This is a genomic window from Streptococcus mitis SK597 (assembly GCF_000148545.1).
Lineage (GTDB): Bacteria > Bacillota > Bacilli > Lactobacillales > Streptococcaceae > Streptococcus > Streptococcus mitis_C.
In genome coordinates this window covers 1-49,566 of the sequence record NZ_AEDV01000089.1, presented here as the reverse complement: position 1 = coordinate 49,566, position 49,566 = coordinate 1, and the positions used below count along the sequence as shown (strand labels likewise).

Sequence of the window (49,566 nt, the reverse complement as noted above, 5' to 3'; positions counted from 1 at the left end):
ATATATTTTGGAAGGGTAGCGAAGAGGCTAAACGCGGCGGACTGTAAATCCGCTCCTTCGGGTTCGGGGGTTCGAATCCCTCCCCTTCCATTTTACGGGCATAGTTTAAAGGTAGAACTAAGGTCTCCAAAACCTTCAGTGTGGGTTCAATTCCTACTGCCCGTGTTAATAGAATTATGGCGGGTGTGGTGAAGTGGTTAACACACCAGATTGTGGCTCTGGCATGCGTGGGTTCGATCCCCATCACTCGCCTATTTTATATTATTGGGGTATAGCCAAGCGGTAAGGCAAGGGACTTTGACTCCCTCATGCGTTGGTTCGAATCCAGCTACCCCAGTTACTATTTGCCGGCGTGGCGGAATTGGCAGACGCGCTGGACTCAAAATCCAGTGTCCGCAAGGACGTGCCGGTTCGACCCCGGCCGCCGGTATAGTATAGAGTTAAGGAACGTGGTATATCTTCGTTCCTTTTTATATTATTTTTGGTATAATAATAGTTATTCAAATTTTATTTAGATTATGAAAGTGTAGGGAAGTATGTCTCGTTCTATCGATATATTAAAACATCGGTATTTGAAAAATATTAAAGAAAATCCTGAATTGTTTGTCGGGATTGAGTTGGAATATCCTGTTGTAAACTTGGAAGGGGATGCTACAAATGTTGAAGTTATCAAGAACTTATTCAGATATTTAGTTTCCACTTTGGATTTCACTGTAGAAAAGGTAGATGATTTTGGGAATCCTATCCAGTTAGTGGCTCCTATAAGTCAAGATGCTATTTTATTTGAAGTTTCCTATACAACGATTGAGTTTGCATTTGGTAAGGCTGAAACAATTCAAGAGGTCGAAAATCGTTTTAATAATTATATGGATGTAATTCAGAGAAAATTAGGCGAATCCAACCATGCTATTGTTGGCTGCGGTATTCATCCTGACTGGGATAAAAATGAGAATTGTCCAGTGGCTTATCCACGCTATCAGATGTTGATGGATTATTTGAATTTGAGTAGAAATATTACTAAATCAGACTTACATCATTTCCCTGAATATGGTGCTTTTATCTGCGGGAGTCAGGTCCAGCTGGATGTTTCAAAGTCTAACTACCTACGGGTGATTAATGCTTTTACCCAAATTGAAGCAGCTAAGGCTTATTTATTTGCAAACTCTGAGTTTTCGGGTGCTGATTGGGATACGAAAATTGCAAGGGATATTTTCTGGGAAGAATCGATGCATGGCATCTATCCAGAGAATGTCGGTGTCAATGCTAGACTCTTTGATGATGATGAGGATTTTTTTGCCTATCTAAATCATTCTGCGATTTTTACTGCGGAACGTGATGAACAAACCTATTATTTTTATCCGATTCAGGCAAGGGACTATTTGGCTACGCCTGAAATCCAAGCATATGCACTTAATGGGGATGAGGTGCTTATTTATCCTCAAGAGAAGGATTTTGAAACCCATCGTAGTTATCAATACCAGGACTTAACGACTCGCGGAACAGTTGAGTTTCGTAGTGTGTGTACTCAGCCTCTAGATAAAACCTTCGCTTCTGCCGCCTTTCACTTGGGATTATTAGTTAATTTAGATAAGTTAGAAGCTTACTTAGAAACAGCACCTTTCTTTAAAGAATTTGGACGAAATTATAAGTTTTTAAGACGACAATTTTCTAAGAAGAAGCTTACAGATGAGGAAGAAACTGCGATTATTGAAATTTCCAAAGACTTACTTCTGTTAGCTGAGGAAGGTCTGAAGATGAGAAATAAGCAAGAAATGACCTACTTACAGCCTTTGAAAGAAGAATTGAGCCTATAATTTCTCTTATAAGGGGAGAATTTTCTGAAAAATCATGATATAATGGAAAAGACTATAGATAAAGGATAGAGAGTAATGACATTAGTTTATCAATCAACGCGTGATGCGAAAAATACAGTAACTGCTAGCCAAGCTATTTTGCAAGGTTTGGCGACGGACGGTGGTTTATTTACACCGCTTACTTATCCAAAGGTAGATTTGGACTTTGACAAATTGAAAGATGCTTCTTATCAGGAAGTTGCTAAGTTAGTTTTGTCAGCATTTTTAGATGACTTTACAACTGAGGAGTTGGACTACTGTATCAACAATGCCTACGATAGTAAATTTGATACTCCAGCTATCGCACCATTGGTGAAACTGGATGGGCAATACAACTTGGAACTGTTCCATGGTTCAACAATTGCTTTTAAGAATATGGCCTTGTCTATCTTGCCATACTTTATGACAACAGCTGCTAAGAAACATGGCTTGGAGAATAAGATTGTCATCTTGACAGCGACATCTGGTGACACGGGGAAAGCTGCTATGGCAGGATTTGCCGATGTGCCTGGAACTGAGATTATCGTCTTTTATCCAAAGGATGGTGTCAGCAAGGTTCAAGAGTTGCAAATGACCACTCAGACTGGCGACAATACTCATGTTATCGCTATTGATGGTAACTTTGATGATGCCCAAACTAATGTGAAGCATATGTTTAACGATGTGGTTCTTCGTGAGAAGTTGGCAGCCAACAAGTTGCAATTTTCATCGGCTAACTCTATGAATATTGGCCGTTTGGTGCCACAAATTGTCTACTATGTTTATGCCTACGCTCAGCTTGTTAAAACTGGTGAGATTGTAGCTGGTGAAAAGGTTAACTTCACGGTACCGACAGGAAACTTTGGAAATATCTTGGCTGCCTTTTATGCCAAACAAATCGGCTTACCAGTTGGTAAATTGATCTGTGCTTCAAATGACAACAATGTTTTGACAGACTTCTTCAAGACACGTGTTTATGATAAGAAACGTGAGTTTAAGGTAACAACTAGTCCATCTATGGATATTTTGGTATCTTCAAACTTGGAGCGTTTGATTTTCCATCTTTTGGGGAATGATGCGGTTAAGACAGCTGAACTCATGAATGCCTTGAACAAGCAAGGACAATATGAGTTGACAGACTTTGATGCAGAGATTCTTAACCTCTTTGCAGCTGAATATGCGACTGAGGAAGAAACGGCAGCAGAAATCAAGCGTGTTTATGAGTCAGATTATTATATCGAGGACCCACATACGGCAGTTGCTTCAGCAGTTTATAAGAAATACCAAGCGGCTACTGGCGATGTGACTAAGACAGTGATTGCTTCAACAGCGAGTCCATACAAGTTCCCAGTGGTTGCAGTAGAAGCTGTAACTGGAAAATCAGGGCTTGGCGACTTTGAATCCTTGGCTCAATTACATGAAATCTCAGGCGTTGCAGTGCCACCAGCAGTTGATGGGCTTGAAACAGCTCCTGTTCGTCATAAGACAACTGTTGCAGCAACAGACATGCAAGTAGCGGTTGAGGCTTATCTAAGAATGTAGTACATGAAAGAAGCTGTTTTAAGAGAAATTGTATCCTAAAAATATATCTTATTTGATTATTACGGGATGTTTTTATATAATGGTTATGGAGGATGTTTTGGAACTTACAGGTTTTCATGGAACCACACAACAAAATGCAAACCAAATTAGGCGAGCAGGTTTTAAAGTATCTAAAATTGATTGGTCAAAACCTGATTTAAGAAATCCAAATGATTTAGGGGAAGGTGTGTATTTTTTTCAAGATTTTCGTGAAGAAAATGGTTCTGGGCGAAAAATGGCGTTTAGTTATGCTTACCATTATAAAGACAAAGTTGCCCAAAAACAAAAATGTTCTATTGAAGTTCTTGAAGCTAATATTACTGTTTCCTCTGATAATTTTCTGGATATGGATTTATCGGATAATTTGGAATTGTTTTATAGCTTTAAGGATAAGCATGAGCATGAGCGAGAAAAAATAAAACGACGGTTAAAACAGGATGGCTCATTCAAGCGGAAAAATTATGATGGAATAATGATGGAATTATTTATTAGCAAGATTCATGAGCAGTGCGGTTCCCAAACAAGAATTAAGGTTGTTAGCAAAAATACTGTAACTATTTTAAACGGAGAAATTAGTAATTTTCCAAATGGTACAGAGTTGTGTGTTCGTGACACAGGTTGTATAAAGATAAAAGGAGTTAATAATGGCAATACAGGGAATGAATTTAAAAAGTTTCTTTGACTTAGATAAAGTAAATTTCACTGAAGAGGAACTTTCTCTACCTTATGAAAATAATTTACCAGTTATTGAGAATATTTCCGTACAGTATTCCTCTTCTAGTACAGCTTCTGTAGATTATTATTCTTTTAAAAATAATACTTTCTCTACTATTTCTATTAATAAGAGTTTAGGAGAGGTTGCGTGATGGATGATTATAGAGCTAAAATTACTTTTAGTAACTACATGGTTACAGAGTTGCACTATGAGCAAAACTCTAATTATGATTTTGATGCAGAAAAACTGGATGTTGATTTCAATATAAAGTCCAAAGTTCAAATTTCTCAGACAAATGCGGCAGTGAGTTTATCGGTAATTTGTGGGAGAGAAGATAATTCTGAATGTCCCTTTATTATTCGAGTATCTTTGATGGGCATTTTTGAATATGAAGGGAATATAAAGAGTGAGGAAGCAAAATCGTTATTAACGACAAATGCAATTGCTATACTATTTCCTTATTTAAGAAGTTTAGTAAGTGATATTAGTGGAAAAAGCAATATATATCCTCAATATAGGTTGCCATTAATTAATGTTGTTGCTATGTTGAAAGAAAATGATGATATAGAAGTGATTGATATCGATGAGTAAATAATGAGACTATTATAATGATAGTCTTATTTTTAATTCCCATTATGAAAGAAAATAAATATTTAGTATGATATCTTATAAACAAATCTTAAATATTGCCTTGCCAGCTATGGGCGAAAACTTTTTGCAGATGCTCATGGGGATGGTGGACAGTTATTTGGTTGCTCATTTAGGATTGATAGCCATTTCGGGTGTATCAGTAGCTGGCAATATTATTACGATTTATCAGGCGATTTTCATCGCTCTGGGAGCTGCTATTTCCAGTGTTATTTCAAAAAGTTTGGGGCAGAAGGATCAGTCTAAGCTTGCCTATCATGTGACTGAGGCGTTGAAGATTACCTTACTATTAAGTTTCCTTTTAGGATTTTTGTCCATCTTCGCTGGGAAAGAGATAATAGGACTTTTGGGGACGGAGAGAGATGTAGCTGAGAGGGGTGGACTCTATCTATCTTTGGTAGGCGGATCGATTGTTCTCTTAGGTTTAATGACTAGTCTGGGAGCCTTGATTCGTGCAACGCATAATCCACGTCTGCCTCTCTATGTTAGTCTTTTATCCAATGCCTTAAATATTCTTTTTTCAAGTCTAGCTATTTTTGTTCTGGATATGGGGATAGCTGGTGTTGCTTGGGGGACAATTTTGTCTCGTTTGGTAGGTCTTGTGATTTTATGGTCGCAATTAAAGTTGCCTTTTGAGAGACCGACTTTTGGTTTAGATAAGGAGCTATTGACCTTAGCTTTGCCAGCAGCTGGAGAGCGGCTCATGATGCGGGCTGGCGATGTCGTGATCATTGCCTTGGTTGTTTCTTTTGGAACGGAGGCGGTGGCTGGAAATGCAGTCGGAGAAGTCTTGACTCAGTTTAACTATATGCCTGCCTTTGGCGTCGCTACGGCAACGGTCATGCTGGTGGCCCGAGCAGTTGGGGAAGATAATTGGGAAAAAGTAGCTAATTTGAGCAAGCAAATCTTTTGGCTTTCTCTGCTCCTCATGTTACCCTTGACCTTCAGTATCTATGCTTTGGGTATACCACTAACTCATCTCTATACGACTGATTCTCTAGCGGTGGAGGCTAGTGTTCTAGTGACACTTTTTTCACTACTTGGTACTCCTATGACGATAGGAACAGTCATCTATACAGCAGTCTGGCAGGGGTTGGGCAATGCTCGTCTTCCCTTTTATGCGACAAGTATAGGAATGTGGTGTATCCGCATTGGAACAGGATATCTGATGGGGATTGTACTTGGTTGGGGCTTGCCCGGTATTTGGGCCGGAACCCTTTTGGATAATGGTTTTCGTTGGTTATTTCTACGTTACCGTTACCAGCGTTATATGAGCTTGAAAGGATAGGAAATGCAAAAAACAGCTTTTATTTGGGATTTAGACGGGACTTTATTGGACTCTTACGAAGCGATTTTGTCAGGGGTTGAGGAAACTTTTGCTCAGTTTTCTATTCCTTATGATAAGGAGCAGGTGAGAGAGTTTATCCTCAAGTATTCGGTGCAAGATTTGCTTGTGCGGGTGGCAGAAGATAGAAAGCTGGATGTGGAAATGCTAAATCAGGTGCGTGCCCAGAGTCTGGCTGAAAAAAATGCCCAGATAGTTTTGATGCCAGGTGCGCGTGAGGTGTTGAATTGGGCAGACCAAGTAGGAATTCAACAGTTTGTTTATACTCATAAAGGAGATAATGCTTTTACCATTCTCAGAGACTTGGGTTTGGAGTCCTATTTTACGGAGATTTTAACAAGTCAGAGTGACTTTGCGCGGAAGCCTAATCCGGAAGCGGCTACCTATCTGTTAGACAAGTATCAGTTGGATCCTGAGAAAACCTATTATATAGGGGATCGGACTCTGGATGTGGAATTTGCCCAGAATAGTGGGATTCAAAGTCTCAACTTTTTAGAGTCGTCTTATGAAGGCAATCACAGGATTCAAGTGTTAGCAGATATTCCTTATATTTTTGAAGGAAAGTGACGATAAGATTGTGTCAGTTTTGTGACAGAGACCTAACAAACTATTTCAAGTAACCGAGTTTGTTACAAGGAATGGACAGTTTTGTTAAATAGGCCCGAGAGGGCTTTTTTTCTGCATTTTTTGTGTTATGATAGACAGGTACTCATTTGAAAGGAATTTGAAAGAATGAAGAAAAGAATATTATTAGCCTCAACAGTAGCTTTGTCATTTGCCCCAGTATTGGCAACCCAAGCAGAAGAAGTTCTTTGGACTGCACGTAGTGTTGAGCAAATCCAAAACGATTTGACTAAAACAGACAATAAAAGAAGTTACACCATTCAGTATGGTGATACCTTGAGCACAATTGCAGAAGCCTTGGGTGTAGATGTCACAGTTCTTGCGAATTTGAATAAAATCACTAATATGGACCTGATTTTCTCAGAAACTGTTTTGACAACGACTGTCAATGAATCAGAAGAAGTAACAGAAGTTGAAATCCAAACTCCTCAAGCAGACTCTAGTGAAGAGGTGACAACTGCGATAGCAGATTTGACAACCAATCAAGTAACCGTAGATGATCAAACTGTTCAAGTTGCAGATCTTTATCAACCGATTGCAGAAGCTCCAAAAGAAGTAGCATCAAATTCAGAAGTTGCAGAGACAGTGACTGCTGCAGAAGAAGTAGCACCATCTACAGAGACTTTTACCCCAGAGGAGCAAACAACCGAAACAAGTAGTGCAGTTGCAGAAGCAGCTCCTCAGGCAACGACTCCAGCTGAGAAAGAGGAAACACAAGAAAGCCCTCAAACCGAGTCAGCAGAGGAAGCAACTACAACACCAGTAGAAGAAAAAGCAACCGAAACAACTGCAACAAGTTCAGAAGCAAAAGAAGTAGCATCATCAAATGGAACTACACCAACAGTTTCTACTTATCAACCAGAAGAGACGAAAATAATTTCAACAACTTACACAGCTCCAGCTGCGCCCGATTATGCTGGACTTGCAGTAGCGAAATCTGAAAATGCAGGCCTTCAACCACAAACGGCTGCCTTTAAAGAAGAAATTGCCAACTTGTTTGGCATCACATCCTTTAGTGGTTACCGTCCAGGAGACAGTGGAGATCACGGAAAAGGTTTGGCTATTGACTTTATGGTACCAGAAAGCTCAGAACTAGGGGATAAGATTGCGGAATACGCTATTCAAAACATGGCTAGCCGTGGAATTAGTTACATCATTTGGAAACAACGTTTCTATGCCCCATTCGATAGCAAATATGGGCCAGCTAATACTTGGAACCCAATGCCAGACCGTGGTAGCGTGACAGAAAACCACTATGACCACGTTCACGTTTCAATGAATGGATAAACCAGACTTTGTAATATTATTTTGACGAATGAGATCTAGCTTTCGTGATAGGAAGCGAGTCTCGTTCGTTTTTTCTTTGTCAATTTGAATAGAGAATGGATAGTCAGTATTTTGTAATATTTCAAGCATGATTCTTGCAATCTATTTTACTTTGCATTATAATTGATTAGTCAACTATTGATAAATCAACGAAAAGAGAGAGAAAGAAATGATAGAGATTCAAGATTTACTTTATCAACTCCGCTTGTCTGAGCAAGTGAGCACACAATTGTTTGAAAAAAGACTTGGCATTAGTTTGACACGGTATCAGATTTTATTATTTTTGCTGGAGCATTCTCCTTGTAACCAAATGGCGGTTCAGGAGCGTTTAAAGATTGATCAGGCTGCTTTAACACGACATTTCAAGATTTTAGAAAAGGAAGGTTTGGTGGAGCGGCATCGTAATCCTGAAAATCAGCGAGAAGTGTTGGTAGAGGCTACGAAGTATGCCAAGGAGCAGTTAGTGATGAATCCAGCTCTGCAGCATATCAAGGTTAAGGAAGAGATGGAAAGTATCTTAACAGAGTCTGAAAGAACAGAACTCAGCCGTTTATTAAATAATTTGGTTTTGGGTATTGAAAATATAGAAATTTAAGGAGAAATAGATGTCAATTATGACAATCATTTTAGCAACGATTGTTGCTTTGGAGCATTTTTACATTTTTTATTTGGAAAGTATTACAACGCAATCAGATGCGACTAGTCGTGTCTTTAACATGGACAAGGAAGAACTGGCTCGTCCGTCAGTAAGTTCATTGTTTAAAAATCAAGGGATTTATAATGCTCTGCTAGGAGTCTTTCTCTTGTATGGGATTTATTTCTCGCAGAATTTAGAAATTGTGACTATTTTTGTTTTATTTGTGATTGGTGTTGCGGCTTATGGCTCTCTCACAGCAGATAAGAAAATTATTTTGAAGCAAGGTGGACCAGCTATTTTGGCCTTGATGAGTATTTTACTCTTTAAATAAACTCATACTCTTCGAAAATCTCTTCAAACCACGTCATCTTCACCTTGCCGTAGGTATGGTTACTGACTTCGTCAGTCTTATCTACAACCTCAAAGCAGTGCTTTGAGCAACCTGCGGCTAGCTTCCTAGTTTGCTCTTTGATTTTCATTGAGTATCAGAGATCAATCCTAGTCTCGCTAGTCCTTTTCACTCCAGAATAAGGGAAATATGTTATACTTGTCTTTAAGAAAAAAGTCTCATTGAATTTGTTTTGAGGAGTTAGAAATGAAAGTATTAGTGACAGGTTTTGAGCCCTTTGGAGGGGAAAAAGTCAATCCAGCCTTGGAGGCCATTAAAGGTTTACCAGCTGAAATCCATGGTGCTGAGGTCCGTTGGTTAGAAGTGCCAACAGTCTTTCACAAATCGGCTCAAGTATTGGAAGAAGAGATGAACCGCTATCAACCTGACTTTGTCCTTTGTATCGGCCAAGCAGGTGGAAGAACCAGCTTGACACCTGAGCGAGTAGCCATTAATCAAGACGATGCACGCATTCCTGATAACGAAGGTAATCAACCGATTGACCTTCCCATTCGAGCGGATGGTGCTTCGGCCTACTTTAGTAGTTTGCCGATTAAAGCGATGGTTCAAGCTATAAAAAAAGAGGGCTTGCCGGCCTCTGTTTCCAATACTGCAGGGACTTTTGTCTGTAATCATTTGATGTATCAGGTCCTCTATTTGGTAGAAAAGAAATTTCCCCATGTTAGGGCAGGGTTTATGCATATTCCTTATATGATGGAACAGGTGGTGAATCGACCGACTACTCCAGCTATGAGTTTAGTGGATATTAGGCGAGGGATAGAAGCAGCAATCGGGGCTATTATAGAACATGGAGATGAGGACCTCAAGTTGGTAGGTGGAGAAACTCATTGATAGAAAAAAGCTTGAGGGGTTACCTTCAAGCTTTTGGACGTTTTCGAGCCAATACTGCTCGGTAAAAAATCATTTTATTGATTTGAATGTAGGGTAGGAGTGAGAAACTAGCAATTCCAAAGGTAATCCAATTGAGGAAGTACCAAGGAAGGAGTTGTAAGTCTAGGATAAAGCGCTGAAATTTGTAGCCTTTCATCAGGAAACGGCTGGTTTTTAGGATTTGTCCTGGTTTGGCTTGTCCTAAATCTAGAGTATCACAGAGGAGAAATTCTACCTGTGAATAAGCATAGTATTGTGGGATATAGAGACTATTTCCGACAATCATCAAGAGGATACTTGCTAGAAAGTAAAGACCAAAGGTCATGAGGAAACGCTCAGTTTCAATTGACGTGAGATCCAGATTGGGAAACTCGGGGTGAAGGACAACGAATTTCTTTGCTAGAAAACTACTGTAAAAGAGGAAGTAAATCCCGAGTAAACTAGGAATGCTCCATAAAAAGAGATAGAAGCGTTTGAGAAGAAGAGTCAAAAAGGTTTGTGAAAAGTGCTCTTCGTTAAAGAGAGTAAGACTATTTTTGACGGATAGTTCTGTATCAGGATTCTTGATAAGTTTCAGGGTTGTATAAACTGAACTGGTTAGAAGTATTGTTCCGATAAAGGAGACTAATAGAGGAAAAAGGTAGGCTTGGAATACATGGCTAAACACGCTTAAAAAGGGTTGTTCTAAAACACTCTCGTTTATGCGCTCTAAGGGATTGAGGAAGCCAGACAAAATGACCAGCATGCTAGGTAAGAGATAGACGAGAAAGAGGCGGGGATTTTCAGCCTGAAATTGTCTGGCCTGCAGACGAATGGTTTTTAAATCAATTTTTGGGTATTTCATTCTCTCATTATACCATAGTTCGTGACAGTTCCGGCTTTTTTTGATAAAATCATACAGTATGCCCTTGGGCACAAAGTATGAACTGGGACTGTTTTTCCCAGCTTCGGAGGTAAAAAATGTCAGATTCACCAATCAAATATCGTTTGATTAAGAAAGAAAAACACACGGGAGCTCGTCTGGGAGAAATCATCACTCCCCACGGCACCTTCCCAACACCTATGTTTATGCCAGTTGGAACTCAAGCCACTGTCAAAACTCAGTCACCTGAAGAATTGAAGGAGATGGGTTCGGGAATTATCCTATCAAACACCTATCACTTGTGGCTTCGTCCTGGAGATGAACTCATTGCACGCGCTGGTGGTCTCCACAAGTTCATGAATTGGGACCAGCCTATTTTGACAGATAGTGGTGGTTTTCAGGTTTATTCCTTAGCAGATAGACGCAATATCACAGAAGAAGGAGTAACCTTTAAAAACCATCTCAATGGTTCTAAGATGTTCCTATCGCCAGAAAAAGCCATCTCTATTCAGAATAATTTGGGTTCAGACATCATGATGTCCTTTGACGAATGTCCTCAGTTTTATCAACCTTACGACTACGTTAAGAAATCAATCGAGCGTACCAGCCGTTGGGCTGAGCGTGGTTTGAAGGCTCATCGTCGTCCGCATGACCAAGGGTTATTTGGGATTGTGCAGGGGGCAGGATTTGAAGATCTTCGCCGCCAATCGGCTCATGACCTTGTCAGCATGGATTTCCCAGGCTACTCTATTGGTGGTTTGGCAGTGGGAGAAACCCACGAAGAGATGAATGCGATTTTGGACTTTACAACTCAACTGCTGCCTGAAAATAAACCTCGCTATTTGATGGGGGTCGGAGCGCCAGATAGCTTGATTGATGGAGTGATTCGTGGGGTAGATATGTTTGACTGTGTCCTGCCGACTCGTATCGCTCGTAATGGGACTTGTATGACTAGTCAGGGACGTTTGGTTGTCAAAAATGCTCAGTTTGCTGAGGACTTTACTCCACTGGATCCTGAGTGTGATTGCTACACATGTAAGAACTACACACGGGCCTACCTTCGTCACCTGCTCAAGGCTGATGAAACCTTTGGTATTCGCTTGACTAGCTACCACAATCTTTACTTCTTGCTTAACTTGATGAAGCAAGTGCGACAAGCCATCATGGATGACAATCTCTTAGAATTCCGTGAGTATTTTGTTGAAAAATATGGCTATAATAAGTCAGGACGTAATTTCTAAAACGGAATAGATATAAGCTAAAAATCCTAAGTTTTCTCTTAGGATTTTTCTTCTTTTTTTGATAGAATAAAGTGTACAATGAAAGGAAGAATAAACTCGTATGCGCATTAAATGGTTTTCCTTGATTAGGATTACAGGTTTACTTTTTGTACTCTTGTATCACTTCTTTCAGACCATCTTTCCTGGAGGATTTTTCGGGGTAGATGTCTTTTTCACATTTTCAGGCTTTCTGATTACGGCTCTACTCATCGAAGAATTTTCTAAAAATCATGAAATTGACTTGATTGGATTTTTTAGAAGACGCTTTTATCGGATTGTGCCACCTGTGGTTTTGATGGTCTTGGTAACCATGCCCTTTACCTTTCTAGTTCGCCAAGATTATGTGGCTGGAATTGGGGGTCAGATTGCTGGTGTCTTAGGCTTTATGACCAACTTTTATGAACTTCTAACAGGTGGGAGTTATGAATCTCAGTTCATTCCTCATTTGTTTGTTCATAATTGGAGTTTGGCTGTTGAGGTTCACTACTATATCCTCTGGGGCTTGGCAGTTTGGTTCTTATCCAAACAGGCTAAATCAAATGGTCAGTTGAGGGGAATGGTTTTTCTCTTATCTGCTGCTACCTTCTTGATCAGCTTCTTCTCTATGTTTATTGGTAGTTTTCTAGTAACCTCTTATTCCTCTGTTTACTTCTCCAGTTTAACTCATGTCTATCCATTCTTTTTGGGAAGTGTGTTAGCAACTATCGTAGGCGTTCGTCAGACGACTTCCCTAGTTAAGCAATTGGATAAAATCTGGGATTTACGCAAGACCCTTTTAGTTTTTGGAGGAGGTTTTAGCTTCTTACTCATTTTGACCTTCTTTGTCAAATTTACCTATCTCTTTGCCTATCTTATCGGCTTCTTGCTTGCCAGCCTTGCAGCCCTAGCTATGATTCTGGCGGCGCGTGTCTTACATGAAAAGACTCCTAACGTGCAGGAGCCAAAGATTATCAGCTTTTTAGCGGATACTAGCTATGCGGTTTATCTTTTCCATTGGCCTTTCTATATCATTTTTTCACAGTTGACCTCAAATCTTCTTGCTGTATTATTGACTCTGATTTGTTCTTATGGATTTGCCAGTCTTTCATTTTATGTATTGGAGCCGTGGATTGCAGGCAAGAACACACCTGTTTTACAAACTCTTCGTCCCCTGCCTTATATTCACGCAATTCTTGCAACAAGTACAGGAATCTTGACCTTCATTGTCCTCTTAGTGACTTTGTTGGCACCACAAGTGGGAGCTTTTGAGACAGATTTGACTGTCAATGGTTTGAAGCAAGCTGCAACAAATATTAGCCAAACCAAGGTGATGGCAGAACGAGCAGAAGCTGATAGTTTAGGAATTGCTGATGGTACTATGTTAATTGGTGATTCAGTTGCTTTAAGGGCAAATACAGCCCTGCAGACAGCTCTTCCTGGAGCACAAATTAACGCGCAGGTCAGCAGAACAACCAAGACTGCCAATGAAATCATGCTAAACAATAGCCAGAATAAATTTTTACCTAAGATGGTGGTCATTGCGACTGGGGTAAATAATCCTGAAAATTACAAGGAAGATTGGGATAGTATCGTGAAAAATCTTCCTAAGGGCCATCATATGATTTTAGTGACTCCTTATGAGGGGGATAAGACAAAAGAGACCTATGCCATCGTTGAGAAGGCTGCTGCCTATATGAGAGAATTGGCAGAGAAGACACCTTACATCACGATAGCAGATTGGAATCAAGTTGCGAAAGAGCATCCAGAAATTTGGACAGGAACAGACCAAGTCCATTTCGGAAGTGACACTAGCAAAATTGAAGCAGGAGCAAAATTGTATGCAGATACTATTGCTACAGCTTTGCAAACAGCTCAAGACAAGCCAGTCAAATCAAAATAACTTGTATTAAAAAGAGAAGAGTTGGAGAAATCCAGCTCTTTTAAAATATCTCTAGAAAATAGGTCTATACCATTTACAAATGAATCAGAAAAGTTTATAATGTAATTGACATAATAAATATCAAAAGTAATCTTTTAAGGAGGTCATTATTATGCCTAATTACGTTAAAGCGGATCAGTTTTTCTATCCATTTGGCATTCGTCGCGGTGGGTACTTAGAACTTGTTGATGGCAAATTTGGGAAACATGTGGATCAAATTCCTGAAGGAGCAGAGGTTCTTGACTATACTGGTTATAGCATTGCACCAGGTCTTGTGGATACTCATATTCATGGATATGCAGGTGTAGATGTGATGGACAACAACATTGAAGGTACATTGCATACTATGAGTGAAGGACTTCTTAGTACCGGTGTTACCAGTTTCTTGCCCACAACTTTAACAGCCACTTATGAGCAATTGCTTGCAGTCACTGAAAATCTTGGAAACCATTATAAAGAAGCAACAGGTGCTAAGATTCGTGGGATTTATTATGAAGGTCCATATTTCACAGAAACTTTTAAGGGGGCACAAAATCCAACTTATATGAGAGACCCGGGTGTTGAGGAGTTTCATTCTTGGCAGGATGCTGCAAAAGGGATGCTAAATAAAATCGCTATTGCACCAGAACGTGATGGAGTGGAAGATTTTGTACGTACTATTACAGGTGAAGGTGTGACAGTTGCACTTGGACACTCAGATGCGACATTTGAACAAGCTAAGAAGGCAGTTGATGCTGGAGCTAGTGTATGGGTACATGCCTATAATGGGATGCGTGGTTTAACACACCGCGAACTAGGTATGGTAGGAGCTATGTATGAGCTCCCACATACTTACGCAGAATTGATTTGTGATGGTTATCACGTAGATCCAAAAGCTTGTGAGATTTTACTTAAGCAAAAGGGGACAGAAAACATCGCTCTTATTACGGACTGTATGACAGCTGGTGGGCTTGAAGACGGTGACTATATGTTGGGAGAATTCCCTGTTGTAGTAGCAAATGGAACTGCACGTCTCAAATCTACTGGTAATTTGGCAGGTTCTATCCTCAAACTTAAAGATGGTATGAGAAATGTAGTCGAGTGGGGTATTGCAAATCCACACGAAGCGGTCATGATGGCTAGCCTTAACCCAGCAAAATCTGTTAATATTGACGATGTCTGTGGACAAATTCGTGAAGGTTATGATGCAGATTTTATTGTTTTAGATAAAGATTTGGAATTGGTAGCAACCTACCTAGACGGTGTGAAACGTTATCAAGCATAAGAGAAAAAGCAGAAGTTAGAGATTAGCTTCTGCTTTTTTATCTATATTACTTTACCGGTAAATAAAAAAGTTAAAAATATCACAAAAAAGCTTGAACAAGTAAATGAAAAGGTTTACAATTATATTATAAATAGTACAAATAAAAAAAAGGAGGAGTGCTTTATGAAAGCCTATACTTATGTTAAACCAGGACTTGCTTCTTTTGTTGATGTAGACAAACCAGTTATTCGCAAGCCGACAGACGCTATTGTGCGTATCGTAAAAACCACTATTTGTGGAACAGACCTCCATATTATCAAAGGGGATGTTCCCGCTTGCCAAAGTGGTACCATTCTTGGTCATGAAGGGATTGGGATTGTTGAAGAAGTTGGGGAAGGAGTTTCTAACTTCAAAAAAGGCGACAAGGTCTTGATTTCTTGTGTCTGTGCCTGTGGTAAATGCTACTACTGTAAAAAAGGAATTTATGCCCACTGTGAAGACGAAGGGGGCTGGATTTTCGGTCACTTGATTGATGGTATGCAGGCTGAATACCTACGTGTCCCTCATGCAGATAACACTCTTTACCATACTCCAGAAGACTTGTCGGATGAGGCCTTGGTTATGCTATCAGACATTCTGCCTACTGGATATGAAATTGGTGTCTTGAAAGGGAAAGTCGAACCTGGTTGCAGCGTAGCCATTATTGGTTCAGGACCAGTTGGATTGGCTGCTCTTTTGACAGCTCAATTCTATTCACCAGCTAAATTGATTATGGTGGACTTAGACGATAACCGCTTGGAAACTGCCCTATCATTTGGTGCGACTCATAAGGTTAATTCTTCAGACCCTGAAAAAGCCATTAAAGAAATTTATGATTTGACAGATGGTCGTGGTGTAGATGTTGCTATCGAAGCTGTTGGTATTCCTGCAACATTTGATTTCTGTCAAAAGATTATCGGTGTAGACGGAACAGTTGCCAACTGTGGTGTACATGGTAAACCAGTTGAATTCGATTTGGATAAACTTTGGATTCGCAACATCAATGTAACAACTGGTTTGGTATCTACAAATACAACTCCACAATTGTTGAAAGCTCTTGAAAGTCATAAGATTGAACCAGAAAAATTGGTAACTCACTATTTCAAACTAAGTGAAATTGAAAAAGCCTATGAAGTTTTCAGTAAAGCAGCAGACCACCATGCAATCAAAGTCATTATTGAAAACGATATTTCTGAAGCCTAGGTATTAAAAAGATTTTGGAACATAAGCAAATAGAAATTCAGTCATCTATCAGATGGCTGGATTTTTTATCAAAAAATTAAGAAATGAGCATATTTCTTTCCTTGTTTGGCGGAATTGGTTATAATATACGGTACAAAGGAATGAATGAATATGTATCGTGTTATAGAAATGTACGGAGATTTTGAACCTTGGTGGTTCTTAGAAGGTTGGGAAGAAGATATTGTAGCAAGTAGAAAATTTGACCAGTATTATGATGCTCTCAAATACTACAAAACTTGCTGGTTTCGATTGGAGCAAGAATCGCCTCTTTATAAAAGTAGAAGTGATTTGATGACCATTTTTTGGGACCCAGAAGACCAACGCTGGTGTGATGAATGTGATGAGTATTTACAACAATACCATTCTTTGGCTCTTTTGCAGGATGAGCAGGTTATCCCAGATGAAAAACTACGCCCAGGCTATGAAAAACAAACTGGTAAGGAAAGGCACCGTTCTTGCCGTATGAAATTAAAATAGAGAAAAAGTAACTTTTTTGGAGTTGCTTTTTTATTTTTTCCAACTCTTTGCGAATAGTATAGGTGAGGAGGTAAGTATGGTTCAAGAAATTGCACAAGAAATCATTCGTTCAGCTCGGAAAAAAGGAGCGCAAGATATTTATTTTGTTCCTAAGTTAGACGCTTATGAACTTCATATGAGAATAGGAGACGAGCGCTGTAAAATCGGTTGTTATGATTTTGAAAAGTTTGCGGCCGTCATCAGTCACTTTAAGTTTGTAGCTGGTATGAATGTTGGAGAAAAGAGACGTAGTCAGCTTGGTTCCTGCGACTATTCCTATGATCAGAAGATGGCATCCCTACGTTTATCTACTGTAGGCGATTATCGGGGGCATGAGAGTTTAGTTATTCGCTTGTTACATGATGAGGAGCAGGATTTGCATTTTTGGTTTCAGGATATTGAAGAATTAGGCAAGCAGTACAGGCAACGGGGACTCTATCTTTTTGCTGGCCCGGTTGGGAGTGGTAAGACGACCTTGATGCATGAATTGGCCAAGTCACTCTTTAAAGGACAGCAAGTCATGTCCATAGAAGATCCTGTCGAAATCAAGCAGGAGGACATGCTCCAGTTGCAGTTGAATGAGGCGATTGGGCTGACCTATGAAAATCTAATCAAACTTTCCTTGCGTCATCGACCAGATCTCTTGATTATCGGAGAAATTCGTGACAGCGAAACGGCGCGTGCAGTGGTCAGAGCTAGTTTGACAGGGGCGACAGTCTTTTCAACCATTCACGCCAAGAGTATTCGAGGTGTTTATGAGCGCCTGCTGGAGTTGGGTGTGAGTGAGGAGGAATTGGCAGTCGTTCTGCAAGGCGTCTGCTATCAAAGATTAATCGGGGGAGGAGGAATCGTTGACTTTGCAAACAAAGACTATCAAGAACACCAGCCAACTAGCTGGAATGAACAGATTGATCAGCTTCTTAAAGATGGACATATCACAAGCCTTCAAGCTGAAACGGAAAAAATTAGCTACAGCTAAGCAAAAAAATATTATTACCTTGTTTAACAATCTCTTTTCCAGCGGTTTTCATCTGGTGGAGACCATCTCCTTTTTAGATAGGAGTGCTTTGTTGGATAAGCAGTGTGTGACCCAGATGCGTACAGACTTGTCTCAGGGGAAATCATTCTCAGAAATGATGGAAAGTTTGGGATTTTCAAATGCTATTGTCACTCAGTTATCCCTAGCTGAAGTTCATGGAAATCTCCACCTGAGTTTGGGAAAGATAGAAGAGTATCTAGACAATCTTGCCAAAGTCAAGAAAAAATTAATTGAAGTAGCGACCTATCCCTTGATTTTGCTGGGATTTCTTCTCTTAATCATGCTGGGGCTACGGAACTACCTACTACCACAACTGGATAGTAGCAATATTGCCACTCAAATTATCGGCAATCTGCCACAAATCTTTCTAGGAATGGTGGGGTTTGTTTCCATACTTGCCCTTTTAGCACTAACTTTCTATAAAAGAAGTTCTAAGATGCGCGTCTTTTCTATCCTAGCACGCATTCCTTTTCTTGGAATCTTTGTGCAGACCTATTTGACAGCCTATTATGCGCGTGAATGGGGTAATATGGTTTCGCAGGGGATGGAACTGACGCAGATTTTTCAAATCATGCAGGAACAAGGTTCTCAGCTCTTTAAAGAAATCGGTCAAGACCTAGCTCAATCCCTACAAAGTGGCCGCGAATTTTCTCAAACCATAGCAACCTATCCTTTCTTTAAGAAGGAGTTGAGCCTCATTATCGAGTATGGGGAAGTCAAGTCCAAGCTGGGGAGTGAGTTGGAAATCTATGCTGAAAAAACTTGGGAAGCTTTTTTTACCCGAGTCAATCGTACCATGAATCTGGTGCAGCCACTAGTCTTTATCTTTGTGGCACTGATTATCGTTTTACTTTATGCGGCAATGCTTATGCCCATGTATCAAAATATGGAGGTAAATTTTTAACATGAAAAAAATGATGACATTCTTGAAAAAAGCTAAGGTTAAAGCTTTCACGCTTGTGGAAATGTTGGTGGTCTTGCTCATCATCAGCGTGCTTCTCTTGCTCTTTGTACCTAATTTGACCAAGCAAAAAGAGGCGGTCAATGACAAAGGAAAAGCTGCTGTTGTTAAGGTGGTGGAAAGCCAGGCAGAGCTTTATAGCTTAGATAAAAATGAAGATGCTAGTCTAAGCAAGTTACAAGCAGATGGGCGAATCACAGAAGAACAGGCTAAAGCCTATAAAGAATACTATACAAAAAATGGAGGAAAAAATCGTACAGTCAATGATTAAGGCCTTTACCATGCTTGAAAGTCTCTTGGTTTTGGGTATTGTGAGTATCCTTGCCTTGGGCTTGTCTGGTTCTGTTCAGTCCACTTTTGCAGCGGTAGAGGAGCAGATTTTCTTTATGGAATTTGAAGAACTCTATCGGGAAACCCAAAAACGCAGTGTAGCCAGTCAGCAAAAGACTAGTCTAAACTTAGATGGTCAGACGATCAGCAATGGCAGTCAAAAGTTGACAGTTCCTAAAGGAATTCAAGCACCATTGGGACAAAGTATCACATTTGACCGAGCTGGGGGCAATTCGTCCCTGGCTAAGGTTGAATTTCAGACCAGTAAAGGAGCGATTCGCTATCAATTATATCTAGGAAATGGAAAAATTAAACGCATTAAGGAAACAAAAAATTAGGGCAGTAATTTTACTAGAAGCAGTAGTTGCTCTAGCTATCTTTGCCAGTATTGCTACTCTCCTTTTGGGACAAATTCAGAAAAATAGACAAGAAGAAGCAAAAATCTTGCAAAAGGAAGAAGTCTTGAGGGTAGCTAAGATGGCACTGCAGACAGGTCAAAATCAGGTAAACGTAAACGGAGTTGAGATTCAGGTGTTTTCTAGTGAAAAGGGATTGGAGGTTTATCATGGTTCAGAACAGTTGTTGGCTATCAAAGAGCCATAAGGTCAAGGCTTTTACCTTGTTGGAATCCTTGATTGCCCTCATTGTCATCAGTGGAAGCTTACTTCTCTTTCAAGCCATGAGTCAGCTCCTCATTTCAGAAGTTCGCTACCAGCAACAAAGCGAGCAAAAAGAGTGGCTCTTGTTTGTGGATCAGCTGGAGACAGAATTAGACCGTTCACAGTTCGAAAAAGTGGAGGGCAATCGCCTCTATATGAAGCAGGATGGTAAGGACATCGCCATCGGTAAGTCAAAATCAGATGATTTTCGGAAAACAGATGCCAGTGGACGGGGTTATCAGCCGATGGTTTATGGCCTCAAATCCGCTCAGATTATAGAGGACAATCAACTGGTGCGCTTTCATTTCCAGTTTCAAAAAGGCTTAGAAAGGGAGTTCATCTATCGTGTGGAAAAAGAAAAAAGTTAAGGCAGGTGTTCTCCTCTATGCAGTCACCATGGCAGCCATCTTTAGTCTTTTGTTACAATTTTACTTGAACCGACAAGTCGCCCACCATCGAGACTATGCTTTAAATAAAGAAAGGCTGATTGCTTTTGCCATGGCCAAGCGAACCAAAGATAAGGTTGATAAGGAAAGTGGGGAACAGACCTTTAATCTGGGTCAGGTGAGTTATCAAAACAAGAAAACAAGCTTGGTGACAAGGGTTCGTTCGTCTAAGAGTCAATATGAATTCATCTTTCCTTCCGTCAAAATAAAAGAAGAGAAAAGAGATAAAAAGGAAGAGGTAGCGACCGATTCAAGCGAAAAAGTGGAGAAGAAAAAATCAGAAAAGAAAGAGAATTCCTAGCCAATCAAACTACTTTGTGCTAAACTAAAGATATGAAACATGATTTTAACCACAAAGCAGAAACTTTCGATTCCCCTAAAAACATCTTCCTTGCAAACTTGGTTTGTCAAGCAGTCGAGAAACAGATTGATCTTCTATCAGACAAAGAAATTTTGGATTTCGGTGGAGGAACGGGTCTGTTAACCTTGCCTCTGGCAAAACAAGCCAAGTTCGTCACTCTTGTAGATATTTCGGAGAAAATGCTGGAGCAAGCTCGTTTGAAAGCGGAGCAGCAAGACATCAAGAATATCCAGTTTTTGGAGCGAGATTTACTGGAAAAACCCTTGGAGAAAGAGTTTGATCTCATTGTTGTTTGTCGGGTTCTTCATCATATGCCTGATTTGGATGCGGCTCTCTCACTGTTTCATCAACATCTGAGAGAAAATGGACAACTTTTACTTGCTGATTTTACCAAGACAGAAGCTAGCCATCATGGATTTGAATTGGTTGAACTGGAAAACAAGCTAGCCCAGTTTGGTTTTTCATCTGTGCATAGTCAGATTCTCTATAGCGCTGAAGACCTGTTTCAAGGAAATTACTCAGAACTCTTTTTAACAGTAGCCCAAAAATCACTCGCCTAGTCAGGGAGTGATTTTTCTATAAGGATGGAAAAAAGAAGGGAAATTTGATAAGATAGGAATATGGATTTTGAAAAAATTGAACAAGCTTATACCTATTTACTAGAGAATGTCCAAGTCATTCAAAGTGATTTGGCGACCAACTTTTATGACGCCCTGGTGGAGCAAAACAGCATCTATCTGGATGGAGAAACTGAGCTAGAGCAGGTCAAAGAGAACAATCAGGCCCTTAAACGTTTAGCGCTACGCAAAGAAGAATGGCTCAAGACCTACCAGTTTCTCTTGATGAAGGCTGGGCAGACAGAGCCCCTACAGGCCAATCACCAGTTTACACCGGATGCTATTGCCTTACTTTTGGTGTTTATTGTGGAAGAGTTGTTTAAAGAGGAGGAAATCACTATTCTCGAAATGGGTTCTGGCATGGGAATTTTGGGCGCTACTTTCTTGACCTCGCTTGATAAAAAGGTGGATTACTTGGGAATGGAAGTGGATGATTTGCTGATTGATTTGGCAGCTAGCATGGCAGATGTAATTGGTTTGCAGGCTGGCTTTGTCCAAGGAGATGCCGTTCGTCCACAAATGCTCAAAGAAAGCGACGTGGTCGTCAGCGACCTACCTGTCGGCTATTATCCTGATGATGCCGTTGCGTCGCGCCATCAAGTTGCTTCTAGCCAAGAACATACTTATGCCCATCACTTGCTCATGGAACAAGGACTTAAGTATCTCAAGTCAGATGGATACGCTATTTTTCTAGCTCCGAGTGATTTGTTGACCAGTCCTCAAAGTGATTTGTTGAAAGGCTGGTTGAAAGAGGAGGCAAATCTGACTGCCATGATTAGTTTGCCTGAAAATCTCTTTGCTAATGCTAAACAATCCAAGACGATTTTTATCTTACAGAAGAAAAGTGAAATAGCAGTAGAACCCTTTGTTTATCCACTTGCTAGCTTGCAAGATGCAAGTGTTTTAATGAAATTTAAAGAAAATTTTCAAAAATAGACTCAAGGTACTGAAATATAAAATAGATTTTGTTATAATAGATGAAAACGCTTAAAAGAGGAGTCTTGTTATGACAAAAACAATTGCAATCAATGCAGGAAGTTCAAGTTTGAAATGGCAATTATACTTAATGCCAGAAGAAAAAGTATTGGCGAAAGGTTTGATTGAACGTATCGGTTTGAAAGATTCAATTTCAACTGTAAAATTTGACTGCCGTTCTGAACAACAAATTTTGGATATTGAAAATCATACACAAGCTGTTAAAATCTTATTGGATGACTTGATTCGTTTCGATATTATCAAGGCTTATGATGAGATTACTGGTGTTGGACACCGTGTTGTTGCAGGTGGAGAATATTTCAAAGAATCAACAGTCGTTGAGGGAGATGTTTTAGAAAAAGTTGAAGAGTTGAGCTTGTTGGCTCCTCTCCACAATCCAGCCAATGCAGCAGGTGTTCGTGCCTTCAAGGAATTGTTGCCAGACATTACCAGTGTAGTTGTTTTTGATACTTCGTTCCACACAACTATGCCAGAGAAAGCTTATCGCTATCCTCTACCAACAAAATATTACACAGAAAACAAGGTTCGTAAATATGGTGCCCACGGTACAAGCCACCAGTTTGTAGCAGGAGAAGCAGCAAAACTCTTGGGCCGTCCATTAGAGGACTTGAAATTGATTACTTGCCACATCGGTAATGGTGCTTCTATTACAGCTATTAAGGGTGGTCAATCTGTCGATACTTCAATGGGATTCACTCCACTTGGTGGTGTGATGATGGGTACTCGTACAGGGGATATTGACCCAGCTATCATTCCTTACTTAATGCAATATACAGGGGACTTTAACACGCCTGAAGACATTAGTCGCGTCCTTAATCGTGAATCAGGACTGATGGGGGTTTCAGGTAAATCTAGTGATATGCGTGATGTGATTGCTGCTATGGAAGAAGGGGATCATGATGCCACTTTAGCCTATGAAATGTATGTTGATCGTATCCAAAAACATATCGGTCAATACCTTGCAGTCTTAAATGGAGCAGATGCTATTATCTTCACAGCAGGTATTGGTGAAAATGCTGCAAATGTGCGTGAAGATGTTATCTCAGGTATCTCTTGGTTTGGTTGTGATGTTGATCCAGAAAAGAACGTCTTTGGTGTGACAGGAGACATCTCAACAGAGGCAGCGAAGATCCGTGTATTGGTTATTCCAACAGATGAAGAGCTAGTTATTGCCCGTGACGTTGAACGCTTGAAAAAATAAGTAAAACTAGTAAAAATATTCCGTACAAGGAGTTGGGAAAGTGATTTTTCCAGCTTCTTTTTCTGATGAAATTGTCCCAAACCTTGCTATGATTGGCTTTTTTGAAAAATATGGTATAATAGTAGTAATTTAATAGATGGAGTTGAGTTTTGAAGAAAAACTTTCGTGTGAAAAGAGAGAAAGATTTTAAGGCGATTTTCAAGGAGGGAACAAGTTTTGCTAATCGCAAATTTGTTGTCTACCAATTAGAAAACCAGAAAAACCATTTTCGAGTAGGTCTATCAGTTAGCAAAAAACTGGGGAATGCCGTCACTAGAAATCAAATTAAGCGACGAATTCGACATATTATCCAGAATGCAAAAGGGAGTCTGGTAGAAGATGTCGACTTTGTTGTCATTGCTCGAAAAGGAGTCGAAACCTTGGGATACGCAGAGATGGAGAAAAATCTACTCCACGTATTAAAATTATCAAAGATTTACCAGGAAGGAAATGGGAGTGAAAAAGAAACTACAGTTGACTAGTTTGCTAGGACTGTCTCTATTAATCATGACAGCTTGTGCGACTAATGGGACAACTAGCGATATTACAGCCAATTCGGCTGATTTTTGGAGTAAATTTGTTTACTCCTTTGCAGAAATTATTCGCTTTTTATCGTTTAATATCAGTATCGGAGTGGGGATTATTCTCTTTACGGTCTTGATTCGTACACTGCTTTTGCCTGTATTTCAGGTGCAAATGGTAGCTTCCAGAAAAATGCAGGAAGCTCAACCACGCATTAAGGCGCTTAGAGAACAATATCCAGGTCGAGATATGGAAAGCAGAACCAAGCTAGAGCAAGAAATGCGTAAAGTCTTTAAAGAAATGGGTGTCAGACAGTCAGATTCTCTTTGGCCGATTTTGATTCAGATGCCGGTTATCTTGGCCTTGTTCCAAGCTCTATCGAGAGTTGACTTTTTAAAGACGGGTCATTTCTTATGGATTAACCTTGGTGGTGTGGATACAACCCTTGTTCTTCCGATTTTAGCAGCAGTATTTACTTTTTTAAGTACTTGGTTGTCCAACAAAGCCTTGTCTGAGCGTAATGGTGCTACGACTGCGATGATGTACGGGATTCCAGTCTTGATTTTTATCTTTGGGGTTTATGCTCCGAGCGGAGTAGCGCTCTACTGGGCAGTGTCCAATGCTTATCAAGTCTTGCAAACCTATTTCTTGAACAATCCATTCAAGATTATTGCAGAGCGCGAGGCGGTAGTTCAGGCACAGAAAGATTTGGAAAATAGAAAAAGAAAAGCCAAGAAAAAGGCTCAGAAAACGAAATAATAAGGAGGGATCTGGTAATGGTAGTATTTACAGGTTCAACTGTTGAAGAAGCAATCCAGAAAGGATTGAAAGAGTTAGATATTCCAAGAATGAAGGCTCACATCAAAGTCATTTCTCGCGAAAAAAATGGATTTCTTGGTTTATTTGGTAAAAAACCAGCCCAAGTTGATATTGAAGCTATTAGTGAAACGACAGTTGTAAAAGCAAACCAACAAGCTGTAAAGGGAGTTCCAAAACAAATCAATGATTTGAATGAGCCTGTTAAAACAGTCAGTGAAGCAACGGTTGATTTGGGTCATGTTGTAGAGGCAATTAAAAAGATTGAAGAGGAAGGTCAAGGTATTTCTGATGAAGTCAAGGCTGAAATCTTAAAACATGAAAGACATGCCAGCACTATCTTAGAAGAAACTGGGCATATTGAGATTTTAAATGAATTACAACTTGAAGAAACTGCTCTCGAAGGAGAAGTAGAAACGCCTATTATTGAAAGCCAAACTGAGCAAACTGAAAGTCAAGAACTAGAAGACTTGGGCTTGAAAGTTGAACCGAGCTTTGATATTGAACAAGTAGCTACGGAAGTAACGACTTATGTTCAAACGATTATTGATGACATGGATGTTGAAGCTACACTTTCAAATGACTATAACCGTCGTAGCATCAATTTACAAATTGACACCAACGAACCAGGTCGTATTATCGGCTACCATGGTAAAGTCTTGAAGGCCTTGCAACTGTTGGCTCAAAATTATCTTTACAACCGCTATTCAAGAACCTTCTATATCACTATTAATGTCAATGATTATGTTGAACACCGTGCAGAAGTCTTGCAGACCTATGCGCAAAAATTGGCGACTCGTGTTTTAGAAGAAGGGCGCAGTCATCAGACAGATCCAATGTCGAATAGCGAACGCAAGATTATTCATCGTATTATTTCACGTATGGATGGCGTGACCAGTTACTCTGAGGGTGATGAGCCAAATCGTTATGTTGTCGTAGATACAGAATAAGTAAAATCAGGGTTCTCCTGATTTTTTGCTAGCTAGAGGAGATTAAATTAATGTTGAATAAGATAAGAGACTATCTAGACTTTGCTGGTTTGCAGTATCGTAATCCGGATAAGTCTGGAGATGAGCGAGAGAAGATGCTGGAATTGCGCCACAAAGGTCAAGAGGCACGAAAGGCTTTTACAGAACTGGCTAAAGCCTTTCAAGCAAGCCATCCAGAATGGCAACTTCAACAGACTAGCCAGTGGATGAATCAGGCGCAACGTTTACGACCACATTTTTGGGTTTATCTACAGAGAGACGGACAAGTGACAGAACCTATGATGGCTCTTCGTTTGTATGGAAGCTCTTCTGATTTTGGAGTCTCACTAGAAGTCAGTTTCATCGAGCGCAAGAAGGATGAGCAAACTCTAGGCAAACAGGCCAAGGTTTTAGAAATTCCAACCGTTAAAGGAATTTATTATCTAGCCTACTCAGATGGTCAATGTCAAAGATGGGAGGCGAACGAAGAAAATCGTCAAATTTTAAGAAATAAACTATCCAATCAGGAAGTCCGAAAAGTGTTAGTTAAAATAGATGTCCCTATAACAGAGAATTCATCTGAAGAAGAAATCGTAGAAGCCCTACTGAAATCTTATGATAAAATTCTTCCATTTTATCTAGCTACGAGAAACTAAACTAATCATTAAAATATCATAAATCATACAGTCCAAGAGTGAACAGTCCGCTGTGTAATTCTTGGTCTTTTTGTTTACGCTTTCAAATTATATAATAAACCTACAAAAACAATTCAAAAGGAGAACAATTATGGAAGTCATTTCAAGTGTTCTAAATTGGTTTTCTAGCAATATTTTGCAGAATCCCGCATTTTTCGTAGGTTTATTGGTGTTGATAGGATACGCACTTTTGAAAAAACCTGCCCACGACGTTTTCTCAGGGTTTGTTAAAGCAACAGTAGGGTATATGTTGCTCAATGTGGGTGCAGGTGGTTTGGTTACAACCTTCCGTCCGATCTTAGCAGCCCTTAACTACAAATTCCAAATTGGTGCAGCGGTTATCGACCCTTACTTTGGACTGGCTGCAGCAAACAACAAAATTGCAGCAGAGTTTCCAGATTTTGTCGGGACTGCAACTACAGCTCTATTGATTGGTTTTGGAATAAATATCTTGCTTGTAGCTCTTCGCAAGATTACGAAGGTAAGAACCCTCTTTATTACTGGGCACATCATGGTACAACAAGCTGCAACCGTATCTCTTATGGTTCTATTCTTAGTCCCACAATTGCGCAATGCTTATGGTACAGCGGCAATCGGTATCATTTGTGGACTTTACTGGGCAGTTAGTTCAAATATGACTGTTGAAGCAACTCAACGCTTGACTGGTGGTGGCGGATTTGCGATTGGTCACCAACAGCAATTTGCAATCTGGTTTGTAGATAAAATAGCAGGACGCTTTGGTAAGAAAGAAGAAAGTTTAGACAATCTTAAATTACCTAAGTTCCTCTCAATCTTCCACGATACAGTTGTTGCATCTGCTACCTTGATGCTCGTATTCTTCGGAGCCATTCTTTTAATCTTGGGTCCAGACATTATGTCTAATAAAGAAGTCATCACTTCAGGAACTCTATTCAATCCTGCTAAACAAGATTTCTTTATGTACATTATTCAAACAGCCTTTACCTTCTCAGTTTACTTGTTCGTTTTGATGCAAGGTGTCCGCATGTTCGTATCTGAGTTGACAAACGCCTTCCAAGGTATTTCAAACAAATTGTTGCCAGGTTCATTCCCAGCGGTTGACGTTGCAGCTTCTTATGGATTTGGATCTCCAAACGCTGTCTTGTCTGGATTTGCCTTTGGTTTGATTGGTCAATTGATCACAATTGTCTTGCTCATCGTCTTTAAAAATCCGATTCTTATTATTACAGGATTTGTACCAGTGTTCTTTGACAATGCAGCCATTGCGGTCTACGCTGATAAACGCGGCGGATGGAAAGCGGCTGTTATCCTATCCTTCATCTCAGGTGTTCTCCAAGTTGCTTTAGGAGCTCTCTGTGTAGCTCTTCTTGATTTAGCATCTTATGGTGGTTACCATGGAAATATCGACTTTGAATTCCCATGGCTTGGATTTGGATATATCTTCAAATACCTTGGTATTGTTGGTTATGTACTTGTGTGTCTCTTCTTGCTTGTTATTCCTCAACTTCAATTTGCCAAAGCAAAAGATAAAGAGAAATATTACAACGGTGAAGTTCAAGAAGAAGCTTAGTATCTAGAAAAGGAGAAATAAAATGGTTAAAGTATTAGCAGCGTGCGGAAATGGAATGGGTTCATCAATGGTTATCAAGATGAAGGTTGAAAATGCTCTCCGTAAGCTTAATCAAACAGATTTTACAGTCAATTCATGCAGTGTCGGTGAAGCTAAAGGTTTAGCAGCAGGATATGACATCGTAATCGCTTCTCTTCATTTGATTCAAGAATTGGAAGGGCGAACTAATGGGAAGTTAATTGGGCTTGACAACTTGATGGATGATAAAGAAATCACTGAAAAACTCAGTCAAGCACTACAGTAAAAGGTTGGAGGGGGCTGGACAGAAACTGAGAGTTATCGTTTCTGTCCTTCTCCCTCTTTAAATAAAGGAGGCAGATATGAATTTAAAACAATCTTTAATTGACAATGACTCGATCCGACTAGGTTTAGAGGCTTACGATTGGAAAGAAGCAGTCAAGGTAGCAGTAGACCCCTTGATTGAAAGTGGGGCAATTTTGCCAGAGTATTACGATGCTATCATTGAATCGACTGAAGAGTATGGCCCTTACTATATCTTGATGCCAGGTATGGCTATGCCCCACGCTAGACCTGAAGCTGGTGTGCAAAGTGATGCTTTTTCATTGATTACCTTACAAAATCCTGTTGTATTTTCAGATGGGAAAGAGGTATCTGTTTTGTTGGCACTAGCAGCAACAAGCTCGAAAATTCACACAAGTGTAGCCATTCCACAAATCATTGCCCTGTTTGAATTAGAAGATTCTATTGCACGTTTACAGGCTTGCCAGACTAAAGAAGATGTCTTGGCTATGATTGAAGAATCTAAGGATAGCCCTTATCTCGAAGGATTGGATTTGGAAAGTTAGAAAGAGGAATAAAGAGATGACAAAAAGAATACCTAATTTACAAGTTGCATTAGACCATTCAGACTTGCAAGGAGCGATTAAAGCAGCTGTTTCTGTTGGTCAGGAAGTAGATATTATCGAAGCTGGAACTGTTTGCTTGCTTCAAGTTGGAAGTGAGCTGGTTGAAGTCTTGCGTAGTCTTTTCCCAGATAAGATTATTGTGGCAGACACAAAATGTGCTGATGCTGGTGGAACAGTTGCTAAAAATAATGCGGTTCGTGGAGCAGACTGGATGACTTGTATCTGTTGTGCAACCATCCCTACTATGGAAGCAGCTTTAAAGGCTATCAAGACTGAACGAGGAGAACGAGGCGAAATCCAGATCGAGCTTTATGGCGATTGGACTTTTGAACAAGCTCAGCTTTGGCTAGATGCAGGTATCTCACAAGCTATTTATCACCAATCTCGTGATGCTCTTCTTGCTGGTGAAACTTGGGGTGAAAAAGACCTTAATAAGGTTAAAAAACTCATTGACATGGGCTTCCGTGTATCTGTAACAGGTGGTCTAGATGTAGATACTCTCAAACTCTTTGAAGATGTTGATGTCTTTACCTTTATCGCAGGTCGTGGAATTACAGAGGCTGCGGATCCAGCAGGAGCAGCGCGTGCCTTCAAGGATGAAATTAAACGAATTTGGGGGTAAACCATGGTACGTCCAATTGGAATTTATGAAAAGGCAACCCCGATACACTTTACTTGGCTAGAACGTTTAAATTTTGCAAAGGAGTTAGGCTTTGATTTTGTCGAGATGTCTATTGACGAACGTGACGAGCGTTTAGCAAGACTTGACTGGAGTAAGGAAGAACGCTTGGAAGTTGTCAAAGCAATCTATGAAACTGGTGTTCGTATTCCTTCTATTTGTTTTTCAGGCCATCGTCGCTACCCATTGGGATCAAGTGATCCAGTTCTAGAGGAAAAATCTCTAGAACTCATGAAAAAATGTATCGAATTAGCTCAAGATTTGGGAGTTCGTACGATTCAACTAGCTGGTTACGATGTTTACTATGAGGAAAAGTCACCCCAGACACGCCAACGTTTTATCAAAAATTTGAGAAAAGCCTGTGACTGGGCTGAAGAAGCTCAGGTGGTACTTGCTATTGAAATTATGGATGATCCTTTTATCAATAGTATCGAAAAATACTTGGCTGTAGAAAAGGATATTGACTCTCCCTACCTTTTTGTATATCCAGATATTGGTAATGTGTCTGCATGGCATAATGATGTCTACAGTGAATTTTATCTTGGGCATCATGCCATCGCAGCTCTCCATCTCAAGGATACTTATGCAGTGACAGAAAATTCAAAGGGCCAGTTCCGAGATGTACCTTTTGGGCAAGGTTGTGTCAAATGGGAAGAAGCTTTCGATATTTTAAAACAAACCAATTATAATGGACCTTTCCTAATCGAAATGTGGTCTGAAAATTGTGAAACTGTAGAAGAAACCCGCGCAGCCATTCAAGAGGCCCAAGCTTTTCTCTACCCACTAATTAAGAAAGCAGGTTTGATGTAAGATGAATCAAGTAATAAACGATATGCGTAAACGAGTCTGTAATGCCAATCAATCATTACCAAAACATGGACTTGTTAAATTTACCTGGGGAAATGTATCGGAAGTCAATCGCGAACTCGGTGTCATTGTTATCAAACCATCAGGCGTGGATTATGACGAATTGACACCTGAAAACATGGTGGTGACGGACTTGGATGGCCAAGTTCTAGAAGGAGATTTAAGACCATCTTCTGATCTTCCAACTCATGTGCAGTTATATAAGGCTTGGTCAGAAATTGGTAGTGTAGTCCACACTCATTCGACAGAAGCTGTTGGTTGGGCTCAGGCAGGTCGTGATATTCCTTTCTACGGAACAACCCATGCAGACTATTTCTACGGTTCAATCCCTTGCGCCCGTAGTTTGACCAAGGACGAAGTAGAAGTGGCCTATGAAAAAGATACTGGCCTGGTTATCGTAGAAGAGTTTGAACGTCGCGGACTTAACCCGGTTGAAGTACCAGGAATTGTTGTACGCAATCACGGTCCATTCACCTGGGGCAAAAATCCAGAGAATGCTGTTTATCACTCTGTCGTACTAGAGGAAGTATCAAAGATGAATCGCTTTACAGAACAAATCAATCCAAGAGTTGAACCTGCTCCCCAGTACATTCTAGAAAAACACTACCAACGTAAGCATGGACCAAATGCTTATTATGGTCAAAAGAAATAAGAAATTGAATTGAAAAGAGGCTAGGACCTTTCGATCCAAGCCTCGCTTTTGTAATTGTAAGTATTCGTTATTAAGAGACTACTGTTGATAATTGAAATGCGTTAGTGAATGTGATACTATTATAAAGTTGTTTTCAAGGCAGTTGATTGATAGAGGAGTATGAAATATGGTACTGGATAAGGCAAGTTGTGATTTGCTTCAATATTTGATGGATCAAGAAACGTCCAAAACGATTATGGCGATTTCGAAAGATTTGAAAGAGTCAAGAAGGAAAATTTATTATCACATTGACAAAATCAATGCTGCTCTGGGTGACGAGGCGCTTCACATCATTAGTATTCCACGAATTGGTATTCACTTAACGGAAGAGCAGAGAGATGCTTGTTGTGAACTATTATCGGAAGTAGATTCGTACGATTATATCATGAGTGCTCATGAACGTATGATGATAATGTTACTATGGATAGGTATTTCTAAAGAACGTATTACGATTGAAAAATTGATGGAGTTAACAGAGGTATCTAGGAATACTGTTCTCAATGATTTGAATAGTATTCGTTATCAACTAACTTTGGAACAATATCAGGTGACCTTGCAAGTGAGCAAGTCACAGGGATACCACCTTCATGCCCACCCTCTTAATAAAATTCAGTATCTTCAATCGCTTCTATATCATATTTTTATGGAAGAGAATGCCACTTTTGTATCTATTTTAGAAGATAAGATGAAAGAGAGGTTAGATGATGAGTGTTTGCTTTCTGTTGAAATGAACCAATTTTTTAAGGAACAGGTTCCTTTAGTTGAACAAGATTTAGGGAAGAAAATAAACCATCATGAAGTAACTTTTATGTTGCAGGTTCTACCTTATTTGCTGTTAAGCTGTTATAATGTTGAACAGTATCAAGAAAGACATCAGGATATAGAGAAAGAATTTTCTTTGATAAGAAAAAGAATAGAGTATCAGGTATCTAAGAAATTAGGAGAGCGGTTGTTTCAAAAGTTTAAAATTTCTTTGTCAGAACTTGAAGTTTCTCTTGTAGCTGTTCTTCTCCTCTCCTATCGTAAAGATTTGGATATTCATGCAGAAAGTGATGATTTTCGGCAATTAAAACTTGCTTTAGAAGAATTTATCTGGTATTTTGAATCACAAATCCGAATGGAGATTGAGAACAAGGATGATTTGTTAAGAAATTTGATGATCCACTGTAAAGCCTTGTTATTTAGAAAGACTTACGGTATTTTTTCTAAAAATCCTCTAACAAAACAAATTCGATCCAAGTATGGAGAATTATTTTTAGTCACTAGAAAATCTGCGGAAATTTTAGAAGGAGCATGGTTTATTCGGCTAACAGACGATGATATTGCCTATTTGACGATTCATATTGGAGGATTTTTAAAGTATACACCATCGTCTCAAAAAAATATGAAAAAAGTTTATCTCGTTTGTGATGAAGGTGTTGCGGTTTCGAGACTTTTGCTGAAACAATGCAAACTTTATTTTCCAAATGAGCAAATTGGCACTGTATTTACAACAGAACAATTTAAGAGTGTGGAAGATATTGCACAAGTTGATGTAGTGATTACTACTAATGATGATTTGGATAGCAGATTTCCGATTTTAAGGGTTAATCCTATCCTTGAAGCAGAAGATATTTTGAAAATGCTAGACTATCTTAAACACAATATATTTCGTAATGAGAGCAAAAGTTTCAGTGAAAATCTTTCTAGTCTTATTTCTTCTTATATTGTAGACAGCAAGTTGGCTAGTAAGTTCCAAGAAGAGGTTCAAACACTTATAAATCAAGAAATAGTAGTTCAAGCTTTTTTGGAAGATATTTGAAGGACAGTCCAATGATGAACACAAACCTGTGTTTTTCTTGGTCTTTTTTAGTGTTTTGAAGGGTGGTATACTAATCTCAAAGATAACAATTATATCCAAAGGAGGCAGCATATGCCAAACGTCAAAGAAATTACAAGAGAGTCATGGATTTTAGCTACTTTCCCAGAGTGGGGAACATGGTTGAACGAAGAAATCGAAGAAGAAGTCGTACCTGAAGGCAACTTTGCCATGTGGTGGTTAGGCAATTGTGGTACTTGGATTAAGACACCAGGTGGTGCTAACGTTGTCATGGACCTTTGGTCAAACCGTGGAAAATCAACCAAAAAAGTGAAAGATATGGTTCGTGGGCACCAAATGGCAAATATGGCAGGTGTTCGTAAGTTGCAACCAAACTTGCGTGTTCAGCCAATGGTTATCGATCCATTTGCTATCAACGAACTAGACTATTACTTAGTTTCACATTTCCACAGTGATCATATCGACCCATACACAGCTGCAGCAATTCTCAACAATCCTAAGTTAGAGCATGTTAAGTTTATCGGTCCTTACCACTGTGGACGAATCTGGGAAGGATGGGGTGTTCCAAAAGAACGTATCATCGTTGTGAAGCCAGGTGACACTATCGAATTAAAAGATATGAAGATTCATGCAGTAGAATCATTTGACCGTACTTGCTTGGTAACTCTTCCAGTGAACGGTGCTGATGAGACAGGCGGTGAACTTGCTGGCTTAGCTGTTACAGATGAAGAAATGGCTCAAAAGGCTGTTAACTATATCTTTGAAACACCAGGTGGAACCATCTATCATGGTGCAGATTCTCACTTCTCAAACTATTTTGCAAAACATGGTAAAGACTTTAAAATTGATGTTGTTTTGAATAACTATGGTGAAAACCCAGTAGGTATCCAAGATAAAATGACATCTATCGACCTTCTTCGTATGGCAGAAAATCTGCGTACCAAAGTCATTATCCCAGTTCACTATGATATCTGGTCTAACTTCATGGCTTCTACTAATGAGATTCTAGAACTTTGGAAAATGAGAAAAGATCGCTTGCAATACGATTTCCATCCATTTATCTGGGAAGTTGGCGGTAAGTACACTTATCCTCAAGATCAACACTTAGTAGAATACCATCATCCACGTGGTTTTGATGATTGTTTTGAACAAGACTCTAACATTCAATTTAAAGCTTTGCTATAATATAAAAATATTCTTTGGAGGTTATCCGTATGTTGCATGATACGGATAATTTTCATATAATAGTAGAATAGAATGTGTGATCCAATAATCACCTCAAATAGAAAGGAAATTCTATGTCAAATCTATCTGTTAATGCAATTCGTTTCCTAGGTATTGACGCCATTAATAAAGCCAACTCAGGTCACCCAGGTGTGGTTATGGGAGCAGCTCCGATGGCTTACAGCCTCTTTACAAAACAACTTCGTATCAATCCAGCTCAACCAAACTGGATTAACCGCGACCGCTTTATTCTTTCAGCTGGTCATGGTTCAATGCTCCTGTATGCCCTTCTTCACCTCTCTGGCTTTGAAGATGTCAGTATGGATGAAATCAAGAGCTTCCGCCAATGGGGTTCTAAAACACCAGGCCACCCAGAATTTGGTCATACAGCAGGGATTGATGCTACTACTGGACCTCTAGGACAAGGAATCTCAACTGCTACTGGTTTTGCCCAAGCAGAACGTTTCTTGGCAGCCAAATACAATCGCGAAGGCTACAATATCTTTGACCACTATACTTATGTTATCTGTGGAGACGGAGACTTGATGGAAGGTGTCTCAAGCGAGGCGGCTTCATACGCAGGTTTGCAAAAACTTGATAAATTGGTTGTTCTTTATGATTCAAATGACATCAACTTAGATGGTGAGACAAAGGATTCCTTTACAGAAAGTGTTCGTGACCGTTATAATGCCTACGGTTGGCATACAGCCTTGGTTGAAGATGGAACAGACTTGGAAGCAATCCATGCTGCTATCGAAACAGCTAAAGCTTCAGGTAAACCATCTTTGATTGAAGTGAAGACGGTTATTGGATACGGTTCTCCAAACAAACAAGGAACTAATGCTGTACACGGTGCCCCTCTTGGAGCAGATGAAACTGCAGCAACTCGTCAAGCCCTTGGTTGGGACTACGAACCATTTGAAATTCCAGATCAAGTATATGCTGATTTCAAAGAACATGTTTCAGACCGTGGCGCATCAGCTTATCAAGCTTGGACAAAACTAGTTGCTGACTATAAAGAAGCTCATCCAGAATTGGCTGCAGAAGTAGAAGCTATCATCGATGGACATGATCCAGTTGACGTGACTCCAGCAGACTTCCCAGCCTTAGAAAATGGCTTCTCTCAAGCAACTCGTAACTCGAGCCAAGATGCCTTGAATGTTGTAGCTGCTAAGTTGCCAACTTTCTTGGGTGGATCAGCTGACCTTGCTCACTCAAACATGACTTATATCAAGACTGATGGACTTCAAGACGATGCTAATCGCTTGAACCGTAATATTCAGTTTGGTGTTCGTGAATTTGCAATGGGAACGATCTTGAACGGGATGGCTCTTCACGGTGGACTTCGTGTATACGGTGGTACTTTCTTCGTCTTCTCTGACTATGTGAAGGCAGCTGTCCGTTTGTCAGCCTTGCAAGGTCTTCCTGTGACTTATGTCTTTACCCACGATTCTATTGCGGTAGGGGAAGATGGCCCAACGCACGAACCCGTTGAGCACTTAGCAGGTCTTCGTGCCATGCCAAATCTAAATGTTTTCCGTCCAGCAGATGCGCGTGAAACTCAAGCAGCTTGGTACCTTGCCGTGACAAGTGAGAAAACCCCAACTGCCCTTGTCTTGACACGTCAAAACTTGACTGTCGAAGAAGGAACAGACTTTGACAAGGTTGCAAAAGGTGCCTATGTTGTTTATGAAACTGCAGCAGACTTTGATACCATCTTGATTGCGACAGGTTCAGAGGTTAATCTAGCTGTCTCAGCTGCCAAAGAATTGGCTAGTCAAGGTGCAAAAGTCCGCGTAGTCAGCATGCCATCTACAGATGTCTTTGATAAACAAGATGCAGCATACAAGGAAGAAATTCTTCCAAATGCAGTCCGCCGTCGTGTTGCAGTCGAAATGGGTGCAACTCAAAACTGGTACAAATATGTTGGTCTTGATGGTGCCGTTCTAGGTATTGATACCTTCGGAGCCTCTGCCCCAGCACCAAAAGTATTGGCAGAATATGGCTTTACTGTAGAAAACCTTGTAAAAGTTGTTCAAAACTTGAAATAATCCTAAAAATCAGGGCGCAAGCTCTGGTTTTTCTTACTAGAAAAGCAAGGTACAATCTTGTAAAAGTAGCTGAAATTTGATATAGTAGTCCTATGTAAAAGACAAAGGAGAATATAATGGAATCACAATATACATTTTTAATCATTCTTGTGGCTATGGTGGGCTTGATGTTCTTTACGCAACGCTCTCAAAAGAAACAAGCACAAAAGCGTATGGAAAGCTTAAATAAACTGCAAAAAGGCTATGAAGTGATTACAATCGGTGGACTTTATGGAACAGTCGATGAAGTAGATACTGAGAAGAGAACGATTGTTCTTGATGTAGATGGAGTTTACTTGACTTTTGAACTAGCTGCTATCAAGACAGTATTGCCGCTGAAAGAAACAGCTTCACTCGAAGGCGCAATTGAAAAATAAGGCGGGATCACGAACTCCCGTTTTTCTGTAAAAGAAAGGAAATGGGATGAAAAAACTAGTCTTTGTCTGTCTGGGAAATATTTGCCGTAGCCCTATGGCCGAGTTTGTTATGAAATCAATGACAGATAATTATGAAATCCAAAGTCGAGCGACTTCCTCTTGGGAACATGGCAATCCGATTCATAAGGGAACTCAAGGGATTTTTCAAGAGTATGAGATTCCTTATGAAAAAGGCAAGACATCGCTTCAGATTAGTAAGGAAGATTTTGAATCCTTTGATTATATTATCGGAATGGATGCTTCAAATGTTTCTGACTTACGTCAGATGTGTCCAGCAGACTGTCAAGATAAGATTTACTCATTCGCATCTGAAAGTGTTCCAGATCCTTGGTATACAGGAGATTTTGAAGAAACCTATCGACGTGTTCAAGAGGGCTGTCAAGCTTGGCTAGAACGTTTAGAAAAGGAGAGTGAAGGTGGAAAATCTTAAGAATTTTTACGAGAAGTATCGTGTCTATCTGACTCGTCCACGTTTAGAGCTTTTGGCAGTAGTTACGATTGTTTTTTGTGCTGTACTCGTCTTTTTTCTAAATATTCCCGGAAAAGGTGTCTTAAAACTCGATAATGGAAATATTGTTTACGATGGCAGTCTTGTCCGTGGTAAAATGAATGGACAAGGTACCATCACCTTCCAAAATGGAGACCAATATACAGGTGGCTTCAACAATGGAGCCTTCAACGGAAAAGGTACCTTTCAATCTAAAGAAGGCTGGACCTACGAAGGGGATTTTGTAAATGGTCAAGCTGAAGGAAAAGGGAAACTAACAACAGAACAAGAAGTCGTTTATGAAGGGACTTTTAAACAAGGCGTTTTTCAACAAAAATAAAGCCTCCTTATCAAAGGAGGTATTGTTAGAATGTTTAAGTAAGCGCTTACCTGCAAATCCCTTTCTTTCCAAGTCCCTCTTCCAAGCAAGTTTGTGAAATAAAAAAATATTTGAAATAAATTTCACAAACTTTAAAGAAAAAGGCTAATAAGCAAAGATAATAACAAACATTTCACAAGGTGCTAAAAATTCTTTGTGAAATGTTTATGAAACTGTTTACAAAGTTGAAATAATGCGTTATAATAAACTTGTGAAAAAATTAACAAAGGATTGAATCCTTGAAAGCTATGGAGGAAAATATGGCTGATAAAAAAACTATGACACCAGAGGAAAAGAAACTCGCTGCTGAAAAGCATGTCGATGGGTTGGTGCAAAAAGCTCTCGTTGCCCTTGAAGAAATGCGTAAGTTGGATCAAGAGCAAGTTGATTACATTGTAGCCAAAGCATCAGTAGCAGCTTTGGATGCCCACGGAGAATTGGCTTTACATGCCTATGAAGAAACAGGACGTGGTGTATTTGAAGACAAAGCAACTAAGAACTTGTTTGCTTGTGAACACGTAGTAAACAACATGCGCCACACTAAAACAGTTGGCGTTATCGAAGAAGACGATGTAACAGGTTTGACTCTTATCGCTGAACCAGTTGGCGTTGTTTGTGGTATCACTCCAACAACAAACCCAACATCAACAGCAATCTTCAAATCATTGATTTCATTGAAGACACGTAACCCAATCGTCTTTGCTTTCCATCCATCAGCACAAGAATCATCTGCTCATGCAGCTCGTATCGTTCGCGATGCAGCTATCGCAGCTGGAGCTCCTGAAAACTGCGTACAGTGGATCACTGAACCATCTATGGAAGCAACTAGTGCTCTTATGAACCACGAAGGTGTTGCGACAATCCTTGCAACAGGTGGTAACGCAATGGTGAAGGCTGCGTACTCATGTGGTAAACCAGCTCTTGGGGTAGGTGCCGGAAATGTTCCAGCTTATGTTGAAAAATCAGCTAACATCCGTCAAGCAGCACACGATATCGTCATGTCTAAATCATTTGATAACGGTATGGTCTGTGCATCTGAACAAGCAGTTATCATTGATAAAGAAATTTACGATGAATTTGTAGCAGAGTTCAAATCTTACCACACTTACTTTGTAAACAAAAAAGAAAAAGCTCTTCTTGAAGAGTTCTGCTTCGGCGTCAAAGCAAACAGCAAAAACTGTGCTGGTGCAAAATTGAACGCTGACATCGTTGGTAAACCAGCAACTTGGATTGCAGAACAAGCAGGATTTACAGTTCCAGAAGGAACAAACATTCTTGCTGCAGAATGTAAAGAAGTTGGTGAAAATGAGCCATTGACTCGTGAAAAATTGTCACCAGTTATCGCAGTTTTGAAATCTGAAAGCCGTGAAGATGGTATTACTAAGGCTCGTCAAATGGTTGAATTTAACGGTCTTGGACACTCAGCAGCTATCCACACAGCTGACGAAGAATTGACTAAAGAATTTGGTAAAGCTGTTAAAGCTATTCGTGTTATCTGTAACTCACCTTCTACTTTCGGTGGTATCGGGGACGTTTACAATGCCTTCTTGCCATCATTGACACTTGGATGTGGTTCTTACGGACGCAACTCAGTTGGGGATAACGTTAGTGCCATTAACCTCTTGAACATCAAAAAAGTCGGAAGACGGAGAAATAACATGCAATGGATGAAACTTCCTTCAAAAACATACTTTGAACGTGATTCAATTCAATACCTTCAAAAATGTCGTGACGTTGAACGTGTCATGATCGTTACTGACCATGCCATGGTAGAGCTTGGTTTCCTTGATCGTATCATCGAACAACTTGATCTTCGTCGCAATAAGGTTGTTTACCAAATCTTTGCTGATGTGGAACCAGATCCAGATATCACAACTGTAAATCGTGGTACTGAGATTATGCGTGCCTTCAAACCAGATACAATTGTCGCTCTCGGTGGTGGATCTCCAATGGATGCTGCTAAAGTAATGTGGCTCTTCTATGAACAACCAGAAGTGGACTTCCGTGACCTTGTTCAAAAATTCATGGATATCCGTAAACGTGCCTTCAAGTTCCCATTGCTTGGTAAGAAGACTAAATTCATCGCGATTCCAACTACATCTGGTACAGGATCTGAAGTAACACCATTTGCCGTTATCTCTGATAAAGCAAATAACCGTAAATACCCAATCGCCGACTACTCATTGACACCAACTGTGGCAATCGTAGACCCTGCTTTGGTATTGACAGTTCCTGGATTTGTTGCTGCGGATACTGGTATGGACGTATTGACTCACGCGACTGAAGCTTACGTATCACAAATGGCTAGCGACTACACTGACGGTCTTGCACTTCAAGCCATCAAACTTGTATTCGAAAACCTTGAAAGCTCAGTTAAGAATGCAGACTTCCACTCACGTGAGAAAATGCATAATGCTTCAACAATCGCTGGTATGGCCTTTGCTAATGCCTTCCTAGGTATTTCTCACTCAATGGCCCATAAGATTGGTGCGCAATTCCACACAATCCACGGTCGTACAAATGCTATCTTGCTTCCATATGTCATTCGCTACAACGGTACACGTCCAGCTAAGACAGCAACATGGCCTAAGTACAACTACTACCGTGCAGATGAAAAATACCAAGATATCGCACGCATGCTTGGCCTTCCAGCTTCTACACCAGAAGAAGGGGTTGAATCTTACGCAAAAGCTGTCTACGAACTTGGTGAGCGCGTAGGTATCCAAATGAACTTCAAGGCACAAGGAATCGATGAAAAAGAATGGAAAGAACATTCTCGTGAATTGGCCTTCCTTGCTTACGAAGACCAATGTTCACCAGCTAACCCACGTCTTCCAATGGTTGACCATATGCAAGAAATCATCGAAGATTCTTACTATGGCTACAAAGAAAGACCAGGACGCCGTAAATAATTGTTATCAGCCTAGAGGCAGGAGAAATCCTGTCTCTTTTTTTGTAATTCTATTTGAAAAATGGTATAATCATCGCATATATTTATTTGAAAATCAAATCTTTAATAATCATGCGAGGGGCGAATGAACAAGATAAATGAGTTAGGGGATAAAGTGCGACTTTTAAGAGAGGAGAAAGGACTTAGTCGTCCAGTTTTTTGCGGGGATGAGTCTGAATTATCAGTCCGTCAGCTGGTGCGGATAGAAAAAGGAGAATTTCGCCCGACGATAAAAACACTAGAATATATTGCAGAACGATTAGAAATTCCGTCCTATGTCTTGATGCCAGATTATAAGGAATTGCCTAAACGCTACCAAGAATTAAAGTACTTTCTTTTACATCATCCTGACTATGGAGACAAGGAGTTGCAGGAACAAAAGGAAGAATATTTCGATGAGATTTTTGAGAATTTTTATGATGATTTGCCACGTGATGAGAAGATGATAGTGGATTGTCTTCAAGCAATAGATGAAGTGAGAGCGACGGATAATGAACAGTATGGAATAGCACTTTTAGATGAATCTTTTGAGGAACTATGGAATCAAAGAGAATTTTCCTTTTCAGACCTTTTAAAAATTAGATTGTATTTTTTGTGTAGTTATTTAGAAAATATAAAAAAAGGACAGTTATCTATTAGCGAACAGCAGAAACTTCAATTAATGTTTCAAAAAGTGTGTAATAACGTAGAAAATAGCGGTACAGATGATTTATTTCTTGTTCGTGATGTATTATTTGCAGGGCTGGGAAGTTGTGAATTATTGAATGACTTAGAGTTATTTAAGTTAGCTGTGGAAAAACTTAATTGGGTTTCTGAAAAAACACGAGATTTTCAAAAGCAACCGATTGTCTTGATGGTGGAGTGGAAATATTATCTTCAGACTGATTATGATACGGCAAAACAAAAGTATGAAGAAGCAAAAATGATGGCGAGGATGTTTGGTAATGAGCAGTTAATTGTTAGTTTAGATAAGGAATGGAGTGAAGACTTAGAAAGGTATTGCTAAATGATTTATAGGAGTGACATTTCTGTCATTGGGGAAATGTCGCTTTTTTGTTAAAATGAATTTTATACTCAATGAAAATCAAAGAGCAAACTAGGAAACTAGCCGCAGGCTGTACTTGAGTACGGCAAGGCGACGTTGACGTGGTTTGAATTTGATTTTCGAAGAGTATTACTTGCTATACATCCAGAAGCAAACTCGGCAATAGAGAGAAAATTCTAAGTAGTAGGCCTATAGGGTCAATCAACTTGAAGGATTTTCTATCAGTACGATGTATGACGATAACGGTTTTAAATAAGGGGGAAAGAATGTCCATTTTATCCATTAAAAATATTTCAAAGTTTTACACTTTGGACGGTAAACATCAAGAGCAGGCTCTAAGAAATATAAACCTGCAGATTGCAAAAGGTAAAATTACAGCGATTTACGGGCCGTCAGGCTGTGGCAAAACCAGTCTACTAAACATCATCAGCGGTTTAGATAGACAATATGAAGGAGATTTAGAGTTTAAAGGGGAATCACTCCGTGACTTATCAGAGATTGAACTAACTCAATTTCGTAAAGATAAGATTGGATTTGTGTTTCAAAACTTTAACCTCATTCCTCATCAGTCTGTCTTGGACAATGTCAAGCTACCTCTCTATGTCAAAGATTTATCTGACAGGGAGATGACAATGATTGCAAAGGAGCAATTAAGTAACTTGGGCATGGAGCCTTTTATTTCTAAAAATGTTAAACAGCTTTCTGGCGGGCAAAAGCAACGTGTAGCAATCGCGCGTGCCTTGGTAAATCAGCCTGATATGATTGTGGCAGATGAACCAACGGGTTCGCTGGATTCTCAATCCCAAGAAATGGTATTGGAAGTATTTAAAAATTTAGCCCAAACAGGGAAAACAGTATTGATTGTAACCCATAATCCAGAGGTTGCCGAATATGCAGATGTGATTATCAAAATGAAGGATGGTGAAGTCGTTGAAGAAGTCAAAAAATAAAGGATTATCATTGAAAAATAAATTCAAACTTTCTTTAAATAACTTTATGGAAAGAAAGTGGCGTAACCTATTGATTGCGCTAGCAACCTCAATCGGTTTTGTAGGAGTCTTAATTTCTTTCGGCTTGGGAAATGCTTTGATTTCGATGATTGATGAAAATACGAATGGAGGTCAAATTCCTTCTCAAGTTCAGATTGCTTTAAACACAAAAAATGTTGGACGAGGCTTTTTGAACCAAGATGATAAGAACTATATCACGGATACAGTTGGGAAAGAAGCTATTAAATATTTGGAGAGTCCTTTTGGGATGACCATGTCAAATATGACTATAGATGGGCAAGAAATGGATCTGAGTCAAACGATGCCTTCTTATGCTCAAGTAGTGAGTCTCTATGAGGATACAAGTATCTCTGTTAGTAGTAATGAGACGGACAAAGTGTTGGCTGGATCCCTCTATACTGATACAAATGAACAGGGATTAACGATTCCAAGCAGTTTACTAAAAAATTGGAATGAACAGACAGGAAACAATCTGACAGCTACTGATCTTATTGGCAAATCAGTTTCAGCCAGCATTGTAGAAAATGCTGCTGAAGCTAGCAAGACTGCTCAATTTCAAACGAAGATTGTACGTGTAATCAATGATGAAGATGACATGGAGGACAGCAACAGTTTCATGCCGTCTCATCAAATGGAAACGATTTTGAAAGAAGCTGGATTTACAAAAGCTGTATCTTATTTTATCTTGGAACTCAAAGATCCATCACAAACAAAAGCGATAACAGAAGAATTGCAGAAAAACAAGAAGTATACTGTTCTTTCTCAACAGAAGGTTCTTGATATTGTGATTACTTTTATTCGTGTCATTCAGGGATTGTTGATTGTACTTTCATCACAAGCTATTGTGGTAGCAGCGGTCATGATTGGTATCATCATTTACATCAATATCATGCAACGTTCTAAGGAAATAGGCGTCATGAAGGCAGTTGGTTATCAAAATCGTGATGTCAAAGGAATTTTTATTTACGAGGCTATCTGGATTGTAGGAATCGCCTTGCTACTGGCCTTTTTGGTAGCACAAGGGGTGGGAAGTTTGGCGAATGCAATTGTAAGTCACTTTTACCCATCCATCACTAAGGTTTTTGAATTAAATTTGTTATCTGTTTTAGGAACTCTAGTTTTCGCTCTCTTGCTTGGCTATGTATCAGCCTACTTCCCAGCGCGTAAAATTAGTAAAATGGATCCTGTAGAATCGCTACGATATGAATAGTAAGGGATTCCTTGATTTACAGTTTTAAAAAGAAACTAACATAGAAAAACAATGCCCGTACTTGCAATTAAACTTAAATAGTTATATAATAGGTTTGTTGAAAGGTGATTTGTAGTGATTCAAGTTACTCTTTTCACAATAAAAATTTCATGATTTTCATAAGGAGGAAATCACTAATGGTAGTTAAAGTTGGTATTAACGGTTTCGGACGTATCGGTCGTCTTGCTTTCCGTCGTATCCAAAACGTAGAAGGTGTTGAAGTTACTCGTATCAACGACCTTACAGATCCAGTTATGCTTGCACACTTGTTGAAATACGACACAACTCAAGGTCGTTTCGACGGTACTGTTGAAGTTAGAGAAGGTGGATTTGAAGTTAACGGTAAATTCATCAAAGTTTCTGCTGAACGTGATCCAGAACAAATCGACTGGGCTAACGACGGTGTAGAAATCGTTCTGGAAGCTACTGGTTTCTTTGCTAAGAAAGCAGCTGCTGAAAAACACTTGCACGCTGGTGGAGCTAAAAAAGTTGTTATCACTGCTCCTGGTGGAAACGACGTTAAAACAGTTGTATTCAACACTAACCACGACGTTCTTGACGGTACTGAAACAGTTATCTCAGGTGCTTCATGTACTACAAACTGCTTGGCTCCTATGGCTAAAGCTCTTCAAGATAACTTTGGTGTTGTAGAAGGATTGATGACTACTATCCACGCTTACACTGGTGACCAAATGATCCTTGACGGACCACACCGTGGTGGTGACCTTCGCCGTGCTCGCGCTGGTGCTGCAAACATCGTTCCTAACTCAACTGGTGCTGCAAAAGCTATCGGTTTGGTTATCCCTGAATTGAACGGTAAACTTGATGGATCTGCACAACGCGTTCCAACTCCAACTGGATCAGTTACTGAATTGGTAGCAGTTCTTGAAAAGAACGTTACTGTTGATGAAGTGAACGCAGCTATGAAAGCAGCTTCAAACGAATCATACGGTTACACAGAAGATCCAATCGTATCTTCAGATATCGTAGGTATGTCTTACGGTTCATTGTTTGACGCAACTCAAACTAAAGTTCTTGACGTTGACGGTAAACAATTGGTTAAAGTTGTATCATGGTACGACAACGAAATGTCATACACTGCACAACTTGTTCGTACTCTTGAATACTTCGCAAAAATCGCTAAATAATTCTTGAGTCGATAAAAAGCAAGGCCTCGTGGTCTTGCTTTTCTTATATGGAAAAATGGATGACGGAATCATCCATTCTTTTTTAATTCTCTTTCGAAAGTATCTGAAAGTGCATTGAAGCTTAATTTCTCTAGAGTAAGCGGATGGGTAAAGGACAGTCGAAAGGCGTGGAGCATAAGCCGACTTGTTTTTGATTTACTATTATAGAGAGGGTCACCCAGGATAGGAAGATTATGATGCGAAAGGTGCACACGAATCTGATGGGTTCGCCCTGTCTTTAGCTTGCAACGAACCAAGGAAGTTTTGTTTGGGAATTGCTTTAATCTGCTTACATGTGTTTCAGCATATTGCCCATTTTTTGTATCAACTACTCGTTTTCTGCGATCATGGCGATCACGTCCGATTTTGTCTTTGAAAACAAGTTCTTTGCTGCTGATATTTCCGTCAACGAGTGCCCAATATTCTCTAGAAATCTCTTTTTTCTCCAATAAGCGATTGAGAATGGGCAGGATAAAAGGATTTTTGGCAAAGAGAACTAAACCACTGGTTTCCATGTCCAGACGATGAACGACATAGCAGGTTTGGCCAACATAGGCACTGACATGGTTAAGAAGGGCGATTTCGTTTGGCTGATTACCATGTGTTTTCATCCCCTCTGGTTTGTTGACAATAATCAAGTGTTGATCTTGATAAACTTCCTGAATGAGGTTTGGGTTGCCCCAAGGAATTTCTTTTTCGGGATAATCTTCTTCGTCAAAAGTCAATTGGCAAACATCTCCAGGATTTACCATCTCGTTCCAATGAACTTCTCGCTGATTAATCAAAATGTGTTTCTTGATTCTCAAAAAATGACGGATTTTTCTAGGGATGAGGAGTTGCTCCTCTAGTAATTGCTTAACCGTCATTGGAGGTAAAGAGGCGGGTAATGTAAATGTGAATTTCATACAGATATTGTAACAAAAAAAGTCCTATTTTGATAGGAAATAGCTAAATTCTTGTCTTCCTATGATGAAGATGATAAAATAAACGCATGAAATTAGATAAATTATTCGAGAAATTTCTTTCTCTTTTTAAAAAAGAAACAAGTAAATTAGAGGACTCTGATTCTACTAGCTTACGTCGCTCTCGTAGTGATCGAAAAAAATTAGCCCAAGTAGGTCCAATTCGAAAATTCTGGCGTCGCTATCATCTAACAAAGATTGTCCTTATACTAGGTTTGAGTGCAAGCTTGCTAGTTGGAACCTATTTGTTTGCTGTAGCCAAGTCAACCAATGTCAATGATTTGCAAAATGCCTTGAAAACTCGAACTCTCATTTTTGACCGTGAAGAAAAGGAGGCTGGTGCCTTGTCCGGTCAAAAAGGAACTTATGTTGAATTGACTGATATCAGTAAAAATTTGCAGAATGCCGTTATTGCGACAGAAGACCGTTCTTTTTATAAAAATGACGGGATTAACTATGGTCGTTTCTTCTTGGCTATTGTCACTGCTGGTCGTTCAGGTGGTGGCTCTACTATTACCCAACAGTTGGCTAAAAACGCCTATTTGTCACAGGATCAAACTGTTGAGAGAAAAGCGAAAGAATTTTTCTTGGCTTTAGAATTGACTAAAAAATATAGTAAGGATCAGATCCTAACCATGTACCTTAACAATGCTTATTTTGGAAATGGTGTGTGGGGTGTAGAAGATGCGAGTAAGAAATACTTTGGAGTTTCTGCGTCAGAAGTGACTCTGGATCAAGCTGCGACTCTGGCAGGGATGCTCAAAGGGCCGGAACTGTATAATCCTTTGAATTCCGTACAAGATTCGACTAATCGTCGCGACACTGTCTTACAAAATATGGTTGCAGCGGGTTACATTGATAAAAACCAAGAAACCGAAGCTGCAGAAGTTGATATGACTTCGCAATTGCACGATCAGTATGAAGGAAAAATCTCAGATTACCGCTATCCTTCTTACTTTGATGCGGTGGTTAATGAAGCTGTTTCTAAGTATAATCTAACAGAGGAAGAAATCGTAAATAATGGCTACCGCATTTACACAGAGCTGGACCAAAACTACCAAGCAAATATGCAGGTTGTCTATGAAAATACAGCGCTATTTCCGAGGGCAGAGGATGGAACATTTGCTCAATCAGGAAGTGTCACTCTCGAACCGAAAACAGGAGGAGTTCGTGGAGTTGTCGGTCAAGTTGCTGACAATGATAAAACTGGATTCCGGAATTTCAACTATGCAACTCAATCAAAACGTAGCCCTGGCTCTACAATTAAGCCTTTAGTTGTTTATACGCCAGCAGTTGAAGCAGGTTGGGCTTTGAATAAGCTCTTGGATAACCATACCATGCAGTATGACAGCTATAAGGTTGATAACTATGCAGGAATTAAAAAGAGTCGAGAAGTTCCCATGTATCAAGCCTTGGCAGAATCGCTTAATCTACCTGCTGTTGCTACTGTTAATGATTTGGGCCTTGATAAGGCTTTTGAGGCAGGCGAAAAATTTGGACTCAACATGGATAAGGTCGACCGTGTTCTTGGTGTCGCCTTGGGAAGTGGCGTCGAAACCAATCCTCTGCAAATGGCTCAAGCATATGCTGCCTTTGCAAATGAAGGTTTAATGCCGGAAGCTCATTTTATTAGTAGAATTGAAAATGCTAGTGGTCAGGTTATTGCGAGTCATAAAAATTCACAAAAACGGGTGATTGATAAAGCTGTAGCTGACAAGATGACTAGTATGATGTTGGGGACATTCACTAATGGAACCGGTATTAGTTCATCGCCTGCAGACTATGTCATGGCAGGAAAAACTGGAACAACTGAAGCTGTTTTCAATCCGGAGTACACAAGTGACCAGTGGGTAATTGGTTATACTCCGGATGTGGTGATTAGTCACTGGCTTGGTTTCCCGACCACTGATGAAAATCACTATCTAGCAGGATCTACTTCAAACGGTGCAGCCCATGTCTTCAGAAATATTGCAAATACCATTTTACCTTATACACCAGGAAGTACCTTTACAGTTGAAAATGCTTATAAGCAAAATGGAATTGCACCAGCCAATACAAAAAGACAAGTACAAACCAATGATAATAGTCAGACAGATGATAATTTGTCTGATATTCGAGGACGTGCGCAAAGTCTAGTAGATGAGGCTAGCCGGGCTATCTCAGATGCGAAGATTAAGGAAAAGGCTCAAACAATATGGGATTCGGTAGTCAATCTATTTCGCTAAGATGCTTGTCAAAGCCTAGCTTTCTTGTTATAATAGATAAGATGGAGGCGTTATGGCACTAAAAAAAGCAAGCCTAGCTTGTGCGGTTTGTGGTTCGAGAAACTATTCAATCAAGATTAGTGGAAACCCCAAGCCTACACGACTAGAAGTAAATAAATTTTGTAAGCATTGTGGCAAGTACACTACACACAGAGAAACGAGATAGGAGAGAGCGATGCGTTTTATTGGAGATATTTTTAGACTTCTTAAAGACACAACATGGCCAACTCGCAAGGAAAGCTGGAGAGATTTTCGTTCTATTATGGAATACACAGCTTTCTTTGTAGTAATTATTTACATTTTTGACCAGTTGATTGTTTCAGGTTTGATTCGATTTATTAACATTTTTTAGAAGGCTAGTGGAGTTAATTACACTAGAAATCTTCTATTTATGAAAGGAAATATCATGGATAGTTTTGATAAAGGGTGGTTTGTTTTACAAACTTATTCTGGTTATGAAAATAAGGTAAAAGAAAATCTATTACAACGTGCACAAACCTACAATATGTTGGATAATATTCTACGCGTTGAAATTCCAACACAAACAGTGCAAGTTGAAAAAAATGGAAAGAGAAAAGAAGTAGAAGAAAATCGCTTTCCAGGTTATGTTCTTGTAGAAATGGTCATGACAGATGAAGCTTGGTTTGTTGTTCGAAACACACCAAATGTTACAGGATTCGTCGGATCTCACGGAAATAGATCAAAACCAACTCCATTATTGGAACAAGAAATTCGTGATATCTTGGTTTCTATGGGACAAACTGTACAAGAGTTTGATATCGATGTTGAAGTTGGTCAAACGGTACGTATTATTGATGGAGCTTTTGCAGATTATACCGGTAAGATTACGGAGATTGATAACAATAAAGTGAAGATGATTATCTCTATGTTTGGTAATGACACAGTTGCAGAAGTAAACCTAAACCAAATCGCAGAATTGTAACCCCAAGAGAGGCAAGACCTCTCTTTTTTGTGCAGTTTAGATGGTGTAGGGAACAGAATGGGGGAAATGTG

The 49,566-nt window shown here is 39.7% G+C and carries 54 protein-coding genes and 5 tRNA genes; 56 read left to right on the top strand and 3 right to left on the bottom strand.

From position 1 onward, the window contains the following. Positions 1–9: 9 nt before the first annotated feature. The 15 genes from SMSK597_RS0103190 to SMSK597_RS11535 all read left to right on the top strand — a co-directional run bounded on the left by SMSK597_RS0103190 (position 10) and on the right by SMSK597_RS11535 (position 9,039). Positions 10–90 (top strand) — tRNA-Tyr (locus SMSK597_RS0103190). A 4-nt stretch (positions 91–94) separates the two neighbouring features. Then, positions 95–165: transfer RNA gene (locus SMSK597_RS0103185), tRNA-Trp, on the top strand. Between the two features lie 14 nt (positions 166–179). Beyond that, positions 180–252, top strand: a tRNA-His gene (locus SMSK597_RS0103180). Between the two features lie 13 nt (positions 253–265). After that, positions 266–337 (top strand) — tRNA-Gln (locus tag SMSK597_RS0103175). Between the two features lie 9 nt (positions 338–346). Continuing rightward, positions 347–430: transfer RNA gene (locus SMSK597_RS0103170), tRNA-Leu, on the top strand. 106 nt (positions 431–536) lie between these two features. Next, a complete protein-coding gene (locus SMSK597_RS11575; protein ID WP_000091369.1) occupies positions 537–1,814 on the top strand; it encodes a glutamate-cysteine ligase family protein in 1,278 nt (425 codons plus the stop codon). Positions 1,815–1,889: 75 nt separating this feature from the next. Then, a complete protein-coding gene (gene thrC, locus SMSK597_RS11570; RefSeq protein ID WP_000177112.1) occupies positions 1,890–3,374 on the top strand; it encodes a threonine synthase in 1,485 nt (494 codons plus the stop codon). A gap of 97 nt (positions 3,375–3,471) precedes the next feature. Then, positions 3,472–4,095, top strand: a complete 624-nt coding sequence (locus tag SMSK597_RS11565; protein ID WP_000423995.1) for a poly(ADP-ribose) polymerase family protein — start codon at positions 3,472–3,474, stop codon at positions 4,093–4,095. Then, positions 4,058–4,279 (top strand): hypothetical protein, encoded by a 222-nt coding sequence (locus tag SMSK597_RS0103165; RefSeq protein WP_141553913.1) that lies wholly within the window; start codon positions 4,058–4,060, stop codon positions 4,277–4,279. The genes SMSK597_RS11565 and SMSK597_RS0103165 overlap by 38 nt, the downstream gene beginning before the upstream one ends. Beyond that, positions 4,279–4,719, top strand: a complete 441-nt coding sequence (locus tag SMSK597_RS11560) for a protein-export chaperone SecB (protein ID WP_000342988.1) — start codon at positions 4,279–4,281, stop codon at positions 4,717–4,719. The genes SMSK597_RS0103165 and SMSK597_RS11560 overlap by 1 nt, the downstream gene beginning before the upstream one ends. A 67-nt stretch (positions 4,720–4,786) precedes the next feature. After that, positions 4,787–6,064, top strand: a complete 1,278-nt coding sequence (locus SMSK597_RS11555; protein WP_000626834.1) for an MATE family efflux transporter — start codon at positions 4,787–4,789, stop codon at positions 6,062–6,064. Positions 6,065–6,067: 3 nt separating this feature from the next. Then, the gene (locus SMSK597_RS11550; RefSeq protein WP_001172849.1) at positions 6,068–6,688 is read left to right on the top strand and encodes an HAD family hydrolase; all 621 of its coding nucleotides are present in this window, start codon (positions 6,068–6,070) and stop codon (positions 6,686–6,688) included. A gap of 165 nt (positions 6,689–6,853) precedes the next feature. Continuing rightward, positions 6,854–8,032, top strand: a complete 1,179-nt coding sequence (locus SMSK597_RS11545; RefSeq protein ID WP_000746056.1) for a LysM peptidoglycan-binding domain-containing protein — start codon at positions 6,854–6,856, stop codon at positions 8,030–8,032. Positions 8,033–8,240: 208 nt separating this feature from the next. After that, complete coding sequence (locus SMSK597_RS11540; protein WP_000570120.1) at positions 8,241–8,666, top strand: MarR family winged helix-turn-helix transcriptional regulator; 426 nt, start codon at positions 8,241–8,243, stop codon at positions 8,664–8,666. Positions 8,667–8,676: 10 nt separating this feature from the next. Continuing rightward, positions 8,677–9,039: a DUF1304 domain-containing protein gene (locus SMSK597_RS11535; protein ID WP_000026202.1), complete on the top strand. Its 363-nt coding sequence runs from the start codon at positions 8,677–8,679 to the stop codon at positions 9,037–9,039. Here the strand turns inward: SMSK597_RS11535 and SMSK597_RS13980 are convergent. Next, entirely contained in the window at positions 9,032–9,187 is a 156-nt protein-coding gene (locus tag SMSK597_RS13980) for a hypothetical protein (RefSeq protein WP_000693049.1), read from the bottom strand. The two genes, SMSK597_RS11535 and SMSK597_RS13980, sit on opposite strands and share 8 nt — an antisense overlap. Before the next feature lie 116 nt (positions 9,188–9,303). On the opposite strand from SMSK597_RS13980, the gene pcp reads away from it, so the two are divergent. Then, positions 9,304–9,948: a pyroglutamyl-peptidase I gene (gene pcp / locus SMSK597_RS11530; RefSeq protein ID WP_000866922.1), complete on the top strand. Its 645-nt coding sequence runs from the start codon at positions 9,304–9,306 to the stop codon at positions 9,946–9,948. 25 nt (positions 9,949–9,973) lie between these two features. Here pcp and SMSK597_RS11525 read toward each other — a convergent pair whose 3' ends face one another. Beyond that, a complete protein-coding gene (locus SMSK597_RS11525; protein WP_000876908.1) occupies positions 9,974–10,831 on the bottom strand; it encodes a DUF975 family protein in 858 nt (285 codons plus the stop codon). 116 nt (positions 10,832–10,947) lie between these two features. Here SMSK597_RS11525 and tgt point away from each other — a divergent pair, with 116 nt between their 5' ends. The 36 genes from tgt to gap all read left to right on the top strand — a co-directional run bounded on the left by tgt (position 10,948) and on the right by gap (position 45,287). Continuing rightward, positions 10,948–12,090: a tRNA guanosine(34) transglycosylase Tgt gene (gene tgt / locus SMSK597_RS11520; RefSeq protein ID WP_001285231.1), complete on the top strand. Its 1,143-nt coding sequence runs from the start codon at positions 10,948–10,950 to the stop codon at positions 12,088–12,090. 100 nt (positions 12,091–12,190) lie between these two features. Next, on the top strand, positions 12,191–14,008 hold the full coding sequence (locus SMSK597_RS11515) for an acyltransferase family protein (protein ID WP_001220860.1): 1,818 nt from the start codon (positions 12,191–12,193) through the stop codon (positions 14,006–14,008). A 151-nt stretch (positions 14,009–14,159) separates the two neighbouring features. Beyond that, the gene (gene nagA / locus SMSK597_RS11510; protein ID WP_001134550.1) at positions 14,160–15,311 is read left to right on the top strand and encodes an N-acetylglucosamine-6-phosphate deacetylase; all 1,152 of its coding nucleotides are present in this window, start codon (positions 14,160–14,162) and stop codon (positions 15,309–15,311) included. A gap of 162 nt (positions 15,312–15,473) precedes the next feature. After that, positions 15,474–16,532 (top strand): zinc-dependent alcohol dehydrogenase family protein, encoded by a 1,059-nt coding sequence (locus tag SMSK597_RS11505; RefSeq protein WP_000649458.1) that lies wholly within the window; start codon positions 15,474–15,476, stop codon positions 16,530–16,532. Positions 16,533–16,682: 150 nt separating this feature from the next. After that, positions 16,683–17,048 carry a DUF1033 family protein gene (locus SMSK597_RS11500; protein WP_000286413.1) on the top strand — a complete coding sequence of 122 codons (366 nt, stop codon included), beginning with the start codon at positions 16,683–16,685 and terminating at the stop codon, positions 17,046–17,048. A 76-nt stretch (positions 17,049–17,124) separates the two neighbouring features. Beyond that, a complete protein-coding gene (gene comGA / locus SMSK597_RS11495) occupies positions 17,125–18,066 on the top strand; it encodes a competence type IV pilus ATPase ComGA (protein WP_000249540.1) in 942 nt (313 codons plus the stop codon). Next, complete coding sequence (gene comGB, locus SMSK597_RS11490) at positions 18,014–19,030, top strand: competence type IV pilus assembly protein ComGB (RefSeq protein ID WP_000355366.1); 1,017 nt, start codon at positions 18,014–18,016, stop codon at positions 19,028–19,030. Before comGA ends, comGB begins: the two co-directional genes overlap by 53 nt. A gap of 1 nt (position 19,031) precedes the next feature. Beyond that, positions 19,032–19,358, top strand: a complete 327-nt coding sequence (gene comGC / locus SMSK597_RS11485) for a competence type IV pilus major pilin ComGC (RefSeq protein WP_000738642.1) — start codon at positions 19,032–19,034, stop codon at positions 19,356–19,358. After that, complete coding sequence (comGD, locus tag SMSK597_RS11480; protein ID WP_000588008.1) at positions 19,351–19,755, top strand: competence type IV pilus minor pilin ComGD; 405 nt, start codon at positions 19,351–19,353, stop codon at positions 19,753–19,755. The genes comGC and comGD overlap by 8 nt, the downstream gene beginning before the upstream one ends. Beyond that, on the top strand, positions 19,718–20,020 hold the full coding sequence (gene comGE, locus SMSK597_RS0103155) for a competence type IV pilus minor pilin ComGE (protein WP_000413381.1): 303 nt from the start codon (positions 19,718–19,720) through the stop codon (positions 20,018–20,020). Before comGD ends, comGE begins: the two co-directional genes overlap by 38 nt. Further along, the gene (gene comGF / locus SMSK597_RS11475; RefSeq protein WP_000250516.1) at positions 19,983–20,444 is read left to right on the top strand and encodes a competence type IV pilus minor pilin ComGF; all 462 of its coding nucleotides are present in this window, start codon (positions 19,983–19,985) and stop codon (positions 20,442–20,444) included. Before comGE ends, comGF begins: the two co-directional genes overlap by 38 nt. Beyond that, complete coding sequence (gene comGG / locus SMSK597_RS0103150; protein ID WP_000265626.1) at positions 20,422–20,823, top strand: competence type IV pilus minor pilin ComGG; 402 nt, start codon at positions 20,422–20,424, stop codon at positions 20,821–20,823. The genes comGF and comGG overlap by 23 nt, the downstream gene beginning before the upstream one ends. A gap of 32 nt (positions 20,824–20,855) precedes the next feature. After that, positions 20,856–21,443, top strand: coding sequence for a class I SAM-dependent methyltransferase (locus tag SMSK597_RS11470; RefSeq protein WP_000679782.1), 588 nt, complete (start codon positions 20,856–20,858; stop codon positions 21,441–21,443). Positions 21,444–21,503: 60 nt separating this feature from the next. After that, the gene (locus SMSK597_RS11465; RefSeq protein ID WP_000345108.1) at positions 21,504–22,436 is read left to right on the top strand and encodes a class I SAM-dependent methyltransferase; all 933 of its coding nucleotides are present in this window, start codon (positions 21,504–21,506) and stop codon (positions 22,434–22,436) included. A 70-nt stretch (positions 22,437–22,506) separates the two neighbouring features. After that, positions 22,507–23,697: an acetate kinase gene (locus SMSK597_RS11460; protein WP_000167751.1), complete on the top strand. Its 1,191-nt coding sequence runs from the start codon at positions 22,507–22,509 to the stop codon at positions 23,695–23,697. A 149-nt stretch (positions 23,698–23,846) separates the two neighbouring features. Then, the gene (gene rnpA / locus SMSK597_RS11455) at positions 23,847–24,218 is read left to right on the top strand and encodes a ribonuclease P protein component (RefSeq protein ID WP_000739245.1); all 372 of its coding nucleotides are present in this window, start codon (positions 23,847–23,849) and stop codon (positions 24,216–24,218) included. Further along, complete coding sequence (locus SMSK597_RS11450) at positions 24,193–25,017, top strand: membrane protein insertase YidC (RefSeq protein ID WP_004238513.1); 825 nt, start codon at positions 24,193–24,195, stop codon at positions 25,015–25,017. Before rnpA ends, SMSK597_RS11450 begins: the two co-directional genes overlap by 26 nt. Positions 25,018–25,034: 17 nt before the next feature. After that, positions 25,035–26,024, top strand: a complete 990-nt coding sequence (gene jag / locus SMSK597_RS11445; RefSeq protein WP_000260031.1) for an RNA-binding cell elongation regulator Jag/EloR — start codon at positions 25,035–25,037, stop codon at positions 26,022–26,024. A 50-nt stretch (positions 26,025–26,074) separates the two neighbouring features. Continuing rightward, complete coding sequence (locus SMSK597_RS11440; protein WP_000932650.1) at positions 26,075–26,698, top strand: hypothetical protein; 624 nt, start codon at positions 26,075–26,077, stop codon at positions 26,696–26,698. Positions 26,699–26,828: 130 nt separating this feature from the next. Further along, the gene (locus SMSK597_RS11435; RefSeq protein WP_000452073.1) at positions 26,829–28,286 is read left to right on the top strand and encodes a PTS ascorbate transporter subunit IIC; all 1,458 of its coding nucleotides are present in this window, start codon (positions 26,829–26,831) and stop codon (positions 28,284–28,286) included. Between the two features lie 22 nt (positions 28,287–28,308). Continuing rightward, positions 28,309–28,590, top strand: coding sequence for a PTS sugar transporter subunit IIB (locus tag SMSK597_RS11430; RefSeq protein WP_000241466.1), 282 nt, complete (start codon positions 28,309–28,311; stop codon positions 28,588–28,590). Between the two features lie 76 nt (positions 28,591–28,666). Further along, positions 28,667–29,152 carry a PTS sugar transporter subunit IIA gene (locus SMSK597_RS11425; protein ID WP_001050068.1) on the top strand — a complete coding sequence of 162 codons (486 nt, stop codon included), beginning with the start codon at positions 28,667–28,669 and terminating at the stop codon, positions 29,150–29,152. A gap of 16 nt (positions 29,153–29,168) precedes the next feature. Further along, on the top strand, positions 29,169–29,834 hold the full coding sequence (locus SMSK597_RS11420) for a 3-keto-L-gulonate-6-phosphate decarboxylase UlaD (protein ID WP_000166736.1): 666 nt from the start codon (positions 29,169–29,171) through the stop codon (positions 29,832–29,834). Between the two features lie 3 nt (positions 29,835–29,837). Further along, on the top strand, positions 29,838–30,701 hold the full coding sequence (locus SMSK597_RS11415) for an L-ribulose-5-phosphate 3-epimerase (RefSeq protein WP_000252119.1): 864 nt from the start codon (positions 29,838–29,840) through the stop codon (positions 30,699–30,701). Between the two features lies 1 nt (position 30,702). Then, the gene (locus SMSK597_RS11410) at positions 30,703–31,410 is read left to right on the top strand and encodes an L-ribulose-5-phosphate 4-epimerase (protein WP_004238502.1); all 708 of its coding nucleotides are present in this window, start codon (positions 30,703–30,705) and stop codon (positions 31,408–31,410) included. 166 nt (positions 31,411–31,576) lie between these two features. Beyond that, the gene (locus tag SMSK597_RS11405; protein WP_000242090.1) at positions 31,577–33,250 is read left to right on the top strand and encodes a BglG family transcription antiterminator; all 1,674 of its coding nucleotides are present in this window, start codon (positions 31,577–31,579) and stop codon (positions 33,248–33,250) included. 111 nt (positions 33,251–33,361) lie between these two features. After that, positions 33,362–34,453, top strand: a complete 1,092-nt coding sequence (gene ulaG, locus SMSK597_RS11400) for an L-ascorbate 6-phosphate lactonase (RefSeq protein WP_001134227.1) — start codon at positions 33,362–33,364, stop codon at positions 34,451–34,453. Between the two features lie 113 nt (positions 34,454–34,566). Continuing rightward, on the top strand, positions 34,567–36,543 hold the full coding sequence (tkt, locus tag SMSK597_RS11395) for a transketolase (RefSeq protein ID WP_000067882.1): 1,977 nt from the start codon (positions 34,567–34,569) through the stop codon (positions 36,541–36,543). Positions 36,544–36,659: 116 nt separating this feature from the next. Next, positions 36,660–36,959, top strand: coding sequence for a preprotein translocase subunit YajC (yajC, locus tag SMSK597_RS11390; RefSeq protein ID WP_000445811.1), 300 nt, complete (start codon positions 36,660–36,662; stop codon positions 36,957–36,959). A gap of 46 nt (positions 36,960–37,005) precedes the next feature. Continuing rightward, positions 37,006–37,449 carry a low molecular weight protein-tyrosine-phosphatase gene (locus SMSK597_RS11385; protein WP_000737442.1) on the top strand — a complete coding sequence of 148 codons (444 nt, stop codon included), beginning with the start codon at positions 37,006–37,008 and terminating at the stop codon, positions 37,447–37,449. Further along, positions 37,436–37,846 carry an MORN repeat-containing protein gene (locus SMSK597_RS0103140; RefSeq protein ID WP_000429318.1) on the top strand — a complete coding sequence of 137 codons (411 nt, stop codon included), beginning with the start codon at positions 37,436–37,438 and terminating at the stop codon, positions 37,844–37,846. The genes SMSK597_RS11385 and SMSK597_RS0103140 overlap by 14 nt, the downstream gene beginning before the upstream one ends. 299 nt (positions 37,847–38,145) lie before the next feature. Continuing rightward, positions 38,146–40,797, top strand: a complete 2,652-nt coding sequence (gene adhE / locus SMSK597_RS11380; RefSeq protein WP_000763946.1) for a bifunctional acetaldehyde-CoA/alcohol dehydrogenase — start codon at positions 38,146–38,148, stop codon at positions 40,795–40,797. A 123-nt stretch (positions 40,798–40,920) separates the two neighbouring features. Further along, the gene (locus tag SMSK597_RS11375; RefSeq protein WP_001033776.1) at positions 40,921–41,841 is read left to right on the top strand and encodes a helix-turn-helix transcriptional regulator; all 921 of its coding nucleotides are present in this window, start codon (positions 40,921–40,923) and stop codon (positions 41,839–41,841) included. A gap of 305 nt (positions 41,842–42,146) precedes the next feature. Then, a complete protein-coding gene (locus SMSK597_RS11370; protein WP_004238499.1) occupies positions 42,147–42,830 on the top strand; it encodes an ABC transporter ATP-binding protein in 684 nt (227 codons plus the stop codon). After that, positions 42,799–44,100: an ABC transporter permease gene (locus SMSK597_RS11365; RefSeq protein WP_176602566.1), complete on the top strand. Its 1,302-nt coding sequence runs from the start codon at positions 42,799–42,801 to the stop codon at positions 44,098–44,100. Before SMSK597_RS11370 ends, SMSK597_RS11365 begins: the two co-directional genes overlap by 32 nt. A 176-nt stretch (positions 44,101–44,276) precedes the next feature. Beyond that, a complete protein-coding gene (gene gap, locus SMSK597_RS11360; RefSeq protein WP_000260687.1) occupies positions 44,277–45,287 on the top strand; it encodes a type I glyceraldehyde-3-phosphate dehydrogenase in 1,011 nt (336 codons plus the stop codon). 68 nt (positions 45,288–45,355) lie between these two features. On the opposite strand, the gene SMSK597_RS11355 is transcribed toward gap, so the two are convergent. After that, positions 45,356–46,231, bottom strand: coding sequence for an RluA family pseudouridine synthase (locus SMSK597_RS11355; protein ID WP_080551672.1), 876 nt, complete (start codon positions 46,229–46,231; stop codon positions 45,356–45,358). Between the two features lie 86 nt (positions 46,232–46,317). Between SMSK597_RS11355 and pbp2a the strand changes: the two genes are divergently transcribed. Genes pbp2a through nusG form a run of 4 tightly spaced genes read left to right on the top strand, consistent with a single transcriptional unit; the run spans position 46,318 to position 49,495 of the window. Beyond that, on the top strand, positions 46,318–48,513 hold the full coding sequence (gene pbp2a / locus SMSK597_RS11350) for a penicillin-binding protein PBP2A (RefSeq protein ID WP_000762653.1): 2,196 nt from the start codon (positions 46,318–46,320) through the stop codon (positions 48,511–48,513). 52 nt (positions 48,514–48,565) lie between these two features. Next, positions 48,566–48,718: a 50S ribosomal protein L33 gene (gene rpmG / locus SMSK597_RS11345; protein WP_001809375.1), complete on the top strand. Its 153-nt coding sequence runs from the start codon at positions 48,566–48,568 to the stop codon at positions 48,716–48,718. A gap of 9 nt (positions 48,719–48,727) precedes the next feature. Then, the gene (gene secE / locus SMSK597_RS11340) at positions 48,728–48,904 is read left to right on the top strand and encodes a preprotein translocase subunit SecE (RefSeq protein ID WP_001210991.1); all 177 of its coding nucleotides are present in this window, start codon (positions 48,728–48,730) and stop codon (positions 48,902–48,904) included. 54 nt (positions 48,905–48,958) lie between these two features. After that, positions 48,959–49,495 (top strand): transcription termination/antitermination protein NusG, encoded by a 537-nt coding sequence (gene nusG / locus SMSK597_RS11335; protein WP_000376740.1) that lies wholly within the window; start codon positions 48,959–48,961, stop codon positions 49,493–49,495. Positions 49,496–49,566: the final 71 nt, after the last annotated feature.

What these genes read in the sequence shown, in the direction of transcription:
- SMSK597_RS11355 (WP_080551672.1), bottom strand. Translation starts at nt 46,231, where the DNA reads ATGAAATTCACATTTACATTACCCGCCTCTTTACCTCCAATGACGGTT.
- comGB (WP_000355366.1), top strand. Translation starts at nt 18,014, where the DNA reads ATGGACATATCACAAGCCTTCAAGCTGAAACGGAAAAAATTAGCTACA.
- SMSK597_RS11440 (WP_000932650.1), top strand. Translation starts at nt 26,075, where the DNA reads ATGTTGAATAAGATAAGAGACTATCTAGACTTTGCTGGTTTGCAGTAT.
- comGF (WP_000250516.1), top strand. Translation starts at nt 19,983, where the DNA reads ATGGTTCAGAACAGTTGTTGGCTATCAAAGAGCCATAAGGTCAAGGCT.
- SMSK597_RS11515 (WP_001220860.1), top strand. Translation starts at nt 12,191, where the DNA reads ATGCGCATTAAATGGTTTTCCTTGATTAGGATTACAGGTTTACTTTTT.
- SMSK597_RS11525 (WP_000876908.1), bottom strand. Translation starts at nt 10,831, where the DNA reads ATGAAATACCCAAAAATTGATTTAAAAACCATTCGTCTGCAGGCCAGA.
- SMSK597_RS11365 (WP_176602566.1), top strand. Translation starts at nt 42,799, where the DNA reads ATGGTGAAGTCGTTGAAGAAGTCAAAAAATAAAGGATTATCATTGAAA.
- secE (WP_001210991.1), top strand. Translation starts at nt 48,728, where the DNA reads ATGCGTTTTATTGGAGATATTTTTAGACTTCTTAAAGACACAACATGG.
- SMSK597_RS11470 (WP_000679782.1), top strand. Translation starts at nt 20,856, where the DNA reads ATGAAACATGATTTTAACCACAAAGCAGAAACTTTCGATTCCCCTAAA.
- SMSK597_RS11460 (WP_000167751.1), top strand. Translation starts at nt 22,507, where the DNA reads ATGACAAAAACAATTGCAATCAATGCAGGAAGTTCAAGTTTGAAATGG.
- SMSK597_RS11555 (WP_000626834.1), top strand. Translation starts at nt 4,787, where the DNA reads ATGATATCTTATAAACAAATCTTAAATATTGCCTTGCCAGCTATGGGC.
- adhE (WP_000763946.1), top strand. Translation starts at nt 38,146, where the DNA reads ATGGCTGATAAAAAAACTATGACACCAGAGGAAAAGAAACTCGCTGCT.
- ulaG (WP_001134227.1), top strand. Translation starts at nt 33,362, where the DNA reads ATGCCAAACGTCAAAGAAATTACAAGAGAGTCATGGATTTTAGCTACT.
- SMSK597_RS11435 (WP_000452073.1), top strand. Translation starts at nt 26,829, where the DNA reads ATGGAAGTCATTTCAAGTGTTCTAAATTGGTTTTCTAGCAATATTTTG.
- comGE (WP_000413381.1), top strand. Translation starts at nt 19,718, where the DNA reads ATGGAAAAATTAAACGCATTAAGGAAACAAAAAATTAGGGCAGTAATT.
- SMSK597_RS13980 (WP_000693049.1), bottom strand. Translation starts at nt 9,187, where the DNA reads ATGAAAATCAAAGAGCAAACTAGGAAGCTAGCCGCAGGTTGCTCAAAG.
- SMSK597_RS11370 (WP_004238499.1), top strand. Translation starts at nt 42,147, where the DNA reads ATGTCCATTTTATCCATTAAAAATATTTCAAAGTTTTACACTTTGGAC.
- SMSK597_RS11405 (WP_000242090.1), top strand. Translation starts at nt 31,577, where the DNA reads ATGGTACTGGATAAGGCAAGTTGTGATTTGCTTCAATATTTGATGGAT.
- gap (WP_000260687.1), top strand. Translation starts at nt 44,277, where the DNA reads ATGGTAGTTAAAGTTGGTATTAACGGTTTCGGACGTATCGGTCGTCTT.
- SMSK597_RS0103165 (WP_141553913.1), top strand. Translation starts at nt 4,058, where the DNA reads ATGGCAATACAGGGAATGAATTTAAAAAGTTTCTTTGACTTAGATAAA.
- pbp2a (WP_000762653.1), top strand. Translation starts at nt 46,318, where the DNA reads ATGAAATTAGATAAATTATTCGAGAAATTTCTTTCTCTTTTTAAAAAA.
- comGC (WP_000738642.1), top strand. Translation starts at nt 19,032, where the DNA reads ATGAAAAAAATGATGACATTCTTGAAAAAAGCTAAGGTTAAAGCTTTC.
- SMSK597_RS11410 (WP_004238502.1), top strand. Translation starts at nt 30,703, where the DNA reads ATGAATCAAGTAATAAACGATATGCGTAAACGAGTCTGTAATGCCAAT.
- SMSK597_RS11550 (WP_001172849.1), top strand. Translation starts at nt 6,068, where the DNA reads ATGCAAAAAACAGCTTTTATTTGGGATTTAGACGGGACTTTATTGGAC.
- jag (WP_000260031.1), top strand. Translation starts at nt 25,035, where the DNA reads ATGGTAGTATTTACAGGTTCAACTGTTGAAGAAGCAATCCAGAAAGGA.
- SMSK597_RS11545 (WP_000746056.1), top strand. Translation starts at nt 6,854, where the DNA reads ATGAAGAAAAGAATATTATTAGCCTCAACAGTAGCTTTGTCATTTGCC.
- tkt (WP_000067882.1), top strand. Translation starts at nt 34,567, where the DNA reads ATGTCAAATCTATCTGTTAATGCAATTCGTTTCCTAGGTATTGACGCC.
- SMSK597_RS11415 (WP_000252119.1), top strand. Translation starts at nt 29,838, where the DNA reads ATGGTACGTCCAATTGGAATTTATGAAAAGGCAACCCCGATACACTTT.
- SMSK597_RS11425 (WP_001050068.1), top strand. Translation starts at nt 28,667, where the DNA reads ATGAATTTAAAACAATCTTTAATTGACAATGACTCGATCCGACTAGGT.
- tgt (WP_001285231.1), top strand. Translation starts at nt 10,948, where the DNA reads ATGTCAGATTCACCAATCAAATATCGTTTGATTAAGAAAGAAAAACAC.
- rpmG (WP_001809375.1), top strand. Translation starts at nt 48,566, where the DNA reads ATGGCACTAAAAAAAGCAAGCCTAGCTTGTGCGGTTTGTGGTTCGAGA.
- comGA (WP_000249540.1), top strand. Translation starts at nt 17,125, where the DNA reads ATGGTTCAAGAAATTGCACAAGAAATCATTCGTTCAGCTCGGAAAAAA.
- SMSK597_RS11500 (WP_000286413.1), top strand. Translation starts at nt 16,683, where the DNA reads ATGTATCGTGTTATAGAAATGTACGGAGATTTTGAACCTTGGTGGTTC.
- thrC (WP_000177112.1), top strand. Translation starts at nt 1,890, where the DNA reads ATGACATTAGTTTATCAATCAACGCGTGATGCGAAAAATACAGTAACT.
- SMSK597_RS11505 (WP_000649458.1), top strand. Translation starts at nt 15,474, where the DNA reads ATGAAAGCCTATACTTATGTTAAACCAGGACTTGCTTCTTTTGTTGAT.
- SMSK597_RS11430 (WP_000241466.1), top strand. Translation starts at nt 28,309, where the DNA reads ATGGTTAAAGTATTAGCAGCGTGCGGAAATGGAATGGGTTCATCAATG.
- nusG (WP_000376740.1), top strand. Translation starts at nt 48,959, where the DNA reads ATGGATAGTTTTGATAAAGGGTGGTTTGTTTTACAAACTTATTCTGGT.
- pcp (WP_000866922.1), top strand. Translation starts at nt 9,304, where the DNA reads ATGAAAGTATTAGTGACAGGTTTTGAGCCCTTTGGAGGGGAAAAAGTC.
- SMSK597_RS11420 (WP_000166736.1), top strand. Translation starts at nt 29,169, where the DNA reads ATGACAAAAAGAATACCTAATTTACAAGTTGCATTAGACCATTCAGAC.
- SMSK597_RS11375 (WP_001033776.1), top strand. Translation starts at nt 40,921, where the DNA reads ATGAACAAGATAAATGAGTTAGGGGATAAAGTGCGACTTTTAAGAGAG.
- SMSK597_RS11560 (WP_000342988.1), top strand. Translation starts at nt 4,279, where the DNA reads ATGGATGATTATAGAGCTAAAATTACTTTTAGTAACTACATGGTTACA.
- SMSK597_RS11535 (WP_000026202.1), top strand. Translation starts at nt 8,677, where the DNA reads ATGTCAATTATGACAATCATTTTAGCAACGATTGTTGCTTTGGAGCAT.
- SMSK597_RS11465 (WP_000345108.1), top strand. Translation starts at nt 21,504, where the DNA reads ATGGATTTTGAAAAAATTGAACAAGCTTATACCTATTTACTAGAGAAT.
- SMSK597_RS11575 (WP_000091369.1), top strand. Translation starts at nt 537, where the DNA reads ATGTCTCGTTCTATCGATATATTAAAACATCGGTATTTGAAAAATATT.
- comGD (WP_000588008.1), top strand. Translation starts at nt 19,351, where the DNA reads ATGATTAAGGCCTTTACCATGCTTGAAAGTCTCTTGGTTTTGGGTATT.
- SMSK597_RS11540 (WP_000570120.1), top strand. Translation starts at nt 8,241, where the DNA reads ATGATAGAGATTCAAGATTTACTTTATCAACTCCGCTTGTCTGAGCAA.
- SMSK597_RS11385 (WP_000737442.1), top strand. Translation starts at nt 37,006, where the DNA reads ATGAAAAAACTAGTCTTTGTCTGTCTGGGAAATATTTGCCGTAGCCCT.
- yajC (WP_000445811.1), top strand. Translation starts at nt 36,660, where the DNA reads ATGGAATCACAATATACATTTTTAATCATTCTTGTGGCTATGGTGGGC.
- nagA (WP_001134550.1), top strand. Translation starts at nt 14,160, where the DNA reads ATGCCTAATTACGTTAAAGCGGATCAGTTTTTCTATCCATTTGGCATT.